58 protein-coding genes and 3 tRNA genes (2 of these 61 cut by a window edge) are annotated in these 57,671 nt (G+C 42.8%); 26 read left to right on the top strand and 35 right to left on the bottom strand.

The genetic code is table 11. The annotated features are described in order from the left end of the window. Together FM019_RS14475 and FM019_RS14470 are read left to right on the top strand one after the other, a co-directional pair. On the top strand, positions 1-13 hold the 3' end of the coding sequence (locus tag FM019_RS14475) for a YebG family protein (protein ID WP_143836646.1). The gene continues 278 nt to the left of window position 1, outside the view; the window shows 13 of its 291 coding nt (coding positions 279-291); its start codon lies beyond the left edge, outside the window; it ends in the stop codon at positions 11-13. 44 nt (positions 14-57) lie between these two features. After that, a complete protein-coding gene (locus FM019_RS14470) occupies positions 58-459 on the top strand; it encodes a VOC family protein (protein WP_143836645.1) in 402 nt (133 codons plus the stop codon). A 345-nt stretch (positions 460-804) separates the two neighbouring features. Here FM019_RS14470 and FM019_RS14465 read toward each other — a convergent pair whose 3' ends face one another. Beyond that, the gene (locus tag FM019_RS14465) at positions 805-2,151 is read right to left on the bottom strand and encodes a class II 3-deoxy-7-phosphoheptulonate synthase (RefSeq protein WP_143836644.1); all 1,347 of its coding nucleotides are present in this window, start codon (positions 2,149-2,151) and stop codon (positions 805-807) included. Positions 2,152-2,295: 144 nt separating this feature from the next. After that, positions 2,296-2,772, bottom strand: a complete 477-nt coding sequence (locus FM019_RS14460) for a low molecular weight protein-tyrosine-phosphatase (protein WP_143836643.1) — start codon at positions 2,770-2,772, stop codon at positions 2,296-2,298. A 339-nt stretch (positions 2,773-3,111) separates the two neighbouring features. Here FM019_RS14460 and FM019_RS14455 point away from each other — a divergent pair, with 339 nt between their 5' ends. After that, positions 3,112-4,203: a peptidase M42 gene (locus FM019_RS14455; protein ID WP_143836693.1), complete on the top strand. Its 1,092-nt coding sequence runs from the start codon at positions 3,112-3,114 to the stop codon at positions 4,201-4,203. 78 nt (positions 4,204-4,281) lie between these two features. Next, positions 4,282-5,235: a calcium/sodium antiporter gene (locus tag FM019_RS14450; RefSeq protein WP_143836642.1), complete on the top strand. Its 954-nt coding sequence runs from the start codon at positions 4,282-4,284 to the stop codon at positions 5,233-5,235. A gap of 16 nt (positions 5,236-5,251) precedes the next feature. Here FM019_RS14450 and FM019_RS14445 read toward each other — a convergent pair whose 3' ends face one another. After that, entirely contained in the window at positions 5,252-6,298 is a 1,047-nt protein-coding gene (locus FM019_RS14445; RefSeq protein WP_143836641.1) for a DUF21 domain-containing protein, read from the bottom strand. A 288-nt stretch (positions 6,299-6,586) separates the two neighbouring features. Between FM019_RS14445 and rimK the strand changes: the two genes are divergently transcribed. The 6 genes from rimK (at position 6,587) to pepE (ending at position 12,619) form a co-directional block, all read left to right on the top strand. Next, positions 6,587-7,492, top strand: coding sequence for a 30S ribosomal protein S6--L-glutamate ligase (rimK, locus tag FM019_RS14440; RefSeq protein WP_143836640.1), 906 nt, complete (start codon positions 6,587-6,589; stop codon positions 7,490-7,492). A gap of 72 nt (positions 7,493-7,564) precedes the next feature. Further along, positions 7,565-8,431 (top strand): mechanosensitive ion channel family protein, encoded by an 867-nt coding sequence (locus tag FM019_RS14435; RefSeq protein WP_143836639.1) that lies wholly within the window; start codon positions 7,565-7,567, stop codon positions 8,429-8,431. After that, positions 8,428-9,276 (top strand): magnesium transporter MgtE N-terminal domain-containing protein, encoded by an 849-nt coding sequence (locus FM019_RS14430; protein ID WP_143836638.1) that lies wholly within the window; start codon positions 8,428-8,430, stop codon positions 9,274-9,276. Before FM019_RS14435 ends, FM019_RS14430 begins: the two co-directional genes overlap by 4 nt. Before the next feature lie 2 nt (positions 9,277-9,278). Next, positions 9,279-10,613, top strand: coding sequence for a magnesium transporter (locus FM019_RS14425; RefSeq protein WP_143836637.1), 1,335 nt, complete (start codon positions 9,279-9,281; stop codon positions 10,611-10,613). 159 nt (positions 10,614-10,772) lie between these two features. Next, positions 10,773-11,738: a calcium/sodium antiporter gene (locus FM019_RS14420; RefSeq protein WP_143836636.1), complete on the top strand. Its 966-nt coding sequence runs from the start codon at positions 10,773-10,775 to the stop codon at positions 11,736-11,738. 182 nt (positions 11,739-11,920) lie between these two features. Further along, on the top strand, positions 11,921-12,619 hold the full coding sequence (gene pepE / locus FM019_RS14415; RefSeq protein WP_143836692.1) for a dipeptidase PepE: 699 nt from the start codon (positions 11,921-11,923) through the stop codon (positions 12,617-12,619). Positions 12,620-12,628: 9 nt separating this feature from the next. Here pepE and bioD read toward each other — a convergent pair whose 3' ends face one another. From bioD to bioB, 4 genes are read right to left on the bottom strand one after another with little or no spacing between them, the layout of a single operon-like run. Beyond that, positions 12,629-13,297: a dethiobiotin synthase gene (gene bioD / locus FM019_RS14410; protein WP_143836635.1), complete on the bottom strand. Its 669-nt coding sequence runs from the start codon at positions 13,295-13,297 to the stop codon at positions 12,629-12,631. Between the two features lie 8 nt (positions 13,298-13,305). Further along, positions 13,306-14,091, bottom strand: a complete 786-nt coding sequence (locus FM019_RS14405; RefSeq protein WP_143836634.1) for a methyltransferase domain-containing protein — start codon at positions 14,089-14,091, stop codon at positions 13,306-13,308. Then, positions 14,088-15,269, bottom strand: coding sequence for an 8-amino-7-oxononanoate synthase (locus tag FM019_RS14400; protein ID WP_143836633.1), 1,182 nt, complete (start codon positions 15,267-15,269; stop codon positions 14,088-14,090). Before FM019_RS14400 ends, FM019_RS14405 begins: the two co-directional genes overlap by 4 nt. 3 nt (positions 15,270-15,272) lie before the next feature. Then, entirely contained in the window at positions 15,273-16,376 is a 1,104-nt protein-coding gene (bioB, locus tag FM019_RS14395) for a biotin synthase BioB (protein WP_143836632.1), read from the bottom strand. 98 nt (positions 16,377-16,474) lie between these two features. Here bioB and bioA point away from each other — a divergent pair, with 98 nt between their 5' ends. Further along, the gene (bioA, locus tag FM019_RS14390) at positions 16,475-17,764 is read left to right on the top strand and encodes an adenosylmethionine--8-amino-7-oxononanoate transaminase (RefSeq protein ID WP_143836631.1); all 1,290 of its coding nucleotides are present in this window, start codon (positions 16,475-16,477) and stop codon (positions 17,762-17,764) included. A gap of 2 nt (positions 17,765-17,766) precedes the next feature. Here bioA and FM019_RS14385 read toward each other — a convergent pair whose 3' ends face one another. Continuing rightward, complete coding sequence (locus FM019_RS14385) at positions 17,767-18,162, bottom strand: hypothetical protein (protein ID WP_143836630.1); 396 nt, start codon at positions 18,160-18,162, stop codon at positions 17,767-17,769. A gap of 225 nt (positions 18,163-18,387) precedes the next feature. On the opposite strand from FM019_RS14385, the gene asnS reads away from it, so the two are divergent. The 7 genes from asnS to FM019_RS14350 all read left to right on the top strand — a co-directional run bounded on the left by asnS (position 18,388) and on the right by FM019_RS14350 (position 27,010). After that, a complete protein-coding gene (asnS, locus tag FM019_RS14380) occupies positions 18,388-19,785 on the top strand; it encodes an asparagine--tRNA ligase (protein WP_143836629.1) in 1,398 nt (465 codons plus the stop codon). A gap of 101 nt (positions 19,786-19,886) precedes the next feature. Further along, positions 19,887-21,287: a pyridoxal phosphate-dependent decarboxylase family protein gene (locus FM019_RS14375; RefSeq protein WP_143836628.1), complete on the top strand. Its 1,401-nt coding sequence runs from the start codon at positions 19,887-19,889 to the stop codon at positions 21,285-21,287. Then, positions 21,262-22,440: a paraquat-inducible protein A gene (locus FM019_RS14370; RefSeq protein ID WP_313901700.1), complete on the top strand. Its 1,179-nt coding sequence runs from the start codon at positions 21,262-21,264 to the stop codon at positions 22,438-22,440. Before FM019_RS14375 ends, FM019_RS14370 begins: the two co-directional genes overlap by 26 nt. Beyond that, positions 22,433-24,130: an intermembrane transport protein PqiB gene (gene pqiB / locus FM019_RS14365; protein ID WP_143836627.1), complete on the top strand. Its 1,698-nt coding sequence runs from the start codon at positions 22,433-22,435 to the stop codon at positions 24,128-24,130. The genes FM019_RS14370 and pqiB overlap by 8 nt, the downstream gene beginning before the upstream one ends. Then, the gene (locus FM019_RS14360; RefSeq protein ID WP_185969297.1) at positions 24,123-24,707 is read left to right on the top strand and encodes a membrane integrity-associated transporter subunit PqiC; all 585 of its coding nucleotides are present in this window, start codon (positions 24,123-24,125) and stop codon (positions 24,705-24,707) included. The genes pqiB and FM019_RS14360 overlap by 8 nt, the downstream gene beginning before the upstream one ends. A gap of 37 nt (positions 24,708-24,744) precedes the next feature. After that, positions 24,745-25,830 (top strand): GGDEF domain-containing protein, encoded by a 1,086-nt coding sequence (locus tag FM019_RS14355; protein WP_260681630.1) that lies wholly within the window; start codon positions 24,745-24,747, stop codon positions 25,828-25,830. A 328-nt stretch (positions 25,831-26,158) separates the two neighbouring features. Beyond that, positions 26,159-27,010, top strand: coding sequence for a hypothetical protein (locus tag FM019_RS14350; RefSeq protein ID WP_143836624.1), 852 nt, complete (start codon positions 26,159-26,161; stop codon positions 27,008-27,010). Positions 27,011-27,073: 63 nt separating this feature from the next. Here FM019_RS14350 and FM019_RS14345 read toward each other — a convergent pair whose 3' ends face one another. Then, a complete protein-coding gene (locus FM019_RS14345; RefSeq protein ID WP_143836623.1) occupies positions 27,074-28,900 on the bottom strand; it encodes a hypothetical protein in 1,827 nt (608 codons plus the stop codon). Between the two features lie 133 nt (positions 28,901-29,033). Here FM019_RS14345 and FM019_RS14340 point away from each other — a divergent pair, with 133 nt between their 5' ends. Beyond that, positions 29,034-29,498, top strand: coding sequence for an Lrp/AsnC family transcriptional regulator (locus tag FM019_RS14340; RefSeq protein WP_185969296.1), 465 nt, complete (start codon positions 29,034-29,036; stop codon positions 29,496-29,498). A gap of 221 nt (positions 29,499-29,719) precedes the next feature. Here the strand turns inward: FM019_RS14340 and FM019_RS14335 are convergent, their stop codons facing one another. Continuing rightward, positions 29,720-30,337 carry a glutathione S-transferase family protein gene (locus FM019_RS14335; RefSeq protein ID WP_143836621.1) on the bottom strand — a complete coding sequence of 206 codons (618 nt, stop codon included), beginning with the start codon at positions 30,335-30,337 and terminating at the stop codon, positions 29,720-29,722. Positions 30,338-30,437: 100 nt separating this feature from the next. Between FM019_RS14335 and FM019_RS14330 the strand changes: the two genes are divergently transcribed. From FM019_RS14330 to FM019_RS14320, 3 genes are read left to right on the top strand one after another with little or no spacing between them, the layout of a single operon-like run. After that, positions 30,438-30,770: an ArsR/SmtB family transcription factor gene (locus tag FM019_RS14330; RefSeq protein WP_143836620.1), complete on the top strand. Its 333-nt coding sequence runs from the start codon at positions 30,438-30,440 to the stop codon at positions 30,768-30,770. A 32-nt stretch (positions 30,771-30,802) separates the two neighbouring features. Beyond that, on the top strand, positions 30,803-31,276 hold the full coding sequence (locus tag FM019_RS14325; RefSeq protein WP_143836619.1) for an SRPBCC domain-containing protein: 474 nt from the start codon (positions 30,803-30,805) through the stop codon (positions 31,274-31,276). After that, complete coding sequence (locus FM019_RS14320; RefSeq protein ID WP_143836618.1) at positions 31,273-31,581, top strand: hypothetical protein; 309 nt, start codon at positions 31,273-31,275, stop codon at positions 31,579-31,581. Before FM019_RS14325 ends, FM019_RS14320 begins: the two co-directional genes overlap by 4 nt. A 563-nt stretch (positions 31,582-32,144) precedes the next feature. Here FM019_RS14320 and FM019_RS14315 read toward each other — a convergent pair. Then, a complete protein-coding gene (locus FM019_RS14315) occupies positions 32,145-33,935 on the bottom strand; it encodes a DGQHR domain-containing protein (protein WP_143836617.1) in 1,791 nt (596 codons plus the stop codon). Between the two features lie 401 nt (positions 33,936-34,336). Further along, complete coding sequence (locus tag FM019_RS14310; RefSeq protein ID WP_143836616.1) at positions 34,337-34,588, bottom strand: helix-turn-helix domain-containing protein; 252 nt, start codon at positions 34,586-34,588, stop codon at positions 34,337-34,339. Positions 34,589-34,710: 122 nt separating this feature from the next. Between FM019_RS14310 and FM019_RS14305 the strand changes: the two genes are divergently transcribed. Together FM019_RS14305 and FM019_RS20840 are read left to right on the top strand one after the other, a co-directional pair. Next, positions 34,711-35,931: a site-specific DNA-methyltransferase gene (locus tag FM019_RS14305; RefSeq protein WP_143836615.1), complete on the top strand. Its 1,221-nt coding sequence runs from the start codon at positions 34,711-34,713 to the stop codon at positions 35,929-35,931. Positions 35,932-35,999: 68 nt separating this feature from the next. After that, positions 36,000-36,146: a hypothetical protein gene (locus tag FM019_RS20840; RefSeq protein ID WP_185969295.1), complete on the top strand. Its 147-nt coding sequence runs from the start codon at positions 36,000-36,002 to the stop codon at positions 36,144-36,146. A 315-nt stretch (positions 36,147-36,461) separates the two neighbouring features. On the opposite strand, the gene FM019_RS14300 is transcribed toward FM019_RS20840, so the two are convergent. The 3 genes from FM019_RS14300 to FM019_RS14290 all read right to left on the bottom strand — a co-directional run bounded on the left by FM019_RS14300 (position 36,462) and on the right by FM019_RS14290 (position 39,112). Continuing rightward, positions 36,462-36,551: transfer RNA gene (locus tag FM019_RS14300), tRNA-Ser, on the bottom strand. 256 nt (positions 36,552-36,807) lie between these two features. Then, the gene (nadA, locus tag FM019_RS14295; RefSeq protein WP_143836614.1) at positions 36,808-37,866 is read right to left on the bottom strand and encodes a quinolinate synthase NadA; all 1,059 of its coding nucleotides are present in this window, start codon (positions 37,864-37,866) and stop codon (positions 36,808-36,810) included. Positions 37,867-37,960: 94 nt separating this feature from the next. After that, positions 37,961-39,112, bottom strand: a complete 1,152-nt coding sequence (locus FM019_RS14290) for an acyltransferase family protein (RefSeq protein WP_143836613.1) — start codon at positions 39,110-39,112, stop codon at positions 37,961-37,963. Positions 39,113-39,218: 106 nt separating this feature from the next. On the opposite strand from FM019_RS14290, the gene FM019_RS14285 reads away from it, so the two are divergent. After that, positions 39,219-40,139: a LytTR family DNA-binding domain-containing protein gene (locus tag FM019_RS14285; protein WP_185969294.1), complete on the top strand. Its 921-nt coding sequence runs from the start codon at positions 39,219-39,221 to the stop codon at positions 40,137-40,139. A gap of 451 nt (positions 40,140-40,590) precedes the next feature. On the opposite strand, the gene FM019_RS14280 is transcribed toward FM019_RS14285, so the two are convergent. The 14 genes from FM019_RS14280 to aspS all read right to left on the bottom strand — a co-directional run bounded on the left by FM019_RS14280 (position 40,591) and on the right by aspS (position 51,610). Beyond that, positions 40,591-40,666: transfer RNA gene (locus tag FM019_RS14280), tRNA-Lys, on the bottom strand. Positions 40,667-41,071: 405 nt separating this feature from the next. Continuing rightward, a tRNA-Lys gene (locus FM019_RS14275) sits at positions 41,072-41,147 on the bottom strand. A 171-nt stretch (positions 41,148-41,318) separates the two neighbouring features. After that, entirely contained in the window at positions 41,319-42,095 is a 777-nt protein-coding gene (gene ybgF, locus FM019_RS14270; RefSeq protein ID WP_143836612.1) for a tol-pal system protein YbgF, read from the bottom strand. A gap of 12 nt (positions 42,096-42,107) precedes the next feature. After that, positions 42,108-42,674 (bottom strand): peptidoglycan-associated lipoprotein Pal, encoded by a 567-nt coding sequence (pal, locus tag FM019_RS14265; RefSeq protein ID WP_143836611.1) that lies wholly within the window; start codon positions 42,672-42,674, stop codon positions 42,108-42,110. A 52-nt stretch (positions 42,675-42,726) separates the two neighbouring features. Then, positions 42,727-44,043, bottom strand: coding sequence for a Tol-Pal system beta propeller repeat protein TolB (gene tolB, locus FM019_RS14260; RefSeq protein ID WP_260681635.1), 1,317 nt, complete (start codon positions 44,041-44,043; stop codon positions 42,727-42,729). A 42-nt stretch (positions 44,044-44,085) separates the two neighbouring features. Continuing rightward, entirely contained in the window at positions 44,086-44,955 is an 870-nt protein-coding gene (gene tolA / locus FM019_RS14255) for a cell envelope integrity protein TolA (protein ID WP_143836609.1), read from the bottom strand. An 8-nt stretch (positions 44,956-44,963) separates the two neighbouring features. Then, positions 44,964-45,386, bottom strand: a complete 423-nt coding sequence (gene tolR, locus FM019_RS14250; RefSeq protein ID WP_143836608.1) for a protein TolR — start codon at positions 45,384-45,386, stop codon at positions 44,964-44,966. A gap of 15 nt (positions 45,387-45,401) precedes the next feature. Next, positions 45,402-46,085, bottom strand: a complete 684-nt coding sequence (gene tolQ / locus FM019_RS14245; protein WP_143836607.1) for a protein TolQ — start codon at positions 46,083-46,085, stop codon at positions 45,402-45,404. After that, positions 46,075-46,488, bottom strand: a complete 414-nt coding sequence (ybgC, locus tag FM019_RS14240) for a tol-pal system-associated acyl-CoA thioesterase (protein ID WP_143836606.1) — start codon at positions 46,486-46,488, stop codon at positions 46,075-46,077. Before ybgC ends, tolQ begins: the two co-directional genes overlap by 11 nt. A 637-nt stretch (positions 46,489-47,125) precedes the next feature. After that, entirely contained in the window at positions 47,126-48,142 is a 1,017-nt protein-coding gene (gene ruvB, locus FM019_RS14235; RefSeq protein WP_143836605.1) for a Holliday junction branch migration DNA helicase RuvB, read from the bottom strand. 93 nt (positions 48,143-48,235) lie between these two features. Next, positions 48,236-48,859: a Holliday junction branch migration protein RuvA gene (gene ruvA / locus FM019_RS14230; protein ID WP_143836604.1), complete on the bottom strand. Its 624-nt coding sequence runs from the start codon at positions 48,857-48,859 to the stop codon at positions 48,236-48,238. 12 nt (positions 48,860-48,871) lie between these two features. Then, a complete protein-coding gene (ruvC, locus tag FM019_RS14225) occupies positions 48,872-49,396 on the bottom strand; it encodes a crossover junction endodeoxyribonuclease RuvC (RefSeq protein WP_143836603.1) in 525 nt (174 codons plus the stop codon). Then, entirely contained in the window at positions 49,396-49,842 is a 447-nt protein-coding gene (gene nudB, locus FM019_RS14220) for a dihydroneopterin triphosphate diphosphatase (RefSeq protein WP_143836602.1), read from the bottom strand. Before nudB ends, ruvC begins: the two co-directional genes overlap by 1 nt. Position 49,843: 1 nt before the next feature. Further along, entirely contained in the window at positions 49,844-51,610 is a 1,767-nt protein-coding gene (gene aspS / locus FM019_RS14215; RefSeq protein WP_143836601.1) for an aspartate--tRNA ligase, read from the bottom strand. A gap of 176 nt (positions 51,611-51,786) precedes the next feature. Here aspS and FM019_RS14210 point away from each other — a divergent pair, with 176 nt between their 5' ends. Next, on the top strand, positions 51,787-52,665 hold the full coding sequence (locus tag FM019_RS14210) for a DUF72 domain-containing protein (RefSeq protein WP_143836600.1): 879 nt from the start codon (positions 51,787-51,789) through the stop codon (positions 52,663-52,665). A gap of 16 nt (positions 52,666-52,681) precedes the next feature. Here the strand turns inward: FM019_RS14210 and FM019_RS14205 are convergent, their stop codons facing one another. The 6 genes from FM019_RS14205 to FM019_RS14180 form a co-directional block, all read right to left on the bottom strand. Continuing rightward, positions 52,682-54,037 (bottom strand): sigma 54-interacting transcriptional regulator, encoded by a 1,356-nt coding sequence (locus FM019_RS14205; protein WP_143836599.1) that lies wholly within the window; start codon positions 54,035-54,037, stop codon positions 52,682-52,684. Next, positions 54,037-54,630 carry a hypothetical protein gene (locus tag FM019_RS14200; protein ID WP_143836598.1) on the bottom strand — a complete coding sequence of 198 codons (594 nt, stop codon included), beginning with the start codon at positions 54,628-54,630 and terminating at the stop codon, positions 54,037-54,039. The genes FM019_RS14205 and FM019_RS14200 overlap by 1 nt, the downstream gene beginning before the upstream one ends. Then, positions 54,627-56,033, bottom strand: coding sequence for a sensor histidine kinase (locus FM019_RS14195; RefSeq protein WP_143836597.1), 1,407 nt, complete (start codon positions 56,031-56,033; stop codon positions 54,627-54,629). Before FM019_RS14195 ends, FM019_RS14200 begins: the two co-directional genes overlap by 4 nt. Before the next feature lie 111 nt (positions 56,034-56,144). Next, a complete protein-coding gene (locus FM019_RS14190; protein ID WP_143836596.1) occupies positions 56,145-56,408 on the bottom strand; it encodes an EF-hand domain-containing protein in 264 nt (87 codons plus the stop codon). A 407-nt stretch (positions 56,409-56,815) separates the two neighbouring features. Continuing rightward, on the bottom strand, positions 56,816-57,268 hold the full coding sequence (locus tag FM019_RS14185; protein WP_143836595.1) for a TerB family tellurite resistance protein: 453 nt from the start codon (positions 57,266-57,268) through the stop codon (positions 56,816-56,818). Positions 57,269-57,375: 107 nt separating this feature from the next. After that, positions 57,376-57,671, bottom strand: partial view of an ABC transporter ATP-binding protein gene (locus FM019_RS14180; RefSeq protein ID WP_143836594.1) — the 3' end only. The gene runs 757 nt beyond the window's last position; 296 of the gene's 1,053 nt are visible here — the last part of the coding sequence; its start codon lies off the right edge, out of view; it ends in the stop codon at positions 57,376-57,378.

The following is a 57,671-nucleotide window of genomic DNA, read 5'->3' as shown; positions in this document are numbered from 1 at the left end:
GCGCCAAGCGTAACGTTTGAACGTCAATAATCCTGATTATTAGAAGGAGGACTATCAATGATTGACCACCTAAGTACCTACGCCACCGACTATCCAAAGACCAAGGAATTCTATCACAAGGTTATGGCAGCACTTGGGCATGAATTAGTGATGGAATTCACCGCAGATTGGAACCCTGAGTTTCCTACTCAACGCATGTGTGCCTTTGGGCCTCCCCAACAACCGATTTTCTGGATAATCGAAGTCAAACACGCTGCAAGTCCGAGACATGTTGCGTTTTCAGCGAAGGACCAAAATCAAGTTGAAGTATTTCATAAAGAGGGTTTAGACAACGGCGGCAGTAATAATGGCGAACCGGGACTTCGCCCTATGTATCATGAGCACTACTTTGCAGCTTTTTTGTTTGACCCAGATGGCAATAATGTTGAAGCCGTATGCCATGGACCGACAAATAAATAACTAACCCCAATTCTGGATAAGAAATGTCGGAATAGCTTAGTTTTTAAAGCTTTATCAATGATATAGAAGCTACCGTCATTTTGATATTGGTTTTTAATAGGTAAGTGCCGTGATTTATTCCCTTATCAAGGCGAGAATTATGTTGTCTAGTCGCTCTAAACGCATAATGAACAACGAAGATAAGGGGATAAATAGCGGTGCTTACAGGCGTTGCTTATTCGGGATTGGGGTTAACTATGATGAGTTTCAATTGGATAGTGATTTAATGGTATTTAAAAAAAACCGGTGTGAAATAGAGATTTCAGACCGGTTTTTGACAATTAAATAGATTAAAAACTTGGAAACTTACTTACCAGCTTTGAGGTGATCTGCGACCAAGAACGCCATTTCTAGCACTTGATCGGCATTGAGCCTCGGATCGCATTGTGTTTTATAAGCTTGGGCCAAGTCATCATCACTGATTTGGTATGCGCCACCTGTACACTCTGTAACGTGTTGTCCCGTCATCTCCAAATGGATGCCACCAGGATGGGTGCCTTCAGCATCATGAGCTGCGAAAAACTGCTGAATTTCACTTAAGATATCGTCGAAGTTGCGGGTTTTGTACCCACTAGATGCCTTTTTAGTGTTGCCGTGCATAGGATCAGAACTCCAAACCACTTTGCGACCTTCCGCTTTTACGCGGCGCAACAGCCTAGGCAAATTCTTTTCAAGATTCTCGGCACCCATACGTGTGATAAGTGTTAATCGACCTGGATCATTCTCTGGGTTTAATGCATCAATCAGTTGAATCAGCTCATCTTCTTGCATTGATGGACCAATTTTCACACCAACTGGGTTATGTATACCTCGGAAAAATTCTATATGCGCATGATCAAGTTGTCGCGTACGCTCACCAATCCAAACCATGTGAGCTGAGCAGTTGTATGGTTTACCCGTTAACGTGTCGATGCGGGTTAACGCTTGTTCATAGTTAAGCAGCAAAGCTTCATGTGAGGTAAACAAATGGGTTTCATGCAGGGTTGCATTATTGTTATGGTTGATGCCAATGACATCCATAAACTCTAATGTTTCTTGCAACCTGTTAGCCACATCTTGATAGCGTTCCCTGAGCGGATTGTTCTCAACAAACGTCATATTCCAACGATTAACTTGGTGCAGATCAGCTAATCCCCCTTGGGCAAACGCGCGAAGCAAGTTCAACGTCGATGCACCTCTGTGATAGGCCTCTAACATGCGTTGTGGGTCAGGCTGACGGGCTTTATCAGTAAACTCAAAACTATTAATAATATCGCCACGGTAGCTGGGGAGCGAAACTCCATTGATCGTTTCTAAGTCTGATGAACGTGGCTTGGCATATTGCCCTGCCATTCTAGCGACTTTTGTTACCGGACATTTTCCGGCAAACGTCAGCACTATAGCCATTTGCAAAATGACTTTGAATGTATCGCGAATCTTTGGTGCATTGAATTCATCAAAGGATTCAGCGCAATCGCCGCCTTGAAGTAAAAAGCCCTTTCCTTCTGCCACATCACCCAGTTGCTTATGCAACAGACGAGTTTCTTCTGCAAAGACTAATGGCGGATAACTTTGCAGGGTTTTCTCTACCTCTGCTAAATGTTTTTGGTCTTGATAGGTAGGCTGTTGTTGGATGGGTTTATTTCTCCAACTATCGGGTTGCCATTGACTCACTGTAGTTCCTTTAAATAAATTGATGTGTACTCGAAGCTCTAAGCAGGAGAAGGTACGGACATTAACAAGGATTTTCAATCCCAAATGGCGCTAATGTATTCAACAATGGACTAAAACCGACATTTAAGAGGAAAAATAGCCATATTAGCTGCGTTTAATGTGTTCGATTAACCCATCAGCGGCGTCTTCGATTAAATCGAGAACGTACTCAAAACCTTTTTTACCGCCATAATAAGGATCAGGTACAACATCATCTTCAAAGCTTGAAAATTCCATAAACAATTTGATTTTATGATGGTGTTCTTCCCTGCTGTCACGTTGCAAATTTTTCAAATTCGAATCATCCATCGCGATGATCAAATCAAACTGTTCGAAATCCATTTCATTCACTTTACGGCATTTTAATCCACCAAAATCATAACCTCTGGCCTCACCGGCCTGCACCGAACGCTCATCCGGTGCACAACCAGTATGGAAGCCCTGTGTTCCCGCGGAATCTACCTCTACAAACAGGTTGTGCTGCCTGATTTTATGTCTGAACACCGCTTCTGCGCTGGGTGAGCGACAAATATTCCCCAAGCAAATAAACAATACCGATGAAATTTTCTTCTTTTCAGCCACGTAACCTACCCAGTAAATTTAGTAAAAGACCCTAAATATATTACCTGCTAAACATGAGGAAGATAATCTAATTTAGTGAATTGACAGGGAATCGGTAAAAAAGTGTACAGCCTATTCCGTAATATAGACTACATTTACCACCACTAGCTTCATGTTAACTAGGCTTTGTATTCAACACGGCCCTTCATGGATGAAAATGGGTGAGTATGGTTATGCAGTGCTCTCAACGAAAAGCGTACCCCTCATACATTGACGTCTTGATGCGCTGCACAGTTTGAATACGTGATGATATTCAGTAAACCCGATCGAGTGTATGGGTAAATCTAGGTGAAACAATTTATGTATGCCGAAACGCAAAGTCCCTATGGTTCAGCAGCACTTCCTGAAGCATTTCTATCCATATTAAAAAATCTTATCCGTCACCCTAGTGTGATTGGTGCTGAGCATTCATTTTACCGCGTATTACAGCGTGAATTGGAAGAACGAAATGTCAAAGTGACATGGTACGAAGGACTATTGGTCGCCGAGGGAGACTCGCCAGATAGCTGGTATTTGTCGGCACACACCGATAGACACGGCCTGATATGTACCGGCCCTGATGAATTCCAATATGCAGCCTTTGTTGCCGGAGCGCGATCTGACTTATTAGGAAACTCTGTAAGCGAGTCGCTAATGAAAAAAGTTGTCACCCGCTTTGAAGGAGAATCCGTATTTGCTTATGAACCTTGGTCTGGAAGTTACTTAGGTCAGGGCAGAATTAATGGTGCGAGCGTATGTCCAAAAAGGAACAATGTCATTTTTGATGTAACAGGGCTGGAACACCTAGTTGCTGGCACACCTATCGCATTTCGAGATCAGCTAACAATCAAAGAAGATGCTATTGTCGGGCAGTTAGATAATATATTCAGTGTGGCTGTTTTGATCTACTTATTTGAAATTGGATACCAAGGCACCGCATTTTTTACGGCTCAAGAAGAAGCGGGAAAAAGTTGGCGTTATTTACTCGAATGGTTCAGACGGTTTGGTAGTACAACTAATCAGTTATTGGTGTTAGATACTAGTCCCTACCCTGATCTGAATTCCGCAGCTAAGCACAACGTGATTCTTCGCAGAAAAGATGCAAATTCGACCTTCAATCAAGAATTGACCCAGCGGTTAGCAAATACCTGCCAGGCCTTGGGTTTGTCATATCAATACAAAGATGAATATGTTGAATCGCAAAACATCGTCGCTTTGGAAAAAGGGCTGCCGCCGGCTTCAATCGGGTCGACAGAAATGGGGCGCATAATAGTCGCATCAAACAAGATGGTAGACGGCACTACCGTGCAAGTCGCGACTTCGGGCTACCACACCCTAGCGGAAGCTGCGCCTAAAACCTCGGTGAAAGGATTTATTGATTTACTTGAACATCTGGTTGTGCCCCGCAATTAGCAGTCATCCAGATTGAAACTAATGCCCATACGTGCATCTTTTCATCGTAATTTCTGCTGTAAATTTTAAGGAGTTAACGTGGATCTCGTCTTCATTTTTTGTGGTATTGCACTATTGAGTCTTGGTGGTGAAGCACTGATCAGGGGTGCATTGGGAGCCGCAAATAAATATCAAGTGTCACCATTAATGGCGGGGATTCTTATTGTAGGTTTTGGTACATCTGCACCCGAGCTCGCTGTATCAGTCGATGCGACGCTCAAAGGCAGTCAAGATATCGCCATTGGCAACGTAGTAGGCAGTAATATAGGCAATATATTATTGATTCTGGGGCTTTGCGCCATTATTAGACCACTGACCATCCAACGCCGAGCACTGCAACGAGATGCAACCAGTGCGCTATTGTCTACTCTATTGTGCTGTCTGCTTATGTCGTTAGGCTTGCTTAATTTAGTCGGTGGATTAACCCTAATAAGTGGACTTTGTCTTTACCTCCTGTGGGTATACATAACAGAGAAATCGGAGCAAATTCCATCTGCTGTAATGCACGTTAATGAAGCCAAAGAAGTACAGCGCTATCCGACACACTGGTTGTCACTGATTGCATTTGTGATAGCAGGATTAGCAATGATGCTCAGCGGTTCTCATTTTTTGTTAAAAGGTGCCAGTTCGGTCGCTATATCATTAGGTATCAGTGAAGCAACCGTTGGCTTGACGATTGTTGCAGTGGGAACATCTTTTCCGGAGCTGAGTATTTCAATTATTGCAGTCATCAGAAAACACGTCGACGTGGCGATTGGGAATGTCCTGGGGAGCAATATATTTAACATTCTTGGGATCTTGGGCATCGCCTCTGTTCTGGATCCCTTAGCGCCAACATCAAGAATAATCAATTATGATATGTGGGCGATGTTGGTGTGTGCCATCGCACTGCTAATTCTATTATGGAGCACAAAGAAAATACATCGAGCAACTGGCGCATTGATGCTGACGCTTTACGCGACATACTCTTGGGTTGGCATTCAATATTATTGATTTTCATTGTTATGCCTTAGTCGTGATTTCCAATCCCTTTCAATAGTCGACCCAACACATCTGCACCAGTGATAACGCGCTTTTCTAAATCTGTCCAAACGAGCACTAAATCATGATTGAGCACGTCAGTTGATGATTCTGAAAGGTCAGAGGCTTGCTTTAGCCGACTAAGAGCACTGCCCAAAGTACAATTCTCGTCCTTGATAACTACGGGCCGATGACAAAATGCATAGGGATCGCTCAAGGTTACGTTCTCGTCCAACAGCACACGTAAATAACCATCAGCATCTAGCACGAGTTGCGGCACATTATGCTTGTCGGTTAAAACAACCCACTTATGGCCAGACTCATTCACCGACCTGACAAAACTCGCACCTGCGGCGCTTTTAGTTTCTGGGATAACAGGAAGGTCAAGTTTACATGGCAACGAAATAATACTTTTTGGATCTAACACTTCGCCCTCCTCCATCACCGACACTTTATCTATTTCGAGGAAGTTCAGCGCACCAACGCCTTCAACAGGAACGACTTCAGCTTCATTGGCCTCAGCGTGAGCTAAAATAATCGCTTTGAGTTCTTCTTCACGAAAATAGGTAATTCCCTCTTTGCCCAGCCAACCATCCAATAAAATGGCGGTCGGCTTCGCCACAATATACATAACCTTTTGATAAAAACGGATAATCGGCGTCAACAAAGAGGCCATTTTAAACGCATTTCTGGAAAAATAAGCCTGTGGAATAATCTCACCCAAAAATGTGATGGCGATTGTGGAAAACAAAAACGAATAAATACCGGCTAATACAGAATCCGATAAAAGGGTGAGTAGTACATTTATCGAGACGTTCCCCCACAAAATTGTTGCCAGCAGAAAATTAGAGTCTTCACGCATAGATAAAATGGTTTTTGCAGCATCATTGCCTTGTTTTACCTCAACGTCTAACTGGAGACGACTCATACTAAAAAACGCGAGATTCAGGCCTGAAAACACCGCACTATGAACAATGCAAATTGCGATTCCAATCCATACAAAGACTTGCGTACTTGCCTGAAACACTTCACTCATGGTAACCACCGTTATAACTGAAACTATTTTCAACGTTCACAATTGAACTTATAAACCTATACTAACCTTTTAAACATGCATTAAATACACTTAAGGATTATGATTACCAGGGACAAAATGCAGAGTCTGCTAAACTGTAGAAGAGTCCGGCGATCTAAAAGGAACTACTGTATCAATATTCACTTATGGTGCGAGTCGGCAGTGCACCAACGTCACACATAGCTAATGTGAAATCACCTTGATAAACCAGCAACCGAGCGCTAATTCGCGTTACAAAAGGCTAATTAAATGAAAATCGCCATTCTATCCAGAAACAAAAACTTGTATTCAACGCGCCGATTAAAAGAGGCAGGTCAAGCGCGCGGACACGAAGTGGACATTATCGATACTTTGCACTGTTACATGGATATCACTAGCAGTAAACCCGCAGTGAGATTCAAAGGTAAACAGCTTCCACGCTACGATGCAATTATTCCACGAATAGGTGCCAGTATCTCTTTTTATGGCACTTCAGTTGTTAGGCAATTTGAAATGACCGGTAGTTTCAGTGTCAATGAATCTGTCGCCATTAGCCGTTCGCGAGACAAGTTACGTTCAATGCAATTACTCTCTAGAAAAGGTATAGGCTTGCCAAGAACTGGGTTTGCCAATCGTCCAGACAACGTCAAGGATTTGATTAAAAATGTCGGCGGGGCGCCGTGTGTTATCAAGTTATTGGAGGGTACTCAAGGCATTGGGGTTGTGTTGGCTGACACGGTCAAATCCGCAGAAGCAATCGTTGAAGCCTTTATGGGACTCAATGCCAACATACTCATTCAAGAATTTATCAAAGAGGCTGGCGGCGCAGATATACGTTGTTTTGTTGTGGGTGACAGAGTTGTTGCTGCGATGAAACGACAAGGCGCTGAAGGCGAGTTTCGTTCTAACCTTCATCGAGGGGGCTCTGCTACACTCGTGAAACTCAGTAAAGAGGAACGCGCTAGCGCAGTTGCCGCTGCTAATGTTATGGGTTTAAACGTTTGTGGCGTAGACTTACTCAGAGCAGAAAGAGGTCCAGTTGTTATGGAAGTAAATTCTTCCCCTGGATTAGAAGGTATTGAAACTGCGACCAAAAAAGATGTTGCTGACATGATTTTTCAATTTATTGAAAAGAATGCCAAGCCATACAGAACACGGACACAAGGAAAAGGGTAAACAAAGTTTGTGCCTGACTCTGCTCTTTAAATTGATTAATATTTTACGTTCGAACATATACGGGAAACGCTAATGTCTGATTGGGAAGTTGTACTGAAAAACAATTACGAGCAATTGGTCGGTTACTTAGTCGCCTATGTACCCCAAATCATTGGCGCACTGGTTTTATTGCTGATTGGCTGGTTGATTGCATTTTTGTTTGGCCGACTAACACTGACATTAGTGAGCTTTACCGGAAAACTACTCAATAGAGCTGGAAATGCGCTGTCTTTAAACAAATCTGTCAGCATCAAACCCCAGCATGCAAAGATAATAAGCCGGACCGTATTCTGGCTAATCATGATATTTTTCTTTGCCGCATCCCTGTCGAGCCTGGGTATTGAATTTATTGCCACTTGGCTACGGGAATTGCTCGGTTATTTGCCCAATGTTTTGGCTGGCATAGTTATTGTTGTCGGCGGCTTTTTGATAGGTAATGTTGCAAAAACCATGGCCGAGGCAGCGGCATCAAGCACCGGGATAAAATACAGTACCCGCATAGGGATATTGACTAAATGGATGATTGTGGGCATTGCTATTGTTGTCGGTATTGAGCAATTGGGAATGAACATACAATTTATTACCACGCTGATTATCGTCGAGGTCGCTATTTTCAGTTTCGGAATAGCCCTAGCTTATGGCCTAGGTAGCAAAGAATTAGTAAAAAATCTGGTAGGCTCCAGACAGGCTGGCAAACATCTTCACATTGGCGAATATATACAAATAGGTGAATACAGGGGCAAGGTATTAGGCTTTTTGCAAACGTCTCTAGAGCTGGAAACAGAAAATGGCCGAGTACTGATCCCGGCAAAAATTTATAACGAATTACCCTGTGAAATTTTGCTATTCAATGAAACAGACAACGACGAAAAGATAGCATCTCAAAAGGCCCCTCGATGAGTGATCTTCATTACAGTCTGACCCTGCATTTTTTGCAGGCTGAACCCGTTGCAGCGGCCCGAAAGCTAGAGTTGGTAGATGATACTCATGCTGCAGAAATTGTCAAAGACGCGCCTCTGGATTCGGCTGTTAATGTACTGAAGTCCATGATCCCCAGTGTTGCAGCAAAACTTTTTCAACATTTTTCCAATGAGCAATGTCAAAAACTAACAGAATCAATGGAGATTACAGACCTGTCAGCAATTTTGCGTTATGTGGATGATAAAACACGCTCTAAAACGCTTTCGCTATTGTCAAAAAGAAAACAAGCATTGTGCCGGATGCTTATCAACTATCCGGAGTATTCGATTGGATCAATGGTTGAAACAAATGTCCTGATCGCAGATAGCAAAATGGAAGTCAGCGAAGTCATCCTGCGACTCAGAACAAGAGACTACTCATATTTGCAATGGGTTTACGTCGTAGATAGTAGCCACGCGTTATTAGGCACATTGTATATTGGCGACTTGTTAAAGGCTGAAAATAAAACCAAAGTGGGTACATTACTCAATGCTAAAGTAGCCACCGTCAATGCCAATACGGATTTGAATACCGCGATGGAATGGGGGTTGTGGGAGCACAACGATTCCGTTCCGGTGGCAAACAAACAAAAAGAGTTTATTGGTGTGCTGCATTATTTTAAATTGAAGCATTTTGCCAGCATCAACTCGGCCAAAGAGAAACAAAATGTTTCGTTTTCTTCAGACCTCTTTGAGGTGTACGGCGACACCATCATCAATATGTTAGAACTTGTCCAACCCGATGAAATCGCCTCAAAAAACATTCAAAAAAACGAATCGGAGTGATTATGAATTCAAGCTCAACCGCTCGCGATAACACGACGCAATTTCTTAACAAAGAATATTTGGCAAACTACCCTTACAAAAGCGTCAGATTTCTTGAAACTATCAGTCCGGCCCAAGCCGCGGACTTGCTTGCACATCAACCAGCGCAAATTATTATCAATCTTTGGCGATACATACCTGCTGGTGTTTCGGAGAATATTTTCACTGCTCTTCCTGAAGAGTTAGCCGTAGATGTCTTAGTTGGCTTAGATAGTCATATAGCTGTGTCATTACTTTCCAGGTTACCGACACCTTCGTTAAACAGCATTATGGAGGTGTTGAAGCAATCACACGCAGATTTGGCAAATGAGTACAGTGAGTTGCTAGTGTATCCGGATGACACCGCCGCTCGCATGATGACCGCTGGTATCGTCAGCTTTTACAGTGATACCGATGTAAAAACGGCGCTAAGAAAACTCAGACAACGAAGCAGCAAAGCCGAAGAAGTGATTTATGTGATTGATGATCAACAAGCTTTGTTGGGTGAAGTAAGTCTTTCAGAACTGGTAATAAGTCCCCTTGATCAAGAGCTAATCACCTTAGCAAAGCCCGTAAAGTCTGTTTTTAGCGCATTGGATAGCAAGGACATGGTCATTGAACGTTTCGAAGGGCAACGCAGTAGTGCTATTCCAGTATTAGATGCCCATGATCAGCTAATTGGCGCAATCCGTTTCTTTGATATTTATCAATCAACCAAAGAAGACTTGGCCTCCGACATTCAAACGATGGTGGGTGTTAGCAAAGAAGAAAGAGCACTTTCTAGTAGCTTTTTTGCGGTGAAAAAACGCTTACCCTGGCTGCAAATAAACTTGCTCACGGCGTTTGCCGCGGCGGCAGTTGTAGGCGCATTTGAAGGATTGATTTCAGAAATCACTGCACTGGCAATATTGTTGCCCGTAGCAGCTGGACAATCTGGAAATGCCGGGGCGCAAGCTCTTGCAGTAACCATGCGTGGGTTGACTCTAAGAGAAATCACCACCCGGCATTGGGCCAAAGTTATGACAAAAGAATTAGTTGCTGGTCTACTAAATGGTGTTGCCATAGCAATTACCTGTTCCATTGCCGTCTATTTTTGGAGTGATTCAGTTGGGCTTGCTTTAGTCATCGCCTTGGCGATGGTTTCTTCGTTAGCGATTGCCTGCACGGCCGGTGCCATAGTCCCTATTGCACTAAAAAAGTTTGGGATGGACCCTGCTCAATCTTCGTCAATAGTGCTGACAACAATAACGGATATTGCCGGCTTTATGTCCTTTTTAGGTATTGCATTGTTACTATCTGACATGTTACCCCGTGGTTGACACAGATGGCGCGCTAAGAACAGGCTAATGATCATGTTCAGCAAAAAATAAACGAGGTTCCGTCAGGGGCGTGAAAATCTCGCTCAAACTTCGCGATAAGAGATCTTGACCGACTTTTATATTCTAACATTGAGTAACATTAGATTTTGGAGTTCGTAAATGTTCTGGGCAACACTGGCTATTCTTTTTGGACTCCCTTTATTAATTTGGAGCGCCGAACGATTTATTAGCGGTGCGTCTTTTACCGCTACACATTTCAATATATCGCCGCTATTTATCGGCATGTTTATCATTGGTTTTGGTACCTCAGCACCCGAGATCATTGTGTCCGTATTTGCTGCGATACAGGGCAATGGTGGCTTGGCTTTGGGTAACGCATATGGTTCTAACATCACCAATATTACTTTAGTTATCGGTGTAACAGCCTTGCTCAGTCCCATCGTTGTAAAGTCTGAAATCGTCAGAAAAGAACTACCTATTTTATTAGCAATAACGTTTTTTGCCGTGTGGCAACTATTGGATTTAAGACTGTCCTTCGATGACGCATTTTCGTTGTTGGGATTGTTTGTACTGTTGATTGGCTGGACAATCTGGCAAACATTAAAACAACCCAATGACCCGCTTGGCGATGACATCGAAGACGAACTTGCTGATGAAAAATCTGCTTTGGGTGTGCATTTGTTTTGGCTATTTGCTGGCTTAATCCTGCTTATTGCCAGCTCTCGTTTATTAGTCTGGGGAGCCGTTGAGATTGCTCACTATTTTGCCGTAAGTGATGTGATTATCGGTCTGACGATCATAGGTATTGGCACATCACTACCAGAGCTAATATCTTCCATTATTGCCGTGCGTAAAAACGAACACGAATTAGCGATTGGAAATGTTGTCGGTTCAAACCTGTTCAATACCCTAACGGTAGTAGGGTTGGCCGGGGTGATTCAACCCGTGAGCATCGAATCAAGCTTTTTGTATCGTGACAGTCTATTAATGCTTGCCGTGACTATCGCGCTTTTAATATTCTGTATTGGAATTAAGAGTGCTGGCAGAGTAAATAGATGGGAAGGTCTAGCGCTTTTATCGGTTTTTATCGGCTACAACAGTTACTTAGTCGCCACACAGTTTTAGTGAATAAATTTCTCGACAATATCAAAAACGCGTGCGGGAATTTCGCTCTAAAACCCTCATGCAAAACGGTGTTTCCCTGCCCATGCAGTTGTTTCCTTTGAACGCTTGTCTTATGCTTTGCAGCGAATTTATGCCGCTACATCAAAGCCTTTGGCACTATTTTAGGAAAGAAGTTAGAAATGATTAAAGTTTTAATGTTAAGTAGCTCCCGCGCAGGCCAAGGGGCTTATTTGGAGTCTGCTACTAAGTTGATTCAAGATGTTTTAAGTCCTGTTGAAGAGGTACTTTTTATTCCTTATGCGGGTGTTACGTTGAAATGGGATGATTACCTGAAAAAGGTTCAACAAGCCCTTCCCTTTTTAACTATTCAAAGCATTCATCAATGCCCATCTCCCAAAGATGCTTTATTAAACGCAAAGTCTATTATGGTTGGCGGTGGCAATACGTTCAACTTGCTACGTCAACTGCAAGATCAAGGATTAACTGATGTCATTGTGCAGCGCGTGAATGCTGGGGTTCCTTATGTGGGTTGGAGTGCTGGTGCAAACCTGTGTGGAAACTCCATTCGAACAACCAATGATATGCCCATTATTCAGCCCCTTTCCTTTGACGCCTTAAACTTAGTGCCATTTCAAATAAATCCGCATTACAGCGACTACCAACCTCCTGGTCACAATGGTGAAACTCGGGCTGAACGCATTAAGGAATTTTGTGCGCTTAACCCTGATATGCCAGTGATAGGTATTCGAGAAGGTTCGGCTTTATATCGGGAGGGCCAAAACCTTAGTTTGTTGGGCGAGCTTGATGGCGTGTTATTTACCGGTGAAAACGTAAAAACCATTACGAAATCTGATAATTTGTCCTATCTATTAAATGTGTAGCTTAACCAGCTAAAAAGGTAGTCTAAGATAGCTGGCCGCGTTTGTTGTGTCATCTAAATGCGGCACGATCCCTAAGTTAGGTGCATCAATAAGCTTTCGCAAACTGGCAATGTTGTCCTCAAGATAAGCCATATCTGGATCAACAACATTGCCTACCCATCCCAAGACATTGATGTTATTTGCTAACATCGACTCATAGGTTAATAGCGCATGATTCAGGCAGCCTAATTTTAACCCGATCACCATAACGCAGGGCAGTTCATGACGCTTAACAAAGTCAGACATGAATTGTCCTTGCCCCAATGGCAATCGCCATCCCCCTGCACCTTCTACCACTAACAAGTCAGCATTTTTATTCAACAAATATTGATAAGACTTGTTCAATTGCTCAACGGATATAGGCTGGGACAAGCGCTGCGCAGCCAAATGCGGAGCAACAGGATCCTCAAACGCAATCGGGTTCACCTCTTCATAAGCCATTTCTTCAGTGACTTCAGACCAAAGATCCAGCGCATCTTGATTTCGTAATCCATCACCAGTCTTTTCGCAACCGGCAGATACTGGCTTAAACGCTAGCGTTGAGAGCCCTTGTTGGGCAGCAATACGTAGCAACGCGCAGGCCACTACGGTTTTTCCGGCATCGGTATCGGTAGCGGTAATAAACAGGGTTTTGCTCATAGTGTTCGCTAAAGATCCTTGGTTAATGTTAAATAAATTAAATTGTAAGTCAGCGGAAGCTGACCGTTACTGGCAAATTTTTCAGAGTAGACAGATGCTAATTGCATCAACCTATGTCTGGTCAGAGGTTGCCCAGGGTGATTGTTGGACACTGAGCTTGCCCCAACCTGACGGATACTGTTGAGTAAGTGGCTAATGTCGGCGTGCCAAGACACATAGTTTTTTTGTTCAACGTCGACAGTGAAACCCGCTTCTCTGGCCTGTTCAAGTAAATGCATAGGTGTTGCAAACTGATTCACTCTAGGATGGGGATCGATATCTGCCCAAGATGAACGTAATTCATGCATTGAGTTTTGCCCCATAATCACCAACAGAGCTTGCCCACCTGGCCGCAGTACTCGCATAACCTCGCATAGACTTTTGTTAAGCGGGTTACACCATTGCAATGTCATGCTTGAAAAGACAAAGTCCACACTGTTTTCGTCAACGGGTAATGCTTCGGCGTCGCCATGAATAAATTGCAGGTGCTTTGCCTGCGCATATTTTTGTTGGGCAAAAGATACCATTCCAGAAGATATGTCTACTCCTATCACTTGATCAAAATGATTGCAAAGTAATGAAGTGAGGCGGCCTGTTCCACTGCCAATATCCAGCGCCAGCCCGCCGCTTTGATGTATTTGTTGCACTGCATCAAAACCAATCTCCAACTGGATTTGGGCAATGTCGTCATAATGTTGAGCATGTTTACTAAACTGCTTGGCAACCCTTTCTTTGTAGGTAGATTGTGCCATCATTTAACGCGCTCCGGTCGTTCGTCCAAGCGATTAAAAGCAATCGCCAGTGCATCCACTAGCGCTTCAATATCAGTAAGTCGATGACTGGTAGACAAGGTTATTCTGAGTCTATCTTTTGCTTTGGGTACGGTGGGATAACGGATAGCTGTCACCCATACTCCCATAGACTTCAATGTGTCGCTAAGAAAAACGGCGGACGTTGGATCACCAACCAAAACGGGCTGGATAGCGCTATTTGATTGCATCAATTCGATATCGGCCTGAGCACATAGAGAGCGAAACAAGTGTATTCTTTCGTTGAGTTGTTGCTGCTTCGCACCATCTTGCAAGCTATGAAAACTAGCAAGGGTTGCCGAAGCCATCGCTGGCGGCATTGATGTGCTATAAATGTAATGCTTTGCGAAGTTGATTAGATAGTCAATGGTATCGGTTGATGCAGCGACAAAAGCACCTGCGGTGCCAAGTGCCTTACCAAAAGTACCCATTAAAATCGGTAGCTGTTGTTGTGACAGTTTCAAAGCTTGTGCAGTGCCTAAGCCCGTTTGTCCTCGAACGCCCATGCCATGGGCATCATCAAGCATAAACCAGGCATTATTGTTATTTGCTATTTGCCCAATCTCTTCGCAATCAGCATTGTCTCCGTCCATACTAAAAACGCCTTCGCTGGCGATAATACAATCACCATGTATGCCTTTTAGAATATGCTCAAGGTGGTCAAGATCATTGTGTTTGAAGCGCTTAAACTCACCTTCGCTGTGCATTGCCGCATCAATAAAAGATGCATGCATCAATTTATCGCACACCAAGGCTGAATTAGCATGAGAAAGCGCCTGACACACCGCCTGATTTGCCGCAAAGCCAGAGCTAAACAACATGACTTTTTCTCTGCCCAACCCTTCGGCCAGATAATCTTCTAACTGTTGATGAGCGCGAGTATGACCGGTCACCAAAGGCGAAGCGCCACTGCCTACACCATAAACGGATATGCCTTCGACCCAGGCTTGCATCACCTGCAAATCCTGTCTTTGGCCGAGGTAATCGTTGCCTGAAAAATTTAAAAAGTGTTGGCCACTTGCCTCAATCATTGCCCCTGCACTCGATTCAATGATCGTTCTGGAGCGAAATAGTGACTGGGCGCGACGCTGTGCTAGGTCGCGCTGAATAAACTCAAATGCCACGGGTTACTCTGTGGTTTCTGCAAGGCTTACCTTGGCCTGACTGGCATCGTAAAACAGTTCATTTGAAGCATCATTTTTGGATTCTATTTCTTCCAATAAAGCGGCTTCATGGGCTTCATCTGAGAACTCACGGGTTTGTTTGGAATTTATTCCTAACTTTTTAAATAACATTACGTCTTCATGGGTTTCGGGATTGGAAGTAGTGAGCAACTTACACCCATAGAAAATCGAATTTGCACCAGCCATAAAACATAGAGACTGCATTTGTTCATTCATCGCTTCTCGTCCGGCTGACAACCTAACAAACGACTTAGGCATCATTATTCGAGCTACGGCAATGGTGCGGATAAACTCAAAGGGCTCCAGGTCATCAATGCTATCTAGTGGGGTGCCTTTAACTTTCACTAACATGTTGATCGGTACACTTTCTGGATGACGCTCCAAATTCGCCAATTGCATCAGTAACCCTGAGCGGTCATCTGCATTCTCCCCCATACCAACGATACCACCTGAACACACGTGCATACCCGCATCACGAACATTTTGTAGCGTGTCTAAACGATCTTGGTAGGTTCTCGTGGTGATAATATCGCCATAATATTCTGGCGAGGTATCGAGGTTGTGATTGTAGTAATCCAAGCCGGCTTGTTTAAGTGCTACCGCTTGTTCACGTGATAGCATTCCCAGTGTCATACAGGTTTCCAGACCTAGCTTTTTCACTTCTTTCACCATATCTATAACATATGGCATGTCGCGATCTTTGGGATTACGCCAGGCTGCGCCCATGCAAAAGCGCGTAGAACCTGTTGCTTTGGCTTCTTTAGCCCTTTGGATCACTTTTTCGATTTCTAACAGACGCTCTTTCTCCAGGCCCGTATCATAACGAGCGCTTTGTGGGCAATATTTGCAATCTTCGGGGCAAGCGCCGGTTTTAATCGATAATAGCGTGCTCACTTGGACATAATTAGGATCGAAATGTTGGCGATGAACAGTTTGTGCTTCGAACAGCAGATCATTAAACGGCATATCGAACAACCGATTCACCTCATCCAATGTCCAGTCATGACGTACCTGCCCCATGCTGCTCTCCTCCGATAAATTTGCCATTTACAACCCTTTACTAACGCATTTTGTTGGCTTAGTCTAAGGCGCAAACTGACATTGTCAACTCGTACCACTTCGACAAATTTACAAGTGAGCATTTTTTGAACAGATATTTATCCGACGATCTGGATTTTGATCAAAAACACATTTGGCATCCTTATACATCAGCCGTTAATCCACTGCCTTGTTACGAAGTTGAATCAGCAAAAGGCGTCATGCTTAAACTCAGAGATGGCGAACAGCTGGTTGATGGTATGTCATCCTGGTGGGCGGCAATACACGGTTACAATCATCCTCAAATCAACGCTGCAGCAAAATCGCAAATAGATAAAATGTCCCACGTAATGTTTGGTGGTATAACCCATCAGCCGGCAATTTCGTTGTGTCGTAAGCTAGTGGACATGACGCCAGAAGGTCTCGAACGAGTATTCTTAGCCGATTCGGGGTCGGTATCGGTTGAAGTGGCAATGAAAATGGCGGTGCAGTACTGGGCCTGTCAGGGTGCAAAAGAAAAATGTCGATTCATATCGCCGCGAAACGGCTATCACGGCGATACGTTTGCGGCCATGTCGGTGTGTGATCCGATAAACGGTATGCACAGTTTGTTCAATGAGGTGTTGAGCGCACAAATATTTGCACCTGCCCCACAAACCCGCTTTGGCAACAACTGGAGTGAGGATGATATTGCGCCACTAGAAGATTTGATCTTGGCGCATAAAAATGAAGTCGCCGCCTTAATTATTGAACCTATTGTGCAAGGCGCCGGTGGGATGCGGATCTATCATCCAGAATATCTGCGTCGCTGTCGCCAATTATGCGACGAACACAACATCCTGTTGATTTGTGATGAAATCGCCACAGGGTTTGGTCGAACCGGAAAATTGTTTGCCTGTGAACACGCCCAAATTACCCCTGACATTATGTGCCTGGGCAAAGCGTTGACCGGTGGCTATATGACACTGGCTGCAACCCTCTGTACTGAAGATGTCGCATTAGGCGTTTGCGCAGGTGAGCCTAGTGTATTCATGCACGGCCCGACCTACATGGGTAATCCTTTGGCCTGTGCCGTTGCCAATACTAGCCTGGAACTCATCCAAACCAATCAGTGGCAACAACAGGTCAAAGACATTGAATCTCAGCTTAGTGAGCAACTTTTACCGTTAAAATCCCATGTTGCTGTTGCAGATGTTAGGGTGTTGGGCGCCATAGGCGTTGTGGAATGTAAACAGGCAGTCAACGTAGCCGCACTACAACGGGTATTTGTCGATAATGGTGTGTGGATACGACCATTTGGCAAACTAATTTATATAATGCCCCCGTATATTATCTCACCCAAAGAATTAGCGAAGCTGACAGAAGCCATCGCTATTAGTTTACAGACACTGGGCTAGAACTAACTGGGGGGTTGTGGCATATCCGAAACTATCCAAATTAACACGGTGATCGATATGGCTAAAAGGATCACCACGTTGATCCCAAAATAGTCATTTTGGCGCCGGGTACGAAATCGTCGCAATATCAACACCAGCAAACTCATTAATGTGCACAATGCCAACAAAATGAGCAAATAAACGCTGAGAGATCTTGACCAATCTTGGCGCCCTTCTACCCCCCAATATTCCTGCACACCAGAAATTAACTCAGGTCTCGCATAATGAAATACAATGAGAGCTGCGACAAACACAACCCAAGCAAAAATATTCAGGCCAAGTACGATTTGATAAAATCGATCGTGACTTCGGGGTGTTTTTCGGCGATTTTCGCCCTGCCAGTTAGATTGATCTGTCATATTCTGCTTTAAACGCCTATTTTTGCTTGAGTCTGTCGTTCAGCTAAGTAAGATTACACACCTTATCATTGCAGTGGATCACTTGGACATAAAAACGCAGGCTACTACTCATTAATGTAGAGCAAGATGTAAGAATGTTCTAGGTCGGTTAACACGAGTAAGTGCACTGTTACGGCAATAATTTAAAAAAGAGCGGGCCAAGTCCCGAGTAGTGGAGAAATATCAATGGCGCATGCCCCTGTGGTTGACGTGTTAGCAGGAAAATACTCAATTGGTGAGAAGCTAACAGTAAAAGGTTGGGTAAGAACTCGAAGAGATTCAAAGGCTGGTTTGTCGTTTATTAATTTACACGATGGAAGTTGCTTTGATCCGATCCAAGTCATTGCGCTAAACGATATGGAAAATTATGCCGACATTCAACGACTGACGACAGGTTGTTCTATCGCGGTTACCGGTGAGGTAAAAGCATCTCAAGGCCAAGGACAATCCATAGAGATTCAGGCGCTAGATATTGAAATTCTTGGCTGGGTAGAAAACCCTGACACCTACCCAATGTCGCCTAAGCGTCATAGCATCGAATACCTTCGTGAACATGCTCACTTGCGTCCAAGAACAAATGTCATTGGGGCTGTCACACGAGTGCGCAATTGCCTTTCTCAGGCGATCCATCGCTTTTTCCATGAAAGAGGCTATTTCTGGATCAGCACGCCTATTCTTACTGCAAGCGATACCGAAGGTGCCGGTGAAATGTTCCGTGTGTCGACGTTGGATATGATGAATATCCCGCGCACCGACAAGGGTGACGTCGACTATTCACAAGATTTTTTTGGTAAAGAGACCTATTTAACCGTATCCGGACAACTCAACGTTGAAACTTATTGTACTGCACTGTCGAAAGTTTACACTTTTGGTCCTACATTCCGCGCCGAAAACTCAAATACGAGCCGACATTTAGCCGAGTTTTGGATGATCGAGCCTGAGGTTGCGTTTGCTGATCTAAGCGACATCGCCCAATTAGCGGAAGACATGCTTAAATATGTGTTAAATGCCGTACTAACCGAGCGTGCCGACGATATGACATTTTTCGATAAACACATCAGTAAAGGTGTTGTGGAAAGACTCGAAAAAGTTGCCTCACAAGACTTTGTGCGCATGGATTACACTGATGCGATTGATATTTTGCAAAATTGCGGTAAAAAATTCGAATTCCCGGTTGAATGGGGTGTGGACCTATCATCTGAACATGAACGCTACCTTGCTGAAGAACATGTGGGTGCGCCAATAATCATGCAAAACTATCCTAAAGATATTAAAGCGTTCTATATGCGCATTAATGATGATGGTAAAACTGTCGCCGCGATGGATGTTCTTGCGCCAGGAATTGGAGAGATTATCGGTGGCTCTCAACGCGAAGAGCGTCTTGATGTATTCGACCAACGTTTGGAAGCTATGGGCTTAGACAAAGAAGATTATTCCTGGTACCGAGATTTACGTCGTTACGGGACTGTTCCTCATTCAGGTTTTGGTTTGGGATTCGAAAGGCTAGTTGCCTATGTGACGGGTATGCAAAACGTAAGAGACGTTATCCCCTTCCCGCGTACACCAGGAAATGCCAATTACTAGTATAAGCATTCAGAAGAAAAACCACCTTAAGGTGGTTTTTTTATGCCCAATATTAATCTTTAATGATAAGTTAAAGATTAACGTAATTACAATGAAACTTCATGGCATCACTTCAACAACAATTGTTCGTACAAAAAAAGTCGAAAAAGCTTTTAAATCAAGCGTCTGACTTGGCCCTTGAGTACTTAGAAACGATTGAAAACAGTCCTGTTGTACCTTCGCGAACCGGCATAGAAATGCTAAAAGAATTTGATATAGACCTTCCGGATTCTATAGGTGATGAACAACAGATCCTTGAGCAGCTGGCCTCCATTGGTTGCCACAATACCGTTCACTACAATGGTGGTCGGTATTATGGATTTGTTAATGGCGGTATTTTGCCAATAGGCATGGCGACACGCTGGCTTGCAGATGTCTGGGATCAAAATGCCGCGCTCAATGTTATGTCGCCAATCGCAGCAAAATTGGAAAGCGTTTGTGAAGTATGGTTAAAACAGTTATTCAATCTGCCTGAAAAAACTGTTGCAGGGCTGGTGGGTGGAACCTCCGTTGCGAGTTTGTGTGGACTTGCCGCAGCCCGCTATCGACAGTTGCAAAATCTGAACTGGGACTTGGCACAAAATGGAACGTTTGGCGCGCCAAAATTACGTATTATTATGGGAACCCAGACCCATGGTACTGTAGTGAAAATGCTCAATCTATTGGGTTTCGGCGCCGCAGACATTGAATGGGTGGAATGTGATGACCAAGGCAGAATGATCCCAGACTTAATGCCCGCCCTGGATCGAACCTGCATAGTGGTACTGCAAGCCGGAAACGTGTGCAGTGGCGCGTTTGATCACTTTAGTCAGCTTATTCCCAAAGCGAAACAAGCCCAAGCCTGGGTGCACGTTGATGGAGCCTTTGGATTATGGGCAGCTGCTTCGCCGCGATTCTCCCACTTGACAAAAGATGTCAATCTGGCGGACTCCTGGTCGGTTGATGGGCATAAAACTCTCAATACTCCATACGATTGTGGCGTGATACTGTGCGCTGACGAGCAAGCTTTAACCCACGCATTGCATCAACAAGGCTCTTATATTCAGTCTAGTGAAGAGCGCGATAGCATGATGTTCACGCCCGATATGTCTCGCCGAGCTAAGGGGATCGATTTGTGGTCCTGTTTGCGTTATTTAGGTCGACAAGGCATCGCTGAATTGATTGAATTACTGCATGAAAGAGCATCATATTTCGCTCTACAGGCAAGCCAAATCGGCTTTAAAGTACTCAATGATGTAGTGTTCAATCAGGTCATACTTCAAGCAGACACTGAACAACAAACACTAAACACTTTGAAAAAAATACAAGCGTCGGGTGTGTGTTGGTGTGGCGGTGCTAAATGGCAGGGCAAAGCGATTATTCGCGTGAGCATTTGCGCCTGGGCCACAACTGAAAAAGACATAGACGACTCAATTGAGGTGTTTGCTCAATGTCTGAATGGGTCTGCGGCAGGTTTGGCGTGAACCGCTGATGACTAACACGATGAAAGCAGAACTTTGTACAACAGTGGTGTGCCATGAATGCAGTAACCACGTGCATCTTCCTGCATTGAAACCGAGACAAAAAGCCTTATGTCCTAGGTGTGGTTTTGTCTTAACCAAGCACACCAAAGACTCTTTTCAGAAGCTCATGGCGTTCGCCATTTCAGCCTTTATCTTTTTGGCGTTATCTATGCCTTTTAAATTCTTAGGGTTTAGTGCTAGCGGTCAAGAGCAATCAATAGGCATTATTTCTGGTCTGAATGTTTTAGTCGAGCAAGATTATTTGTTTTTGGCAATCATTCAAATGCTTTCAATCGTCATATTGCCAGCTATTGTGCTTGTCGGCTTGATTGCGGTTGTTATTCCTATTCAATTGAATAAGGAAGTTCCCTATGCAAAGCGCACCTTGGATTTGGTTTACGCATTAATCCCTTGGAGTATGGCTGAAATTTTTTTAATTGGTGTACTGGTTAGTCTCATTAAGATTAGCTCTATGGCAGATATCACCATGGGCTTGTCATTTTACGCTTATATTGGTTTTACGCTTTGCATGAGTGCTACCGTATTGTACACAGACAAACATCAACTTTATCTCAGTGCCACCAAAGAGCATCATTCGTCACACCCACTGAATCGTTCTCAAAGTATTCAAAGAACTTGGGCGTTGTTAATCACTTCCATTATTTTGTACATCCCCGCAAATTTGCTGCCGATAATGAACACACGCTTTTTGGGCGCAAACGAACCGAGCACGATTTTAGGTGGTGTTTTACTACTTTGGGAATCTGGCTCCTATCCTATAGCCTTGATTATTTTTATCGCTAGCGTAATAGTACCAATCGGCAAACTCGTAATATTGATTTGGCTTAATTATACGGTTCAAAATGGCATGGATAAAAAGCACTCTGAGCGTATATTTTGGTATCGAGTCACCGAATTCATTGGCCGATGGTCAATGGTTGATGTGTTTGTGGTGGCTATTTTGGTTAGTTTGATCCAATTGGGAAATACCATGACCATTCTTCCCGGCCCAGCCTCAATCGCTTTTTGTGGCGTGGTGATATTGACGATGCTAGCAGCAATGACTTTTGACACGAGGTTAATTTGGACCGATACGGCGGTAAAACATGAGTAGTGATGGAACAGAATCAATGACGACACAAGACGCAGTCGTCGCCTCTTCTAAGCGTATATCGAGGATTTGGCTAATTCCCTTGGTCGCCATGAGCATTGGCCTTTGGATGGTCTATTATCAATGGGCAAACCAAGGACCATTGATACAAATCGAGTTTGCTTCGGCTACCGGTATCGAAGCCGACAACACAAAAATTAAAACCAAAGATGTAGAGATTGGTGTGGTAAAAAGCGTTTCTTTGAAACCCGACTTAAGCGGAGTGCTGGTCACTGCGCGTATTCAACCCGCAGCGGCTCACCTACTTCAAACTGATAGCAACTTTTGGCTAGTGACACCGAGAGTGTCATTAAGTGGCGTATCCGGTTTGAGCACGCTGTTATCAGGCCCATACATCACCATGGAGCCCAGTAACAGTGGAGAAGAAACCACAGAATTTGTTGCCTTAGAAAATCCGCCAGTTACCCCTACTGGCACACCTGGTTTGCAAATTACCTTAAATAGCGATGATGAATTTGCCTTTAAAGAAGGTGATCCCATTATTTACAAGGGGTTACAGGTTGGTGAGTTTGAAGACATATATTTTAATCTTGAAGAACGCGTTGTGTATTACAATGCATTTATTGAAGCGCCCTATCATAAGCTAATCACCGAAAACACTAAATTTTGGAATGCCAGCGGTGTACGTTTCGAATTGGCCGCCAATGGCATCGAGGTGCAAATGGGTAGCCTGGAAACGATATTAACCAATGGTGTCACCTTCGGGATCCCAGACGGTATGCCAGCGGGTCGACAGATTACACAGCGTGCTTATTTTGATATTTATAAAGACTACGAAAGCGCATCAAACGAGCGATACAAACTTGGTGTCAATTTTGTGGTGATGATTAACGATACCATTCGCGGATTAACTGTAGGCGCTCCTGTAGAGTATCGGGGATTGGAAATTGGAAAAGTACTGGAAATCAACCTTCCGGGCCCTGATAACAATAGATTACTTGATGAGGGTTATGCCATACCCATATTAATAACCATTCAACCCAGTCGAGTTCAGCAACCAGACAACCGTCAAGGTGTTGAATTTGTGCGAGCACAAACGCTTCGCTGGATTGAACAGGGTTTAAGAGCATCCCTTAAAATTGGTAATATCCTCACCGGGGGTTTGTACGTTGACTTACAGCACTACGAAGATGTTGAAGCTCTGCCTTTGGAAACCTTTTTAGGCTATGACGTCATCCCAACAACAAGTGGCGAATTCGCTCAAATTACGCAAAAAGTCAGTGGGGTGTTAGACACAATAAACAGCATCCCGTTTAACGATATTGCTAACAATACAAATGAGCTTCTATCTTCGTTAAACGAGACTGCTGCTGCATTTGAACAAACCGCGCAAACCCTCGAAAATCTACTATCTGACGTGAAAGATCAGCAAACCAGCGAAAACATCAATCAAACGATCCTGTCTCTTAATACATTGTTGAAGGACTACTCTGCAGGCTCCAAGAGCCACGAGGAACTGATTGACACCATGACGCAATTTCAGTCGACGTTACAACAAATGACACCACTTCTGCAGCAATTAAATCAAACACCAAACAGTTTGATATTCGCCGATGGCACCCAACCACTTGTCGAACCTAAAGCAAAAGCCAATACTTCACCCGACACAACACAGGATAACAACAATGATTAAAATGACTGGGTTATTCGTTATTGGGCTTATCTGCACCTCGGCGTGCACAACGCAACCTGTAAAGAATGTAGAATATTTTATTTTAAGCAACGGCAATGCATCTTCTTCACCCACTCAACAGCAAAAACCCATAGTCGTGGTCAATCAAATTATCTTGCCAAGTTATCTAGATACCAGCAATTTGGCCATGCAATTAAGTGACCACCAGATATACTATTCAAAACAACACTTTTGGGCGGAACCCCTTAAAACTGGAATGACCAATGCTTTGCTTGAAGATTTAAATGGCTCAAATAGCAACAACGTTTATCTTGCCAAGATTGATGACGCTAAGGTCGAAAGCCCACACCAATTGGGCCTGCATATTCGGCAATTTATGCCTACGTATCAATCGACTGTAATACTAAATGGTCAATACTGGTTAGTTGGGCCTGCTAGTGATAAAAATCAGGCTGAGGTGTATTCATTTGCCTATGAAGTAGAGCTCGAGGAAGATGGCTATCGACATTCGGTCAGTAAAATGCGAGCACTATTGAGGCGCCTCAGTACAGATATTTTGAACAAGGTTGAGAAGTAACTTTATGGTTTTCAGTAGGTTCAAAAATTGGATCAAGTTGTATTTACAATTAGGCATTGTTAAACACAAAGATCATGAAATTAATCAACAGATATTCGTTTCCAACTTATTCTCGTTAATCGGTTATACCATTACTTTTGCGATGGCATTAAGTGCAGCAATCCGAGGTAACACAATATTAGCAATTTCACTTTTCAGTGCAAGCCTTCTATTTTTCATTTCTCATCAAATTCACCGATTTGGCAACCTACAAAACTCACACAAAATTTCGGCGCGTATCGTCTTATTTAGTTTATTAACACTGATGTTGTACCTGGTTTATACTGGAGGGCATGCGAATACAGGCCCCCTATGGATGTATATCGTTCCTCCGGTTGCGTTTTTCTTTGGTGGATTAAGAAAAGGCCTCAGAAGCCTAGGGTTATTTATCGTTATTGTCGGTACAATGCTGTTTTATCCAGATGACGCTTTGCTGAATGCAGAATATAGCTTTGAGTTCAAATCTCGTCTTATTTATTCGTTTTTGACCGTCACATTGCTTTTTGGCTTTTACGAATATTCTCGACAAAAGTCTTTTAAATCTATTCAAGATCTCAGCGACAAGTTTGAAAGACAAGCAATGCTCGACCCCCTCACCCATCTGCCAAACCGGCGCGCGATGCGCGATTACCTAGAACACGAATATGCTAGGGCACAGCGCAGTAAACTGGACATGTCGGTATTATTGTGTGACATCGATCATTTTAAACAAATAAATGATAAATATGGACACGATGGTGGCGATTTTGTATTGCAAAAATTGGCTGATTTATTTGAGAATACGTTACGGAAACAAGACAAAATTTCTCGTTGGGGAGGCGAAGAGTTTCTATTTTTATTGCCTGAAACCAGCGGGTTTGAAGCCTACACCTTAGCTGAAAAAATACGCACAAAAGTTGCTGAAACTGAATTCGTTTACGCAAATCAATCAATAAAAATCACCCTTAGTTTAGGGGTCAAAGAAGTCAGCCCAGAATCTCCCATAGACAAGGCGATTAATCTGGCAGATCATTTTTTGTATCAGGCAAAGGAAAACGGCCGTAACCGCACAATGCCTGACAAAGAAACCTTAGGTGCCGGTTAGCAAAAGTTAGCCGGTTTTATAAATAACCTCGACTCGGGATCAGTATATTTTTAGAAACACACTCCTTTTCTTCGCAGGCAATTTACAAACCTACTTGTCTGAATATCTGCAAAAACAACATAGAAAATAATTCGCTGCAACTTTCTTAGTCAAATGGCGTACATGCTTAATGTTGTCGCTGTAGTGTTGGCTAATTGTCTTGCGCAACAAGAATATACCAATCCGCATAAAAAGAAGTGAGCAGACTGAAAGCGACCATTTACGTTCTCGTTGCCTGACTACTTCGTTCGGCGGATTGGTTTTACCTTTATTTTTATGGAGAAAAAAGATGGTTACTTTTCATCACACTAGTCGAGCCAGCAAAGCATTTCGAAGCTTAGCGGGTGTTGCACTAGGTACCATAGTTAGCATGCAGTGTGTTGCTGGCCCAATAGTGTTTTCAGACGCAGATGGCGACATCAGTGATACCGTTGCTGCCTTTCAACAAGCACTGGGCGATCCTAATCGAGGCAATAGCGCTGGACCATTCGCTGATGGGCGCAGGCAAATCAATTGGGACGCTGGCATAGTGCCATTTGATATGCCTGCTGACTTTTTTAACAACCCGGCTTTTCCGCCTACTCGTGGCGCGGTATTCAGTAATAGCAATAACTCAGAATTTCGTGTGAGTAATGATGGCATAGACAACGAGTTTGATACGTTTAATGCCGATAATCCCAATCAATTTAGTACCTTCAGTGCGCCTAGGTTATTCACCCCTGTTGGCACCAATATTTTTGATGTGAATTTCTTTATACCCGCAGACAACACGCCGGCTTCAGTTAATGGCTTTGGTGCAATTTTCAGTGACGTCGATCTATTTGGTAGCACCATTGTTGAACTGTTTGATGTCAACAACCAATTGATTAGTTCTAACACCGTCGAAGCCAACCCTAATGGCTTGTCGTTTTTTGGCATCGCATTTGACGATTTCACCTCGCCGATTTTTCGCGTCAGTATCACTGCGGGCAATACCGATATTGGTAGCGGTTTAGCGGATGATCCAACCAATGGCATTGACTTGGTGGTCATCGATGATTTGCTTTACGGCGAGCCTCAGGCTGTTTCAGAGCCAGGTGCTTTGGCATTGTTTGCTTCTGCCCTGATATTAATGGGAGTGCGTCGTAAAAAACTTATCTAAGTGACCGAGATTTGGTTAGACAATCAAGCCCGCTTGTTGCGGGCTTAATTTTTTTTGACGAGACTAATCAATGGCGTTTAACTGTATTGCCATGTTGTGAAGCTCGTCTATCGCGTCTGAATACACGTCAATGTCGTTCATATTAATACCTGCTTCTCTAAGCACATCAGCAGAATAATGAGTGTTGCTATTAGCAATACCATATTGAACGACATTAATGGCAGTCTGATCACCACGCAAAATGTATTTTTTTAAGGCTAGTGCTGACGAGATAGCTTGATAAAAAGACGCGTAATGTGGTCCATAAAAAGCAAAAGACTCGTTCATCCATGCATATTTCCAATGGGAATCGATTTTCATATCTGAATCTTTGAAAAATGCCTTTAAGGTGCTTATGTAATGCTGGTTAATATCCTTTGGCAACACACTGTCACCGGATAGAATCGCCTCGCTTATATAGTCCTCTAGACTTACCATAACAGCATAATTAACGATGGTATTTAGTGAACGTGTCAGTAAGTTGGCTAAAATTTGTTTTTTAACTGCTGGGGGATCATCTCGCTTTAGCAAGACATCTGTTTGTAAAAAATGACCAAGATACCAAAGGGCATTGCTAAAGACAGGCAAATCTTCTTCTCGTCTATCTGGTGCAGCGCTATCAGGAATATTGGCCAGTCCCATCATCAAAAAGGCCGCGGAACTATATAATCGGAAGCTGATGTAGTCTTCACGATATTTAAAAATTGTATGGGGGTTGCCTCCCCCAACCTGCCAAAAGACGCCAACCGTATTACTTTTATTGACATCATTGGACAAATGCATCCACGGTTTGTTTAGCCTTTCTTCCATCAGGTTACGATACTCGGATGAAATCAACGATGCGGCATCCAGCGTTACCTCATGGGCGTAATTAATCGAATACGTACGCTTTTCACTGTTGATTAGTGAACGAAAATCCGTTGGAATGAGGTATTCCTGTTTTTTCACGCGTGCCAGCGCATTTACAATGACAGCAATTTTGTCTTTATGATCCTTAATTGCATCAAAAACATGCCTGTGGCTATTGCTCTCAAATCCATCCTGCAAGACCAACAATGTATCGACAGAACTTGCCAGTTTCCGATGCTTCGCGATTAACGCATCACCTTCTACTCGGCGAACCAATGCCAGCGCAAACAGATCTTCATAGGTTGATAAGTGTTCAAAAAAGATCCTAGAAGCGTGTTCTTTATTTGTTATATCTCCGCTGCGCCGAATCTCACTAAAGCGAGCAGGCGTTAAAGGTGTCCCATCAAATTCAGGCCAGTGCAGATTACTTTCAAGTAATTGACGATATAGATCATTTGCAGTTCTGGGGAGTCGTGTAAGATCAGCGATGACCGCTTCGGCTTCTGGTGTCGAACTAAACTGTGCAGCTCGTATTATACGATTTATACGCCTATCATGCTGTCGCAGCTTGGGCGATTGTTGGCGCCAGGAATCGAGTGTTGTTGCTGGAATACTACTGACGACCTCATTTACAAACGCCACTGCAGATTCAACTTGTGCTTCAAGGAATTCGCTTTGTTCCATTTTACGCCGATACTTATCACTTTTGGTATCAGTAAAGTGTTCAAGCAACCCAACTTTTGCCAACTTTCCAGCTCGACTTCTGATGGAATATACTGCATCCAATAATGCAGCAAGTTGCTCTGCAGAGTTTACTTGCTTTGGCTGTTTACTCATTGCCGCAATACCTTGCTGGATCTCAGCAACGGCAATATCCCAATCATATTGAGTTGGATAGATGTCCTTCAAATCCCATTCATTCGGATTATCATCCAACGTGTTTGCATTGCAATCTGGCGCAAGTAGGATAGCTAAGGATACAAATATAAGTATAATTTTCATTAATTTACGTAGCTCAGATATTAAGTTTCGATAATTATTACAATAGCGCAGCAAGCAAAGTGAATGGCCGCAAAAACAGCCACTAATTCGCGTAAATAATGCAAATTAACCGGATTTTATGCAGAAAAAAATTATGCAAAACGAACTAGATAAAATTGATTTACATATTTTGCGAATTATTCAGCAAAATACGCGGACGAGTAGCCATGATATCGGAGAAAATGTCGGGTTATCATCATCTGCGGTACAGCGACGAATTGTGGCACTTAAAGAAATTGGCGTAATCAAAAAGGAAGTAGCGATACTTTCCGCCGAGGCACTAGGTCGAAACCTGACACTCATAGCTGAAGTTGCGCTAGAAAACGAAAATAAAGACTCAATTAAATCTTTTATTGAATCGATTGAGCGGCATACAAACGTCACCCATTTTTACTATGTTACCGGCGCAATGGATTATGTCATCATTTACCAAGCACAAGAGATGTCTGACTATGATCGTTTTACCCAAGACGTGTTTTTTAACAACCGCTATGTCAAAACCTTTAATACCAAAGTGGTCATTCGGCCAATAAAAGTGTCTCACGATGTGCCGTTTTAAACGGTTTCAAACCCAATCGAGCTTCAAATCACCTTGCATTGAATTTGTTCCAACTTATATGAGAAATTGCACCCTACTACCATCGTTGGCTTCGTTTTAAACAAAAGATATTTTAGTGAGGCTCGGATAAGCTCACCAGTAGTGACTGGTACGCTAAAAAAGTAATTTTCAAATATCTGATTACTAAACCCAAGCAGTATTAACTGTTCCGCAATATCAAACTAGCCTTTAAACACAGAAAAACTCGGCCTGTTGGTAACCGCTTTTACCCAGCGCTGTGCATGACTCAGCTCTTTCGGCACATTCAACTCACCCAAAAAACCGCAGATCATCAAAGCCGCCATCCCGGTGATATCGGCAATGGAAAAGTCACCCGCCACAAAAGTACGTCCATCGGCCAATTCGTTATCAAGCCATTGCATGTTTTTAGAAAATGCGCGAGGTTGGGTTTCAGCATAGGCGGGAATCTGCTCTATCTTGTCTGCAAAAATCGGAATGCTATGCGAACCATATTGGGCGCACGGCCCCATAATCTGATGCTCCATACGTCGATTCCACATTTCGATTTTGGCCATTTCAGCTGGACTCTTGCCCATCAAAGGGTTGTTTGGGTATATCGCCTCTAAGTATCGACATATCGCTACGCTTTCTGACAAAAAACTGCCGTCATCGAGAGCTAATACAGGCACCTCTCCTAGTGAATTACGTGCTCGATGCGCCTCTGCGCGCGCTTCACCCTTCATCACATCAATGGTTTCTACTTCTATTTCAATGCCTTTTTCTTGAATAAAGGCGGCAACACGGAATCCATTGGGTGACAGACCGTTATAAAGCTTCATAGTATTTCCTTAAAAGTGATCATTTTAGTAAACCATTTAGTTGACTATAGAACGCCACTACACTACAGTCAACTAATTGGTTCAGTAAATTACACACAGTATGCACCCAAATAATTTTGGTATTGAAAAAACTTTTGGCGCCCTGTCTGACAGCACTCGGATAGCGATAATTGAACGGCTCAGTCGAGGCGAAGTATCCTTATCAGAGCTGTCTAAGCCCTTTGCGATGTCGCAAACCGCGGTTTCCAAACACGTGAAAATCCTCAGTGATGCGGGCTTGGTTGCAGTCAAAAAACGAGGACGAACCCGTTTTTGCGAACTACTTCCGGAGCCAATGCAGCAAGCTGAAAATTGGTTAATGATCTATCAGAAATTCTGGTCTGAACGCTTTAATAACCTATCCACTTTTTTGCAACAAGAAAACTCACAATAGCTCTTATAAGCCCTTATTAAAAGCGAGTAAACATGAATCATCCCTTTCTTAAATCAATTCCCAAACAAGATCCCTTGATCATGGAGACAGAATTTGATGCCAGCCCTGAGCGTGTATTTAAAGCCTGGACGAGCGTTGAAGATATCCTGCAATGGTTTGGTTCCGGTGATGGCGGTCCTGATCGCGCCTCAGTTGATCTTAGAGTAGATGGAAAATGGCAATTTGTGTTTGTGGATAAAGATGGACATAGCGATTATTTGTCAGGTCAGTATCTAAATATCGAGCCAAACAAGTTGCTAGAATTTAGCTGGGCACACACACGCGTTATGGCCGATGGTTCAGAACAAATCACACCCAAACCCAAAGTCACCATCACCTTTGAGCCACGTGAAAACCGTTGTTTTTTAAGGCTTGTCCATAAATCTATCAGTACAGATAGCGCCAGAGAAAACATAATCGGCGGTTGGGGTGCCTCGTTAATCAAAATGAAAGGGTTGGTAGAGTGAATTTCGAACATTTCATACAGCCATTTATCACATCAGAAGAACTCGCGCTCTCCACTATGATGGGAACGTCTTGTTTGCGCTTCAAAGGCGAATTTGTCTCTATGTATTTTGCAAAAGAAGAGTCTCTTATCGTCAAGCTGTCACCCAATCGCGTAAATGAGCTGATAGAGAATGGCGAAGGCTATGAATTCAATTACACCAAGAAACGATTTAAAGAATGGGTGTTGATCCCATTGGACTTTGAAGAGTCGTTTGGTGGTTATGTTGATGAGGCTATTGATTATGCGAAGTTGAAAGTGGACTAGTCTTGATAAAAAGGCAGCCGCGCTGAAGCGCGTTCACCAAACATTGCAGGAGCAATGCAGAACGGTACTGGCTGAGATTGGTGAATACTAGATTGAGTCGCACCAGCACCGCTTTGAATTAGAATTCGCCCCAAATGGTTCGTTATGAGAGCCGCTGGCCCCTGCCACCATCAAGCGTAAAAAGGCGATATTAGTTGGAGTTGAAGAATTTGAAAACTCAGCATCTACATTAAGACAGGTGGACGTACTAAATTTAACCATCAATGACTAATTGAATACCTACTTTCACCTTATCAGGTCTAGCTAAAACAGAAATTTATACTTCTGCGTTAAGATGATGCTTAAGCTTACTTTTGAGTGTTTCTAAAGAATTATGGCAAAAGTCGAAGCAGTTGAATTTACCTTTTTATAAGACATTTTAACAGCAAGTAATGGTAAAAAAGTAACTTCCAACGCGCTAGCCCTATGCTACCGAAAAAAGTCTACATCAATTCAACTATTAATAGAGCACTCATCATTAAATTTTCTCTTGATTCTGGCTTAACATGCGGTGATCAGAGAAGTTATTTAAAATACTTATCGTATATGTCCTCTCCCAATTTTCTATATTGACTCGACTTAAATTTTTTAAAATCATAATCATCAATATTAGCAAGCTTGTTCCTGTATGAATCAATGTCTAGTGTTTTTTGTTCATTTTCTACTAACAGTCGAAGAACGTTAAGAACTCCATTAATAAATGAAACCGTCAGCAAGCCTTCTTTGGAGCTCGGACTATAGGTTCTCCATTTATCATTAGATAATTTTTCCTTGAATACAATTAATATTATCCTAATCTCAGTTACTAAAAAGTCTATATACTTATCTAATAACGCAGAATCAGAAATATCTTTGGATTTTAATTTTTCTCTATCACTGTTTTTCCATATTGAGAATAAACTATCTTTTGACTTAATATCTTCAATCTTCACGAGTGGTATTAAACCGTAACTTACAATTGAAGCAGTTTTAAGTTTGTTTTTCTCGTACCAATACAACTCTATTAGATCACTAAGCGGTCCGCTCTCGTTTAACTTGTAGACGATTCTCTTCCCAATAGACGTAGAAGAGAATGGGTTGATCATTAACTCGATCTCTTGTCGAATGTTTGAAGGGACGTTTTTTTGATTTGCGTTGATTTCTAAAAAAAGATTTGCTTCAAACTCTAGCCTCTTTTGTTTAGATTCGTTTTTAGGGAACAGTATTCCTGTTACGAGTAAATTTTGTACCTCTCGTAAGCCTGAAATTTTCTCTTCGTATTGATCATCTGCTTCATGATAAGCGTACGTTCTATGCTGCCCGTCAATTAAACCAATAATATTTGCAGAATCATCGATTCGAATTTTTGCAGGAAGAACTTGCGTCGAGTTTTCACTCGTAAATTGCCCATCTTCTCCAAGAGTCAAAGCATTGCTATCTTTGTCAAACAAGGAAATTTTATCAGTAGAAATTGTAGCAATAATGTTGTTAATGAAAACCCTATCTCTTTCATACAAGTATCTTCTCATACTAGAAATTTTAGGCGATTCTAACATTCTTTGGTAATGACCAATGTTCTCAAGATCCTTCCAACCATTCTTCCGAAGCACATAAGATCTTCTCAACAACGATCCTGCGTCTATATAGAACGATATAATTTTGTATCCCTCTTCAAACTTGCTCTTTTCTTCAGGTAGAATATTTCCTTCGAATGTTTGATGGGAAGAGGAGGAGGAGTCCTTAATATTGCTACCAAACTCGCTGAAGGGAATTTGTATAAATTCCATAAACTCATATTTACTAGACTTCTTTATTGCTTTCGTCACACTTTTGAAATACTGGACAATGTGATAGTCAAAAAAGATGACACTATCAACAAATTGCTTTTTATGCTCCGTTGAGATTGTTTTTTTAGAGCAATATAGAACTTGTACTTTTAACTCGTTTTTTGAATAGATACCTGAAATGTTACTTTTATAATACTCCATGAAGCTAGGTAGTTTTTCTTCATTCGACAAAAACTCAATGAATGCTCTATGATCAGCATATATCTTGTCGTAAAACACTTTCTTTTTTAAAAGATGCCCACCTGGATTTCCGATCGTATATTCCGTAATCAGGATGACATTTTCATTAATAAAAATGTCATCTATTTCTGACGTTCTATCATTGTAAACGAAGCTCTTTCCATCAATATATGGGAGTCTTGTAAACCCCATATTTTTCATAATAGTTCTAATCTCTTTTATTTGATTTTTTTGCTCTAGCCTTTGTGCTTTTTCTTCAGGTGAAAGCTTTTTCCGAACACTTTTTTTCCGTTTCTTCCTTTGAACCATAATAATAAATTTTACCAGTAACCCTACAAATTTAAATTAAAACAAAGCCTACAACTCCATACAGAGTGAATCAAATCTAGCATTTTTGATAAAAGAGTGCCTACTCTTTTAATAGAACCCAAATATTGTTAATTGTATTGAGTTATTAAACACGGAGTCTAGTCGTTGCAGCGAACATGCCTCATGCTTTGTTTACCGTTAAAAACTATCACATATTTTCTGTTGACTGAAATTAACAAAAGCCTGTCTGCCAAAGAAAATTCTAAATTACACTACATACTAAATAATACGCTGCGTGATATTATTTTATTGACAATCTATAGTTCAAGCATCTTTAGGGACGGCAATATCTATTTCAAAAAAAGTCGCTGAGTGACTTACCATCAAAAAGTTTTTCATGACTAATCTGAACTTACATGTTTATTATGTTCATCAATTAAATCCGTGGTTAACTTAATTAGATTTTGCGCGGTGATTTCAAGGGATTTAGAAATGGCGAGTATAGAACTTAGAGATGGCTGTCTCTGACCTCGCTCCAGCATTGATATAAAAGTTCTATCTAGATCACAGCTAAGAGCAAGTTGTTCTTGAGAAATGCTTTTCTCTGCCCTAGCTTGCTTCAGTACAGCACCAAATGCTTCTTCTGGTTTCATAGCTTCTCCTTTACTTGAGACGAAGTTTGCTACTCTTGTAGACTATGGTCGACGGACTATAGTCTACAGTTAGGCAAAGAAAGCTGCTAAGATACAATTTGTTTGAAGTTCGAGGCTAGAGTATGGGTTATTCAAATCAGTTTTTTAAGGCATTGAGTATAAGAGAGGAAAAAGGAGGAAACTTGGCAACATTTGCCAAACAGAGCGGTGTGCCTGTAAAGAAACTAAAGTACTACAATAAAAACAATATAGTGCCAACTGGAACCGACTTGAAAAACATTATGTCAGCGGCCAATATATCAGAGCTATTACTTCGTATTAAAATGGGGAGGCTTGATAAGGATATTATCGAAGCAATACAAGAAAACGCTGAAGCAATCCTTCCACTAATAGAAACTCATGTTCCTACTATTGAATCTCCAATGACCAATTGCAAATTGGAGTTTAAGACTAATCTAGGAGAACTCTACAGAGGTGATTCTTACGAGCTGCTTAAATCTATTGAAAGTGATTCAATTGATTTGATATTTGCTGATCCCCCATTCAATTTAGCTGTGATATATCCATCCGAAATTAATGATAGCCTTAGAACAGAAAAATATATTCATTGGTGCCAAGAGTGGATTAAGGAAAGTGCTAGGGTATTAAAACCAGGAGGCTCGCTATTTCTCTGGAATCTTCCCAAATGGAATGCAGCGTTAACATCTTACCTTGAAAGTATGCTAACTTTTCGTCATTGGATTGGTGTTGATATTAAATACAGTTTGCCTATCCAGAAAAGATTATACCCATCCCATTACTCTCTCCTATATTACGTTAAGGGAGATAAACCCAAAACGTTTCATCCTGATAGGCTTACAATGGATGTCTGCTCAAAATGTTATGCGGAGTTAAAGGACTATGGGGGATATAAAGATAAAATGAACCCAACTGGCATAAATATGACAGATATCTGGACTGATATCCCACCAGTTAGGCATCGCAAATATAAAAGAAGAGAAGGCTCTAATGAGCTGTCCCTAAAGTTATTAGACAGAATTATAGAGATGGCTTCTAACAAAGGGGATCTAGTTTTTGACCCATTTGGTGGCTCAGGTACCACCTACATGGCAGCTGAATTAAAAGGTAGAAAATGGATAGGCTGTGAAATTGGTCCGTCAGATGTTATTCAAGAACGCTTTTCATTGATTAATGATGAACGAAAAATTCTTGATGGCTACAGAAAAAATATAAATTCTTTATTCCCAGAGAAAATTAGAGTCGAGCGCGAAAAACGTGGGCTATGGACGTGTGAAACTATCAGGAAAAAGAAAAAAGCCAACCAATTAGATGAGAAAAGCTAGCATGACGCAGTTCTATAACCCGAGCAAAGAAATACTTTAGTTAACTATACATAATGGGAATGAACATTATGATTCGCAGTGGAGTTCTTGGTTCTGCACAAATTGCTCCATATAGCATTGTTCTTCCCGCTGCGTTTAGAGATGATGCTTCAGAAAAATGGCAAAGTTCAAACAGAGAAAGTGGCAGGCGAATCAACTTACGATCTGCAGCTTGAATAAACAATTGAGGTGATGCGAAGAAAGGTATCGCACCCTGAAAACGAGTAAAAAAGGGACAGAGTTAATTAAATTCAAACCAAGTCATCAACTTTCTACAAACACAAAAAAAACCACTGTTAGCGGGTCATTTTATATTTGGCGGAGAAAGAGGGATTCATTCGTATCGTCCTTGATACTCACCCTTCGGGCAGCCTAAAGGCTGTGCTATTTGTTCCTTACAAATAGTCGAACCAGAGGATTCTCATCAAGTCCTCTGCACAACGCATAAATGAAAAAGCCCCAGCAAAATGCGCTAGGGCTTTTCATTTATATGGCGGAGAGAGAGGGATTCGAACCCTCGTTAGGGATTAACCTAAACACACTTTCCAGGCGTGCGCCTTCAGCCACTCAGCCACCTCTCCGAAACTTTTAAATCTTCGCCGTTTTATTGAAGCTCAAAGGATATTTAAACTTCGGCGCACGGCGTGCGCGTTACTCCAGGCTTCCTGCCTTTCGCCCTTCGGGCCATGCTGCGCATGTTCCAATTTGTTCCTGACAAATTAGTCAGCCACTCAGCTATCTTTCTAAATCTTTAGCGCTTTTAAAGCGCCGCGTATAGTAGGTAATTCCCTGCGTGCAATCAAGCAGAAATCAGCAATTTTGTAAATTTATTAGTGCTTAAGCATTGCCCTGCACTTTCAACCTGTGTTGTGCTGAAAAATCCAACATGCGATCAAGGGGTATCAGCGCTTTTTTGCGTAAAATATCGTCCACAAAAATTTCGTGGCCATTGGTATCTGTCAATGCGTCATGAATCGCTTTTAGGCCATTCATTGCCATCCATGGGCAATGGGCACAACTTTTACAGGTTGCACCATTTCCACCTGTTGGGGCTTCAAAAAACTCTTTTTCTGGTGCCAGTTGCTGCATTTTATAAAAAATGCCACGATCAGTCGCCACAATAAACTTGTTGTTTGGCAAGTTCTGAGAGGCTTTGATAAGCTGAGTTGTGGAGCCTACGGCGTCTGCCATATCCACCACGCTGGACGGTGACTCAGGGTGAACTAATACGGCGGCATCTGGATGCAGATGTTTCATGTCGCTTAGGGCTTTGGAAGAAAACTCATCGTGAACGATGCACTCACCCTGCCACATTAGCATGTCTGCGCCTGTTTGTTTGGCTATGTATGCGCCTAAATGCCTGTCTGGTCCCCACAGGATTTTTTCACCCATGGCATCCAAATGTTCGACAATTTCCAATGCGATACTTGAAGTCACAACCCAGTCGGCACGAGCCTTCACCGCGGCTGAGGTGTTAGCATATACGACCACAGTATGATCGGGGTGGGCGTCACAAAACGCGCTAAATTCTTTTTCTGGGCAACCTAGGTCTAATGAACAGGTCGCCTCCAAGGTAGGCATCAATACAGTTTTTTCAGGGCTAAGGATTTTTGCGGTCTCGCCCATGAAGCGCACACCAGCGACAATCAAGGTTTGTGCGTCACAGTCGCGTCCATAACGCGCCATTTCCAGTGAATCTGAGATAAATCCGCCAGTATCCTCAGCAAGGGCCTGAATTTCAGGATCCGTATAGTAGTGCGCTACCAAAGCAGCGTTTCGCTCCTTCAATAGTCGTTTTATCTCATTTTGATAATAGGTTTGTTGTGCTTCCGACAAAACCTCTGGTTTTGCCGGAAACGGATATTCTATCGAATCAATGCGATTCACCTGCGTCATGCTACGTCTCGTGTTAACAGGATTTGAACGTCCGAGTATTATACCCTAGCTAATCTCTATTGAAAAATAAGCTGCGTAAAATACTCGGATTCATTTATTTCAACCCAAATAACCAACGAGTGATAGTGGTTCTTTTCACCATTTCATATCCTAAAAAGCACACCAACACAGTCATACACAATATGAGCGAAAACTCTAACATTGCAGGCAGTGCTGAAGGCTTTAGATACCAAGCAATTACCACGATTGCAGTTTGATGAAACATATACCAAGGTAAAATAGCCTTGTTTGCATATTCAAGCACAGGGCTAGATTTCGTCAGGTAAGCGCCTGCAAATCCAACAACGGTGAATATCCAAGCCCAATGATTTGCGCTAAAAAACGCACCGTAAACCAATTTCACTGTAGTAGACGTTTCGTATTGACTTGCAAGCCAGGGAAATCCTCCGTTTCTATCAGCAACGATAAAGCTGTAACCGATAATGGCGACAAGTAAAAACCAACGCCGATTTGCTATTACGAAATCCCACCATGCATCAATGCGCGCAAACAGATAACCCGCTACGAACACCAATAAGTATTTACCATGGTTGTACCAATCGTCGGTTAATCCGTGGGTAACGGGGTAGCTGCGGGCCAACCATAGCCAAAGTGAAATAAGCGATGCACACAACAGCACGAATGTCAGCGCGAATGGCAAACGGCCCTTAAGCACATCAGCAAATCGGTTTAAAACGCTATGACTCAAAATAGCGATCACGCTATATACCCACAAATAGGGTAAAAACCAAAGATGATTCCAGGTGAGCAATCCAATTGAAGAGTGATGTTCGGTCAACAATGACGTGTTTGGGTTGACGTATTCGACCCAAAACGCAAAGAAACCCGGTTCAATTAGCCCTTGGCTAATCGCTTCGATATAAACCTGCGGGAATACCACTACAAACATGCCAAATAACAAGGGTATCAGCAGGCGATTTGAACGAAGCTTTAAGAGCTCCGAGACAGAATAACGTTTAATGACTAAAGACAGTGCCATAGCGCTGATAAAAAACAATAACGACATACGCCAGGTGTTGGTCAATATCATGACTTCTTGAAGCCAACGAAACGTATTATCACTTTTGATGTGCCATCCCCAGTCCTGAACATAATACATTCCAATGTGGTAGAGAATGAGAAGCGAAAAAGCCAACGTTCTTAACCAATCTACATCGTATCGTCTTGTGTTATCTATTTGTGTCATGATTATTTTTGCCTCAAACTGTCAATGTGTGTTTTGATAGATTTACGTTTTCATTCAATTAAATAAAAGCCTCAAATGGCTATCAGGACAGGATTAGGGATAACAGGTGGAATCTGGGGACAAATATCTTCTAAATTTATTCGCACGTTTTGATAAGCATCGTGTGGGCTATCTATATTTATTGATTGCTGCTTATCTGTTTGTTAACAACAGCATTAATGCATCGAGCGTTTGGATGGAACACAACCGCGATGGTCAGGCTGAAATCCAGATTTGGGAACCCTTCGTTTGGGAATATAGCAGTGCCCTTAGCACATTCATTTTACTCCCATTAGTCTTCATGCTGTTTATGCGCGTTCCCCTTCGTTTTACCGGCATCGGGAAACAAGTTTTTATTCATGCGCTAGCAACTGTTGTCTATTCAGCCGCTCATGTGACATTGATGGTGATGTTTAGAGAAATCATCTACTGGTTGGATGGCGGAAACTATGATTTTTCTCCTTGGCTAAGAGAGTTTTGGTACGAGTACCGCAAAGATGCGTGGGGCTACTTGTTTTGGTTAATTCTGTTTCATGTATTCAAATCACTTTATGCTCGACTCAAAGGCGAAGCGAGTTTACTGAGCGACAAAGATGAATACAAAGATGGAGAGGATGAAGATAAGGCATCGGCACAAAATAGCCATTCTGCAGAGCAGAATTTTGACTATTTTATTGTCAGGAAATTGGACAAAGAGTTTCTCGTTAAAATTAATGAAATTGAATGGTTGGAATCAGCGGGAAACTATGTGAATTTGCATAAAGAAGGTCGTATTTATCCACTGCGGGGAACCTTAAACGATACGGTTTCAAAAATTTCTGCGTTAGGTTTTAGCCGAATTCATCGTGGACATGCGGTTAACCTGGATGCCATCGACAACATTCAGACCGTGCCAAGTGGCGACGGAAAAGTCACACTAAAAAGTGGAACTGTTTTGAACATGTCCAGGCGATACAAGTTGGACTTAAAAAACCAAATTGCTCAATAGATTCAAAATGGCTAGGTGCGTTACCAGGGATGGGTTTAATCTGAGTTTTGTGAATGCTTAAAAGAAAAACAAATTTGTCGAACACAGATGGTTTTAGATGGTGGGTCGTGCTGGATGACTCCGGGTATCCTGCCCTACGCCCTTCGGGCCGTGCTTCGCACGTTCTATTTTGTTCCCGACAAAATAGTCGAACTACTGGCTTTCACCCCACACTCCTCACTTAAGGAAGTATCAAGCATTCGGGGAAATTGAATTCAAGAGGAATATTGTTTTAGATGGTGGGTCGTGCTGGATTCATTTCAGGCATCCTGCCTTCCACCCTTCGGGCAGCCTTCGGCTGTGCAAATTGTTCCCGACAATTTGTCGAACAACGCTGGTTCTCACCCAGCACGAAGCTAGGTAGTATTGGCTATGGTGAATTAAGATAGTTAATTGTCGATGTATAAGAAGATGGTGGGTCGTGCTGGATTCGAACCAGCGACCAATTGATTAAAAGTCAACTGCTCTACCAACTGAGCTAACGACCCATCTAATTGATTTTTAAATCCTGCAAGTGTGCTGGATTATTCCGAACATCCTGTTCTCCACCCCTTCGGGGTCATGCTTCGCATGTTCAAAATCGTTCCCTACGATTTTGTCGAACCAGCGACCAATTGATTAAAAGTCAACTGCTCTACCAACTGAGCTAACGACCCATCTAATTGATTTTTAAATCCTGCGAGTGTGCTGGATTATTCTGAACATCCTGTTCTCCACCCCTTCGGGGCCATGCTGCGCATGTTCAAAATCGTTCCATGATCTTGATTCTGAAAAGCCATCTTTGGAAAATGGTGGGTCGTGCTGGATTACTCCAGGCATCCTGCCTTACGCCCTTCGGGTCATGCTTCGCTGGTTCTCTTCCAGCACGCATAGACCTATATCTTTCCTGAAAATGGTGGGTCGTGCTGGATTCGAACCAGCGACCAATTGATTAAAAGTCAACTGCTCTACCAACTGAGCTAACGACCCTTTTCAGATTTGTTACAGTGCTGCTGCAACGGCGGCATATAATACTCAAATATCGCTTGGACGCAACCAAAAACTATCGATATTTCAAAACTATTTGTTTATTCGCTGAAAATATAAGCTAAGTTAAACGTTATTAACCTAGCGTTAACTAAACTGCCAAAAAATCGTTGATTAATTCATCGCGTTTAAGCGAGCATCTGCCAACCTACTAGATGAAGAATCTGGGTATTCTGACTTAACTTGTTCAAATAATTGTTTCGCTCTAGCCAAATTATCTTGCCTTTGAGCAACCACACCTAACTTAAACAATGCATCTGCGCGTTTAGACGAATCGGGATAACCGCTCACAAGCACCTGGAACTGTTCCCCAGCACTTTGCCACTCTTGTTTATTAAACAGGAGCTGCCCTAACCAATAATGGGCATTAGGAGCATAGCTGGAGTTCGGATACTGCTGAATAAACGCTTGAAATTCTGGAATAGCTTGGTCGTATTGCTTATCGCGCAGAATCAAATTCACAGCACGGTCATATGCCTCACTTTCACTGGCATTATTTGAAACAGGAACCACAGGGGTATTGACTACAGCGTTGGTTTGTTGACCTGGCGCGACTACCGTTGGTGTTGTGGAAACAACCGCCTGATTGTTGACAGATTCAATACGTCTGTCAATTTCAAGATACAGCTCTCGTTGCCTTTCTAGGATCTTTTCAAGCTGATGATTATGCAATTCTAAGGTGCCACGTAGTTCAGACACTTCCGATTGCATGCTATCAAGTTGTTCTTGAATTCGATGTTGCATATTGGTTCGTGTATCAACAATACGTTCCAATACTTCAACGCGCTTTTGCAAAGCGCTATCATTGAGGTCTGTTACAGGCGCAGGAGCCGCATTCACTGCGGCTCCTAACGTACTTAACAGACTAATCGCAAAAATGCGTTTAATCATAGACTTGTTTTCTTATTGGTAAACCAAAACACCACGACGGTTTTGCGCAAAAGCAGCTTCTGTAGAACCGTTAGCAGCTGGCTTCTCTTCGCCATAAGAGACGACTGAAAGTTGCGAGGCGCTCACACCAGAATTAAGAAGGTAAGTTTCAACAGACTTAGCACGACGCTCACCCAATGCAATGTTGTACTCAGGTGTACCGCGACGGTCACAATGCCCTTCTACGACAACAGACTGACCAGAGTTTTTCGCTAAGAAATCTGCGTGTCTATCAAGGATCGCGCGGGCAGCACTGGTTAGATTAGCAGTGTCAAATTCAAAATAAACCACTTGGTCTTGCTGCAGGCTAGCCAACATATCACGGGTTTCTCTGGCTTCAATATCTGCCAATCGGCGGGCTTCCGCTGCAGCAGCAGCTTCGGCTTCTTGTCTTGCTTGAGCTTCTGCAGCAGCTTGCTGTTCAGCGCGTTGTTGTGCTTCTTGAGCAGATAGTTCGTCATCAGAAGTCGAACTACAAGCCATCATGGTCACCACTGGCACAGCAATCAATAAACCTCTGAATAATTTTTTAAGTTGCATTTCATTGATCCTTATCGTTTTTCGAAATTTCTATGTATTTGTTGTAAGTATATTATAAAAATGGTGACCAACTAGGTGATTTCACTTGCCCGTTAGACACTGGTAATCTCGCTTTAAACCTGCCATCCAGCGACACTAAAGACAAAACTTGCTTGTCTTCATGCAGTGTACTGTAAATGATCATACTCCCATTTGGTGCAAGACTGGGAGATTCATCCAGAAATGTCTTAGTTAACACTAACATGTCTCCAGAATCCACACCTTGCTTAGCAATATGATAATTGCCTCTTGTTCGGTTTACCATCACGATTTGATTTCCATCAGGTGTGAAAGTGCCCCCAAGGTTCATTTCTCCTTCAAAAGTCGTGCGCCTTGTCTTACCCGTTGCTAAATTTACTCGATAAATCTGAGGTTTACCACCCCGTTCTGAACTAAAAATCAAATGTTTACCATCAGGTGACCAACTTGGCTCAGTATCAATCGCTCGATTTCGAGTAATTTGCCTCAATCGTTTACTGGCAATATCCATAATGTAGATTTCAGGATTCCCATCTTTTGATAAAACCATTGCCAATTGCCTGCCATCTGGAGAAAAAGCCGGTGCACCATTTATGCCAGGAAAATTAGTCATCATAGTTCGGCTTGTTGTGTAGATGTCTTGAATGAATATTTGTGGCCGCTTATTTTCAAACGATACATATGCCAATTTACGTCCATCTGGCGACCACGTAGGTGACATCAACGGTTCATTAGAACGCAATAATACCGTTTCATTTTCACCATCATAATCGGCAACTACCAGCTGAAAAGGCTTATCGTCGGTACCGGGATCTCTTACAATTACGTATGCAATTTGCGTCAGAAAAGCGCCTCTTTCACCTGTAAGCTTCTCGTATACTATGTCACTAATACGATGGGCATAGCGACGAAACTCATCAGCACCGATAACAGTGCTCCATTCGTCGAGAATGTGGTCGCGGTTGGTCACTAAGCGACCATCGCTAAGTGCTTGTGTTTGGCCCCCAGTTATCTGCCCGCGGATTACATCTATAAGTTGCAAAGACACTTTAAATTCGTCGGCACTTTGCTGTTCAATGTGACCAATAAGTACTGCTTCGGCCCCAGATTCCGCCCAACGACTGTAGTCAACTTCAGTGTCTGATTTTGGTAACTGTGGAAGCTGCTCCTGACGTAATGCAAAGAATTTACCACTGCGGGTTAAGTCTGCAGCAACAACGCGATCGATACTGCTTGGCGTCAAGGTGCCTGGGGTTAAATGGAAAGGAACGACCCCAACTGGACGTGCCGTGTTTACGCCTTCAGTTATGAATATTTCCAATGTTGCTTGGCTGAAGCTTGAAAGCGACATAAAGGATAGCAGCGTGAATAAACGTAGTTTTATTTTCATTAATTAAAAACCAAAGTTAAAAGTGATATCTCGTAATTTATTGTAAACATCTGGGTCGGATGACATAGGCATGTCTCCAGCTCTTCTAATAGCTTGTTCACCAGTGGTGCAAACAACCCTATCTCCTTCAATAACGCGCACTTGAATAACAAATCCGGTTGATGAAAGTCTAATGTTTATTCGGCAAGACTTGCCGATCATAGAATCGTCTGTATACCAATTTTGTACGATTTTCGCATTTATCAAAGCGGTATACCTTTCAGTTTCAGTTAGCACATGCTTTTGACGCTGCTGACTGCGCGCCGCCTGCTCAGCTTGAAGCTGCTCTTGCATTAAACGCTCCATTTCCTGCAGCTCTTTTTGTTCTTGCTGCTTTCGCTCTGCTTCTTTTCTAGCCTGTTCTTCCGCTTCACGTTTTTCCCTGGCTTTTCGCTCACGCTCTTGTGCAGCACGACGCTCTAACTCACGTTGTTTGCGCTCGTTTTCCTTTCGCTGCGCTTCTTCTTGAGCTTTTCTCTCACGTTCTTTTGCGTCAGCTGCCGCCTGCTCTCGTCGCTTTTTGTCTTCTATTTGACGTTGTTTTTTGCGCGCTTCGTCTTGACGACGTTGCTCGGCTTCTCGTTTGCGTCTGGCTTCATCACGCTGCTTTTGCAATTCTTTTTGACGCTCGGCTTCTTTTTGTTGCTCAATTCTTTTCAGCTGATTTTCAATAGTTTTTTGATCCACCACAACCGCTTCGATGGGCTGGAAATTTGGTGCTGAAATTTCTATCTGTTGTGGCACCGAATGAAAATCAAAGCTAATCAAAAGCACTGCACCTAACACAACATGCAATGCCAAGGATCCCATCAATGCCGAATTAAATTTAAACATGGTTACCACTACTGCTCAGGCGTCTCTGTCATCAAACCGACCGACGGTACCCCTGCTCGCTGCAACAAAACCATTAACTGCACAACATAATTATATGGAACCGCCCCATCACCTTTAACGACGACTGGCGTATTAGGATCTTTTTGAATTTGTGCCGCAACAATCACCGCTAAATCTGTAGCTGACATAGGCGCTTCCTGATTGTCACCGACATTGATGAAATACTCACCGGCTGCATTAACGGATGCGATAATCGGCGGTTTACTGTCTTCATCTAAAGATTCTGCCTGAGCCTTGGGTAAATCAACTTTAACGCCTTGGGTCACCAAAGGTGCGGTTACCATAAAAATGATTAACAGAACCAGCATGACATCGATGTAAGGCACCACGTTTATTTCAGAAACGGGACGGCGTCTTTTTCTTTCATACATATTATTAGCCCAAACTTATTCAGCGCGCTGCGCTAGCGTTTGACGGTGCAAAATACTCGAAAACTCTTCCATAAAATTGCCATAACTGTTTTCAAGTTTCTCTACCTGGTTGCTAAACCGGTTATAGGCAATCACCGAGGGGATAGCGGCAAACAACCCCATCGCCGTTGCGATTAGCGCTTCTGCGATGCCTGGTGCCACCATAGCTAAAGTAGCTTGCTGCACTTCACCCAGCGCTATGAAAGAGTTCATGATCCCCCAAACCGTGCCAAACAGGCCAATGTAGGGGCTGATTGAACCAGCCGTAGCTAAAAACGAAAGATTGGCTTCGAGGTTATCAACTTCACGTGACAACGACACTCTCATCGCTCGATGGGTGCCGTCCATAATACCCTCAGGAGAAGAATTCGCGGTTTTTCTTAGCCTTACGTATTCCTTAAAACCAGAACAAAACAATGTCGCCATACCTTGCGTCGATTGTCGTGCAGAGAGTTCCTGATAGAGCTTATTTAGATCTACACCGGACCAAAATTTGTCTTCAAACTTTTTGGTTTCAGTTTTGGCACTCTTAAGAATTTTGGCTCGTTGAAAAATGAACGCCCATGACACCACAGAGGTGGCAAGAAGTAGAAGCATAACAAGCTGTACTAATAAACTTGCTTGCAAAAACAAATCAAAAAATGACATGTTAGATGACACGTGAAATTTCCCCTAGAATAAAATTTGGAATTGCAATGGGTTTCATTTTTTGAAGATCCACACATGCAACTCTTATTTGCGCACTTATCAGACGTTTTTCGTCTGCATTTATTATTTGTTGTTGGAACGTCATGCTAGCACGTTTTAATTCAATTATTTGAGTACTGATTTGCAGTAAATCATCAAATTTAGCCGCTGCTATGTTGTCCATTTCCACCCGTTTGACGACAAAACCGATAGATTGTTCCAATAAACCCGATTGTTCAATGCCAAAACTTCTCAACCATTCTGTTCTTGCTCGTTCTAGAAATTTTAAATAGTTAGCATAATAAACAATTCCACCTGCATCCGTGTCTTCGTAATACACTCTTATTTGACAGTTGTGAACCACACCTTTTTTCATAATGCTCCCAAAATCGCGGCTGTAAATCGCTTTCAGATAACATGCATATTTATTAGTCCAGTGACAGATTAAACATCACCTCAAGGCTATGCCTCACATGACATTGCTATTACCCAAAGCAAGCATAGTGCCAGCAATGTAAGAAAATTAAAATCTATGTATCTACCTGGCTTTTAATTAAAGCTTTTTGACAGGTTAAATATTTATGCACAAACAATGAATAATCCGCGCTAAAAACCTCAGATCGCACAAATAAATATAATCAATAAATTAACAATTTAATTTCAAAATTCAACCTATCAAGCCGAAAAGCATACAAATAAAGGAGTACATCGAAGCAAAACAACACAAGCGCACAGAATTCATTAGTTTTTCTAATCCGAAAACACAATTTTTTTCAATTGTTATCTGTGGTCAGATGACTAGAATACACATCGTTCTCTGGACTGACGCAAAACAAGCGTTATGCGGCAGTCAGATTATACGTCAATCTCTGATTGACAGATTTGTTCCCTGGAATTTTCCTTCCAAACACTTGTTGCTTTGCCCGCGTATTTCGCGGGCTTTTTTTTGGCTTCAAATTCATCACAACCCTCTCAATAGAGTTTATAGCAATATCGAGTTTGGTGATTGGAGTCTATTTTTCAGTGGGTGCTTCAAAATGTCTTGAGAAATGCAAATACGCGCGTTTGGTTGCAACTCTGCCTCGAGGTGTGCGTTGCAAAAATCCTTGTTGGATTAGAAAGGGTTCTATGACATCTTCAATCGTGTCTTTTTCTTCACCAATTGCTGCCGCAAGGTTGTCTAAACCCACAGGTCCACCAGAAAACTTGTCGATCATGGTAAGGAGTAATTTACGATCCATGTAATCAAAGCCTTCTTTGTCAACATCGAGCATGTCTAATGCCTGCGATGAAACTTCTTGGGTAATATTCCCGTCAGATTTAATCTCGGCAAAATCTCGAACCCGACGTAGTAGACGGTTTGAAATGCGCGGCGTACCTCTTGAACGGTGTGCGATTTCAATCGCTCCTTCGTTGCTCATTTGCAAATTCAGATACCTTGCAGAGCGCGATACGATTTGAGTTAAATCCTTCACATTATAAAACTCAAGTCGCTGAACAATACCAAAACGGTCTCGCAGTGGAGACGTCAACGATCCCGCTCTTGTCGTAGCACCTATGAGCGTAAAAGGTGGCAGGTCTAGCTTTATCGAACGCGCTGCCGGCCCCTCTCCTATCATAATATCCAGCTGATAGTCTTCCATCGCGGGATAAAGTACTTCTTCAACTACTGGGCTTAAACGATGAATTTCATCGATAAACAACACGTCATTTTCTTCTAAATTTGTTAGTAAAGCTGCTAAATCACCGGCTTTTTCGAGTACAGGGCCTGACGTTGTTTTAATATTAACGCCCATTTCATTGGCCACTATATTGGCCAGGGTTGTTTTGCCTAGACCTGGCGGACCAAATATTAGTAGGTGATCCAATGCATCTTGTCTTTTGCGCGCGGCCTGAATAAAAATATCCATTTGTGAACACACATGGTCTTGGCCTGTATAGTCGGCCAGCATTTTTGGACGAATAGCACGATCAACCACTTCGTCTTCATTGCTGGCAGTTGGTTGGATCAGTCGATCAGCTTCAATCATTTAGAATTTTTTCACTTTGAAGTTTGATTGTAGTTACATGTTTTTTTATACAGTAAAATCATTTGAGTGTACAGTGTGTTTAGAGCGAATATGCTACCCCATCGAACGCAACGCATCACGGATCAAATCTTCACTGCTCGCGCCTTCTGAATAAACAGTGTTGATGACCTTGGCGGCGTGTACTGGCTTATACCCTAGTGCTACGAGTGCGCTAAGAGCATCCTCTTTTACGTCCGTTGTTACAAGCAGTGTAGCACCGTCTTTTTCAGCAGTTAATGTGGGAAGCTGAGTGACTCCATCCCCTTGTTCGGCGAGTTTCTTCAGTCTATCGCGCATTTCGACAACGAGCCGTTCGGCAGTCTTTTTACCTACCCCAGGCAACTTGACCAAACCAGTATAATCATCATGGGTCACACATTGAATAAATTGCGCCGCAGACATCCCCGATAAAATCGTTAACGCAAGTTTTGGCCCCACACCGTTTACCTTAATTAACTCACGAAAGAGCGCTCGTTCCGACTTGTCAGCAAAACCAAACAGTAACTGAGCATCTTCACGCACGACAAAATGTGTGTATATAATCGCCTCTTCACCCACATCGGGAAGTTGGTAAAAGCTGGTCATAGGTAACTGCACCTCATAACCAACACCCGCAGCTTCGATAAGCACATCCGGTGGTTGTTTTTCTATGAGTATTCCTCGTATCCGACCTATCATAATGATTTCCTGTTATTTTCTTAGCCTGCCACGCACGGTCTTACTCGCCTGCCCTGACATTTTAATCAAACTCTGTTGGGTATGACCATGACATAAGGCTACAGCTAATGCATCGGCCGCATCAGCTTGTGGCGTCGAAGGCAGCTTTAGTAAGTAAGTGACCATGTGCTGAACTTGATTTTTTTCAGCAGCCCCTTTGCCCACGACACTTTGTTTGATTTGTCTGGCTGAGTATTCGGCAACGGGCAGTTTGGCATTGGTTGCCGCAACAATTGCAGCTCCTCGCGCCTGCCCAAGCTTAAGGGCAGAATCTGGATTTTTAGCCATGAAAACTTGTTCAATGGCAAATTTATCCGGTTGGAATTGTAAGATGATTTCACTCACACCGTTATATATTTGGTGCAATCTAGACGCTAACTCGTCGCCTTGAACGCGGATACAGCCGCTTCCTAGATAACTAAAGGTATTGCCACTTTGTTTGATCACGCCATATCCAGTGATCCGCGACCCAGGATCAATACCTAGTATGATTGCCATTAATTGGGCCCCTTTTCAGGAACAAACTTTTCAATGGCCTGCTTGTTTGTGTCGGACCATGCCAATTCAATCGCTGCTCGTTTGGAAAGCCATTTAAACGATAAGTGCTCAGTGAGTTTGATGGATTCTGAACCGCTGACACGCAACACAAATACATGCTCCGTGTTGAAGCGACACTCGGGTGGATATCGATGTTGCCATTGCTGCCGAATTTCGTATTGATTGACCGAGCGGCAATCGAATAATTCAAAACCACAAGCGTCGATATCTATGCCAGTTTCCTCCATGACTTCGCGTTTTGCTGTCATCACCGGCTCTTCATCAGATTCCAACGTACCGGTTACACTCTGCCAGAAATTCGGATCATCTTCACGTTGCAGCATCAACACTCTTGATGCTGCATCGTAAATGACGACCAAAGCCGATTCAGGACGTCGAAACGCCACCTTATTCTGCTTTTTTCTCAACAATCGTCGCAATCGCTAATTCTTTCAGCTGCTCAGGATTGGCTTCACCTGGCGCATCGGTGAGCGGACATGCTGCGGTGGTGGTTTTAGGGAATGCCATCACATCACGAATTGAGGTGGCACCTGTCATTAACATCACCAAACGATCTAGACCAAAGGCAAGACCTGCATGAGGTGGAGCACCAAATTTCAATGCTTCGAGTAAAAAGCCGAATTTCATTTGTGCTTCTTCATCGCTAATGCCAAGTAATCTAAACACTTCCGCCTGCATCGCTTGATCATGAATACGTACTGAACCGCCGCCCAATTCAACGCCGTTTAACACCATGTCGTAGGCATTGGAAATCGCTTCTTGAGGGTTTTCGGCCAGCTGCTCTGGAGTTAGGTCGCGTGGCGCAGTGAACGGATGATGCAACGCATGCAATTGTCCATCTGCTTCTTCAAACATCGGGAAGTCGACAACCCATAGGGGTTTCCACTCGCCTTCGAGAAGATCTAAGTCTTCACCTAATTTCAAACGCAAAGCCCCCATGGCTTCGGTGACAACGTTAGCAGAATCTGCACCAAACAATATGATGTCACCATCTTTTGCTTGGCTGCGCTCGACAATGCCCATAGCCACTTGCTCATTAAGGAATTTAAGAATGGGAGATTGAAGCCCTTCCATGCCTTTGGCCAGTTCATTAACTTTCATCCATGCCAAGCCCTTGGCACCATAAATACCAACAAACTTGCCATAGTCATCAATGTTTTTACGGGACAGACTAGCGCCACCTGGAACCTTAATCACAGCGACACGGCCTTTTGCGTCATTTGCTGGACCTGAAAACACTTTAAACTCAACGTCTTTGACTAAGTCCGCTACATCAACAAGTTCAAGCGGATTACGTAAATCAGGCTTATCACTACCATATCGACGCATCGCCTCAGCGAATGTCATATGCGGGAATTCACCTAAATCCACTCCCAGCATTTTGTCAAACAATGACTTTATTAAGCCTTCGGTGATTGACATCACACCTTGCGCATCTAAAAAAGTCGTCTCGATATCAATTTGAGTAAATTCAGGTTGACGGTCAGCACGTAAGTCCTCGTCACGAAAACATTTAACGATTTGGTAGTATCTGTCCATACCGGACATCATCAACAACTGCTTGAACAATTGCGGTGACTGAGGCAATGCAAAAAATTCGCCTTTGTGTGTGCGACTAGGAACGAGATAATCTCTAGCCCCTTCAGGAGTTGCTTTGGTTAAAATGGGCGTTTCAATATCAAGAAATTCCTGCTCTTCAAGATAAGAACGCACTGCACTGGTCACTTTTGCACGGAATTTTAATCTGTCACTCATCAGTGGTCGACGCAGATCTAAGTAACGGAACTTCAAACGCTGTTCTTCAGAGTTTTCCTGGTTCCAATCTAACGGCAACACAGCTGACTTATTTAAAATGGTAAGCGCCTTACCTAAAATCTCGATTTCGCCTGTGTTCATGTCCTTGTTGACCTGTCCTTCAGGCCGTGCACGAACAAGCCCGGTGATTTGCACACAGAATTCGTTGCGCAGACTATTGGCTAACTCAAATACGTCTTGTAGGTCGGGATCGTAGACTACTTGCACAATGCCTTCGCGATCGCGTAAATCTAAAAATATCACGCCGCCCAAGTCACGACGCTTATTTACCCAGCCACATAAGGTGACTTCTTGTCCAATGTATTTTGCATTAATTTTGCCGCAATAATCTGTGCGCATGTATAGCCTCTGTTGCTTGGGTTATGGCGCAAAACACTTGCCTGAGCGCCATAAAAATCATTCTGGAATGGAAATGCCAATTAAAGCGGCATAGTATAAACAAATCCGCGACATTGCACAGCGTTGTACGTGCTTTTTTAGGCTTCTACTCTATGAATTCAGGTCATTGATGAAAAATGCAACAAACTGAGTCCAATTTTAAATTTGGTTGCCCTATGTGGAGCCACCCGAAATGGTTTGGCACCCTATTTCCAAGTTCAACGTCCCGTCAACAACCACTGAGATCCTATCAAACGTTTTTTAATAGTGTGGAAGGCAATACCAGTTTTTATCAATTGCCTTCTGTAGAGTCTTTGTCTGCTTGGTCTGCGCAGGTTAAAAGTGATTTTTCGTTCACGTTTAAATTCCCGCGCGAGATTAGCCATGGGAGCAATTTGAATGCAGAGCCCCTCTTGCTTGAACAGGTATTATCACGGTTTCAACAAATTCATAGGCAAATAGGTTGTTTGATGTTGCAATTGCCGGGGCAGTTTGGGCCGTCACGAATAGAAGAGCTGGAAACATTTTTACGGAAGTTGCCGCAAAATTTTGATTATGCTGTTGAAGTCAGGCATTTAGATTGGTTTGACAAAGCCAGCAATGAGGTACGGCTTAATCAATTACTGACTGAGCTTAACATCAACCGGGTAATTATGGATACCCGAGGCTTATTTGCTTGTCAAACACCGACAGACACCCTGGTTTTGGACGTGCAAACTAAAAAACCAAAGGTCCCAACGCATGTGATCAACACGTCAAACAAGCCTGTAGTGCGTTTTGTTGGTCACCCTACACTAGATAAAAACGGGCCTTTTTTGCAGCCATGGGTGGACAAGGTTGCCCAATGGCTGCAAGAAGGATTACATCCCTATTTCTTTTTCCATATGCCTGACAATGCTCAGGCGCCATGGTTAGCTTCACAGTTTTTCGACTTGTTTGCGCAAAGCTACCCAACCATGTCGTTAAGCAACAAAACGATTCCTCAACAAGCGTCCGAACAACTAAGCATTTTTTGACAAAAGCGACGATTGATTACGCCGGCTCTGGTTTAAAGTCAGCAGAATGCAAGTCGTGTTTCTTCATTAACTTGTGCATGTCGGTGCGATTGCGACCAGCTAATTCCGCGGCCCTTGTAACGTTACCATCAGTCATCTTAAGCAACTTGAGCAGATAACTTTGCTCAAAAGCATCGCGGGCTTCGGTCAATGTCGGCCATTTTTGCTCAGACGCTGACAAGGCCTGCTCGACCAAATGAGAAGCAATCACTGAGGTTTGCGTCAAAGCAACACACTGCTCTACAACATTGACCAACTGCCGCACATTACCAGGCCATGGTGCGGTGACCAACAATTGCATAGCATCATCGGAAAAGCGACTGACTTTGACGTTATGCCGTTCCGCGCTTTTACTTAACAGATATCTTGCCAACAGTGGAATATCTTCCGAGCGTTCTCTCAACGAAGGCAAAGTTAAATTCACCACATTGAGACGATAATATAAATCTTCCCTGAAGTTTTGATTTAGCATTTCCTTGGTCAGATCTTTGTGAGTCGCGGAGATCACACGCACATTAATCGGGATCTGTTTGCTGCTGCCCACTGGACGAATTTGTTGTTCCTGCAAAGCACGCAATAATTTCACTTGCAACGGAACGGGCATGTCGCCAATTTCATCTAAAAATAACGTTCCACCGTCGGCTTCCCGAAACAGGCCCTGGTGCTCATTCACGGCACCAGTAAATGCGCCTTTGGCATGCCCAAACAATTCTGATTCAAGCAGGTTTTCTGGTAGTGCCCCACAGTTAATTGCCACAAAGGGTTTACTGTTGCGACCACTGGCCTTGTGTAACGCTTTGGCCAATAATTCTTTACCCGTTCCACTAGCGCCACTTATAAGTACACTGACATCTCTTTGCGCAACACGGTAAGCCTGATCAAGGAGCTGTTCCATATGCATAGAGCGGGTGATGATTTCTTCACTCCAGGTACCTTTTTGCACGCCTTGTTTTTGACTCACGGCTTTAACTAACAACTCTCGAAGTGCATCATGGTCAATCGGTTTAGTTAAAAAGCCAAACACTCCCCGTTGGGTCGCTTCAACGGCATCTTGAATAGTGCCATGAGCGGTCATCAAAATGACGGGTATATCTCTTCTTAACGCAACAATTTCCTCAAACAAACTCAGCCCATCTAACCCAGGCATACGCAGATCACTCAACACCACGTCAAAGCTTTGTGTGTTCAACAACCGAAGGGCTTCTTTCCCGCCTTCGGCGGTTGCAACTTGGTAACCCTCACCCTGAAGCCTAATGGTCATCAGACGAAGTAAATTCTCATCGTCATCTACCAATAAGATTTTTGGAAGTGTTGCCTCTAAAGCTTTGCTCATCAATTATTCCTCTCATTATTCTCTGAACTATCGGTTTGTTGCATCATCGAGGCCTCGATTTTCAATAGTTGTTCAATCTGTTGCTGCTGTTCAAGTAGTCGTTCTTTTTGCGCATCTAACTCTTTAGATTGATTAGTATTGATACGCGTCAAAATGGTTAGTGCTGATTCAAATTCCAGTAACTGCTGACTGGGTTGGTAAATTATGACCAAAATCAAATCTCGCATTGGTTGGCTCAATTTAGGAAGCAAATCATCTGCCCAACCTTGAGCGCGCAACCGATCTTGATAAGGCGTACCTTTACCTTGGCTCAACAGCACCTTTTTTAATGTGTCAGATGGCGAGTCTCCCAACTGATCAATTTTATCTCTACGTTGCGTCCAACGAAGCGAATCATGCTCCACCCAAAATGCTAACCAATATCGCAGATCACAATTATTCGGCACGTCACTCTCTTGGTCTGCCACGATACAATAATCAGCGGCTTGTTCTGTGACATTGGCTTCTGATTTTTGTTGCTGCCATTTTTCTATAATTGAGCAGCCAGAAAACAAAAGACTGGCACTTGTAACAATGATTAATCGCCAAATCATGAGAGATCCCTCACACCAGGTAAACTCACTCTCATGCAAACATCGGCATAATCTACATCTACCACTTCAACTCCTCCTTGCATCATTCGTGCACAATCCGCAACGATCGACAGACCCAGGCCGGAGCCGACAACACTATCATTGCGTTTATGCTCGCCCCGTTTGAAAGGTTCAAACAACACTTTACGTTGCTCTGGCGGTATTTTTCGCCCCCGATTGGCCACATCCAAAATGATCATATCTCTTTGTTTATAAAAGGATATATTAATGGGGCGCCCAACCGCACCATGGGCCAAAGCGTTCGAAAGCAGGTTGTCAATGATCCGACGAAAAAGGTTGGGATCGACATACATCGTTTCAACTTCATTTTTTACAATGACTTCATTATTATTTTGTCCAATCGCCAAAGCATTGTCCGTTAGCACTGCCTCAACAAGGGTTTTAGTGTCTGTTTTTTCATACACAGGTTTAGACTGTTGCAACAAGAGGTTGTAGTCAAGTAAATGTTCGATAAGTTGATTTAGCCGCTCAGTGCTGCTGGTCAAAAGGCTCACAACCTCTTTTTGTTGCTCATTTAACTCCCCTACAACATTTTCAGACAATAACGAGCACCCTTCTTTGATACTAGCCAAGGGCGTTTTTAGTTCGTGTGACGCGTGCCGAAGTAACGCGTGACGCAGGTGCTCTAGTTGGTTGAGACGGTCGGCTAACCAGTGTAGTTTGTGTTCCACTTCAATGAGTTCTTTAGGCCCAGACTTGGAGATAGCGGGCAAACTCTCTGACTGTTTGGCAATTTCTCCGATGATACGTTCAATCTTTGCCACTGGAGACAGGATCAATTGGCTCGCAAAGATAATCAGCAGAAGTGAAAAAGACACCAATAAACCTGTGGACCAGGCCTGTGTCTGTTGAACGGTATTGATATAGTCTTTTTGCTGCACGATACGACTGTCGAGTAAATAATCAACTTGGCGTTGAAGCTCCGAAATGGCCTGTCTAAATTCGGCTAACTGGGCGTCCAATAAAAGAGGATCTTCACTAACTGTATTTTCGCTTAACCAAGCAATGCGATTTTCCAACGCATCACAAGCAAAATCGTCCGAGAGCTTTTCACACACAGGCTGCTGAGTCTCGAGCAAACGCAATAAATAATTATCAATTAACTGTTTAAGCTCAGTTTTTTTCAGTACTTGATATTGCCTGATAAGCCGTTCGGCATCGGTTGCTATATTTTCCATATCAGCGACCTGACGGGTCATATCGACAGAAAATTGGGCTTCGCTCGCTGCAATCTGGGCCATTTTTGTGAGCGTACTTTGACTTTGCCAAAGTAAAACACCCAAAGGCACCAGTGCAACGATAAAGCTTAATAGCGTGAGTTGTCTTAACGAACCAATTTGCATTTTCATACCTTGAAAGACTGCGAGCAAATTGAAGGTATCCTATGATATTACAAAAGATCAAATGAAAGCTCAGAGAGACGCCTTTTTCAGTGCAAAACGGTTCTGGCAAAACTACGCTTGTTTGATTACCTGCTTGAGTAGTTGAGTTTCTTCAAGTTCTTTGAGGCTAATTTTTCCATCGCCGTCAGTATCAATCTTTCCAAAAGAAGCGAGCAAAGAAGGATTAGCAACCGCTTCTCGAATGCTGATCATACCGTCTTCATCTTGATCCATTTCACTAATTAAGTCGCTTTGCGCATATGCTGGTGCACTTAAGGTGGCCTGGATAAGAGCTAAGGTGAAAACCGACAAACCTATTAACAATGACTTTTTCATACTGCAATCTCCTTTTGATTTCGTCGTGAAGAGAAGGTTTGGCTTCCTTGCCTGCCGCACGCAAAGCGTACTCAGAATATCTCGCTGTTAGTTGCAAACGCCATCGCAGCCAATAACAAAACCGTTAATCGCAAGTATTCTGCATTGTCCAATCCTTTAATAGTTGTAGGAACCAGTACAACTAATCACAATGACATCACAAGCATTACAGTTATTGTGCCAAAAATTAATATTTCATATAAATCAAATAGTTACGAAAATTTATGCATAGTGAGTTGAGCTAAACACCATGACTATGTATGTTTATTGCGACTACCCTTAAAGCTCATTGAAAAACATCTTTATTTTCAATAAGATACCATGTATTGAAATAGTAACATGAGTATTTTTAGTGGTTAAATGTCTCGCTAACCATTGGATTCCGTGACTTTGATTTTGCTTTTAATAAATTCACTATGCGGGATATGTAGGAGGTCAGAGATCCTCCTGATTAAATGAATTTCATGTACATCAAGGTGTTTGTCTGCGTAAGCAACACGCCACAGTGATTCAAGTACCTGATGTTTTTGTTCAACATCGCATTTTTCGTTTAACACGCGAGTAAATTGCTGAAAATCGACAGCGGTCTTTGCGTGATGTTTCGAGGTGTCGAGCAAAACTTCGAGTTCGTCTTTATCCAAATTAAACTGTGTCGTGAGTAGTTTTTCGAATTCATCATGTTCGCTTTGTAAAAACGTATCATCGGCGCGCATAATTTCGTACAGCAGGACGGCGGTTGCCAATTCAACGGTATGCGAATCGTCATTTTTCTCTGTTTGACTTAACTTTTCCTGAAACCACAGGTTAATAGTTTTTAACATAAGCGCTACCCTAGACTTTTAAATGCTTTTAAACCGACGTTTTGAAAGATGCAAACAAAATACGTCGGCGACGGGAGAAATTGCGGCAAACAACGCTATTTGCAACCTTAACTTTCCTTATCTTCCTGAAAAATAACAACGTGCTCAAGGTCCAAACGGATCCCTATGGACTCACCAATATGATGATCATGGTGACTTGGCGCAAGACAAAGCACTCGTTGTTGGTGACGATCAAGAAGATTCAACTCATACATAATATGTGAGCCTCTAAACGATTTGTTGACCACTTTAGCTAGGGTTTTGCTATCATCGTCGTGTATCACATCGTCCGGTCTGACTAATATCTGACATTTGCTATGATTATCTATCCGTTTGGACGTCGGAACTTCAAGAACACCCAGGG

Source organism: Aliiglaciecola sp. M165, from assembly GCF_007197995.1.
In the GTDB taxonomy this organism is placed as follows: Bacteria; Pseudomonadota; Gammaproteobacteria; order Enterobacterales; family Alteromonadaceae; genus Aliiglaciecola.
This window is presented reverse-complemented; position numbering and strand designations above follow the sequence as displayed.

What these genes read in the sequence shown, in the direction of transcription:
- ruvA (WP_143836604.1), bottom strand. Translation starts at nt 48,859, where the DNA reads ATGATAGGTCGGATACGAGGAATACTCATAGAAAAACAACCACCGGAT.
- tolR (WP_143836608.1), bottom strand. Translation starts at nt 45,386, where the DNA reads ATGTATGAAAGAAAAAGACGCCGTCCCGTTTCTGAAATAAACGTGGTG.
- FM019_RS14350 (WP_143836624.1), top strand. Translation starts at nt 26,159, where the DNA reads ATGGTTACTTTTCATCACACTAGTCGAGCCAGCAAAGCATTTCGAAGC.
- FM019_RS14190 (WP_143836596.1), bottom strand. Translation starts at nt 56,408, where the DNA reads ATGAAAAAGTCATTGTTAATAGGTTTGTCGGTTTTCACCTTAGCTCTT.
- bioB (WP_143836632.1), bottom strand. Translation starts at nt 16,376, where the DNA reads ATGGCAAATTTATCGGAGGAGAGCAGCATGGGGCAGGTACGTCATGAC.
- FM019_RS14435 (WP_143836639.1), top strand. Translation starts at nt 7,565, where the DNA reads ATGTCTGATTGGGAAGTTGTACTGAAAAACAATTACGAGCAATTGGTC.
- FM019_RS14210 (WP_143836600.1), top strand. Translation starts at nt 51,787, where the DNA reads ATGCAACAAACTGAGTCCAATTTTAAATTTGGTTGCCCTATGTGGAGC.
- bioD (WP_143836635.1), bottom strand. Translation starts at nt 13,297, where the DNA reads ATGAGCAAAACCCTGTTTATTACCGCTACCGATACCGATGCCGGAAAA.
- FM019_RS14455 (WP_143836693.1), top strand. Translation starts at nt 3,112, where the DNA reads ATGTATGCCGAAACGCAAAGTCCCTATGGTTCAGCAGCACTTCCTGAA.
- pal (WP_143836611.1), bottom strand. Translation starts at nt 42,674, where the DNA reads ATGCAACTTAAAAAATTATTCAGAGGTTTATTGATTGCTGTGCCAGTG.
- FM019_RS14345 (WP_143836623.1), bottom strand. Translation starts at nt 28,900, where the DNA reads ATGAAAATTATACTTATATTTGTATCCTTAGCTATCCTACTTGCGCCA.
- FM019_RS14325 (WP_143836619.1), top strand. Translation starts at nt 30,803, where the DNA reads ATGAATCATCCCTTTCTTAAATCAATTCCCAAACAAGATCCCTTGATC.
- ruvB (WP_143836605.1), bottom strand. Translation starts at nt 48,142, where the DNA reads ATGATTGAAGCTGATCGACTGATCCAACCAACTGCCAGCAATGAAGAC.
- FM019_RS20840 (WP_185969295.1), top strand. Translation starts at nt 36,000, where the DNA reads ATGATTCGCAGTGGAGTTCTTGGTTCTGCACAAATTGCTCCATATAGC.
- ybgC (WP_143836606.1), bottom strand. Translation starts at nt 46,488, where the DNA reads ATGAAAAAAGGTGTGGTTCACAACTGTCAAATAAGAGTGTATTACGAA.
- FM019_RS14375 (WP_143836628.1), top strand. Translation starts at nt 19,887, where the DNA reads ATGGCATCACTTCAACAACAATTGTTCGTACAAAAAAAGTCGAAAAAG.
- FM019_RS14315 (WP_143836617.1), bottom strand. Translation starts at nt 33,935, where the DNA reads ATGGTTCAAAGGAAGAAACGGAAAAAAAGTGTTCGGAAAAAGCTTTCA.
- FM019_RS14445 (WP_143836641.1), bottom strand. Translation starts at nt 6,298, where the DNA reads ATGAGTGAAGTGTTTCAGGCAAGTACGCAAGTCTTTGTATGGATTGGA.
- rimK (WP_143836640.1), top strand. Translation starts at nt 6,587, where the DNA reads ATGAAAATCGCCATTCTATCCAGAAACAAAAACTTGTATTCAACGCGC.
- FM019_RS14200 (WP_143836598.1), bottom strand. Translation starts at nt 54,630, where the DNA reads ATGATTTGGCGATTAATCATTGTTACAAGTGCCAGTCTTTTGTTTTCT.
- FM019_RS14340 (WP_185969296.1), top strand. Translation starts at nt 29,034, where the DNA reads ATGCAAAACGAACTAGATAAAATTGATTTACATATTTTGCGAATTATT.
- FM019_RS14330 (WP_143836620.1), top strand. Translation starts at nt 30,438, where the DNA reads ATGCACCCAAATAATTTTGGTATTGAAAAAACTTTTGGCGCCCTGTCT.
- FM019_RS14185 (WP_143836595.1), bottom strand. Translation starts at nt 57,268, where the DNA reads ATGTTAAAAACTATTAACCTGTGGTTTCAGGAAAAGTTAAGTCAAACA.
- pqiB (WP_143836627.1), top strand. Translation starts at nt 22,433, where the DNA reads ATGAGTAGTGATGGAACAGAATCAATGACGACACAAGACGCAGTCGTC.
- FM019_RS14360 (WP_185969297.1), top strand. Translation starts at nt 24,123, where the DNA reads ATGATTAAAATGACTGGGTTATTCGTTATTGGGCTTATCTGCACCTCG.
- FM019_RS14305 (WP_143836615.1), top strand. Translation starts at nt 34,711, where the DNA reads ATGGGTTATTCAAATCAGTTTTTTAAGGCATTGAGTATAAGAGAGGAA.
- aspS (WP_143836601.1), bottom strand. Translation starts at nt 51,610, where the DNA reads ATGCGCACAGATTATTGCGGCAAAATTAATGCAAAATACATTGGACAA.
- FM019_RS14370 (WP_313901700.1), top strand. Translation starts at nt 21,262, where the DNA reads ATGGGTCTGCGGCAGGTTTGGCGTGAACCGCTGATGACTAACACGATG.
- tolA (WP_143836609.1), bottom strand. Translation starts at nt 44,955, where the DNA reads ATGTTTAAATTTAATTCGGCATTGATGGGATCCTTGGCATTGCATGTT.
- FM019_RS14290 (WP_143836613.1), bottom strand. Translation starts at nt 39,112, where the DNA reads ATGACACAAATAGATAACACAAGACGATACGATGTAGATTGGTTAAGA.
- FM019_RS14425 (WP_143836637.1), top strand. Translation starts at nt 9,279, where the DNA reads ATGAATTCAAGCTCAACCGCTCGCGATAACACGACGCAATTTCTTAAC.
- nadA (WP_143836614.1), bottom strand. Translation starts at nt 37,866, where the DNA reads ATGACGCAGGTGAATCGCATTGATTCGATAGAATATCCGTTTCCGGCA.
- tolB (WP_260681635.1), bottom strand. Translation starts at nt 44,043, where the DNA reads ATGTCGCTTTCAAGCTTCAGCCAAGCAACATTGGAAATATTCATAACT.
- FM019_RS14420 (WP_143836636.1), top strand. Translation starts at nt 10,773, where the DNA reads ATGTTCTGGGCAACACTGGCTATTCTTTTTGGACTCCCTTTATTAATT.
- FM019_RS14385 (WP_143836630.1), bottom strand. Translation starts at nt 18,162, where the DNA reads ATGACAGATCAATCTAACTGGCAGGGCGAAAATCGCCGAAAAACACCC.
- FM019_RS14205 (WP_143836599.1), bottom strand. Translation starts at nt 54,037, where the DNA reads ATGAGCAAAGCTTTAGAGGCAACACTTCCAAAAATCTTATTGGTAGAT.
- FM019_RS14335 (WP_143836621.1), bottom strand. Translation starts at nt 30,337, where the DNA reads ATGAAGCTTTATAACGGTCTGTCACCCAATGGATTCCGTGTTGCCGCC.
- FM019_RS14470 (WP_143836645.1), top strand. Translation starts at nt 58, where the DNA reads ATGATTGACCACCTAAGTACCTACGCCACCGACTATCCAAAGACCAAG.
- FM019_RS14310 (WP_143836616.1), bottom strand. Translation starts at nt 34,588, where the DNA reads ATGAAACCAGAAGAAGCATTTGGTGCTGTACTGAAGCAAGCTAGGGCA.
- ruvC (WP_143836603.1), bottom strand. Translation starts at nt 49,396, where the DNA reads ATGGCAATCATACTAGGTATTGATCCTGGGTCGCGGATCACTGGATAT.
- FM019_RS14195 (WP_143836597.1), bottom strand. Translation starts at nt 56,033, where the DNA reads ATGCAAATTGGTTCGTTAAGACAACTCACGCTATTAAGCTTTATCGTT.
- asnS (WP_143836629.1), top strand. Translation starts at nt 18,388, where the DNA reads ATGGCGCATGCCCCTGTGGTTGACGTGTTAGCAGGAAAATACTCAATT.
- ybgF (WP_143836612.1), bottom strand. Translation starts at nt 42,095, where the DNA reads ATGATTAAACGCATTTTTGCGATTAGTCTGTTAAGTACGTTAGGAGCC.
- FM019_RS14430 (WP_143836638.1), top strand. Translation starts at nt 8,428, where the DNA reads ATGAGTGATCTTCATTACAGTCTGACCCTGCATTTTTTGCAGGCTGAA.
- FM019_RS14405 (WP_143836634.1), bottom strand. Translation starts at nt 14,091, where the DNA reads ATGATGGCACAATCTACCTACAAAGAAAGGGTTGCCAAGCAGTTTAGT.